The following is a 42199-nucleotide window of genomic DNA, read 5'->3' as shown; positions in this document are numbered from 1 at the left end:
CCCGCGCGGCAAAGGATTACGTGGTCGTCGTCACCAAGTCCACGGTGCCGGTGGGCACCAATGCGCAGGTCCGCGAGGTGGTGGCCCGCGCCAACCCCGATCTCGATTTCGACGTCGCCTCGAACCCCGAATTCCTGCGCGAAGGGGCGGCGATCGACGATTTCATGAAGCCCGACCGCGTTGTCGTGGGGGTGGAGACAGAGCGCGCCGCCCAGGTCATGGCCGACATCTACCGCCCGCTCTACCTGCGCGATTTCCCGATCGTGACCACGGATCTGGAATCCGCGGAGATGATCAAATACGCCGCCAACGCCTTTCTCGCGACCAAGATCACCTTCATCAATGAGATCGCGGCGCTGTGCGAAAAGGTTGGCGCGGACGTGAAATCCGTGTCCCGGGGCATGGGCATGGACGGTCGCATCGGCAACAAGTTCCTGCACGCGGGCCCCGGCTATGGCGGGTCGTGTTTTCCCAAGGATACCAAGGCGCTGGCCCGGATCGGGCAGGAACACGCCGCGCCGATTTCCATCGTCGAGACCGTCATCAAGGTCAACGAGGAGGTCAAGCGCCGGATGATCGACAAGCTGGTGGACCTTTGTGACGGGTCGTTCAACGGCAGGAAGATCGCGGTGCTGGGGGTGACCTTCAAGCCCAACACCGACGACATGCGCGACGCGCCTTCGCTGACCATCGTGCCGGCGCTGGTGGGCGGCGGGGCGCAGGTCACGGTGGTCGATCCGCAGGGCCGACGCGAGGGCGAACACCTGCTGCCGGGCGTGACCTGGGCCGAGGACCCCTATGCCGCCGCCGATGGCGCGGACCTGCTGGTGATCTTGACCGAATGGAACGAGTTCCGGGCGCTGGACCTTGGCCGGCTGGCCAAAGGCATGGCCAGCGCCAGACTGGCCGACCTGCGCAACATCTACACCCCCGACGCCGCCCGCGAGGCCGGCTTCACCGCCTATGACAGCATCGGACGCGCCGGTTTCGAGGTCTGAGACCAGCGAAACACCCCTTGATGCGCCCTGCCTGTCCACAGGCGGGGCGCATCTGTGCAGGGACCTTGCCATCCTATGCGGATGGCGGGGTGCCGCCTCAGAGGAACTGCCGAACCTTGGACAGGTTTTTGCGAAGCAGGCAGCCCATCCCGCCAACGCCGTTTGTGCGGATGGCGCGATAGTCTTCGCGGCTTTTCTGCAGGATTTTCGACAGCGACCTGTTGCTTTCCCCGCCGACGCGCATCTTGACGAAAACCTCGGGGACATAGGCCAGCCGCACGCCGCCCTTGACCAGATAACGCAGCATCGCGTCGTAATCCGCCGCGATCCGGTAGCTTGTGTCGTACGTGCCCCAGCGCTCATAAACCTCACGCCGCAGGTAAAGAGTCGGGTGCGGCGGCATCCATCCACGGCGCAGCGCGCGGGCATCGTATGTCCCCGACCGCCACTTGCGGATGATGCGGTTGGTGTCCGCCTCCGCCACGTAGTCCAGATCGCCATATACGCCATCCACGGCGGGATCTTCCAGCGCCTGTGCCACATTGCTCAGCACCTGTGGGCTGGCGAAGAAGTCATCGGAGTGCATCAGGCCGATCGCATCGCCCGTACAGCGGGCAATGCCCCTGTTGATCGCGTCATAGATGCCGCCGTCTGGCTCGCTGACCAGAGCGATTTCGGGCCGCATGTGCTGCTGGAGCAGGTCCAGCGTGCCATCCGTGGACCCGCCATCCTGAATAACGTGTTCGACGTTCGGATAGTCCTGCGCGGCCACGCTTTCCAAGGCATCCGGCAGCGTTGCGGCGCGATTGTAGACGGCGGTGACAACGGAAATCTTGATCACGTCTCACTCTCTTTCGACAGGACCGGCGGAACGGGGGTCCCGCAGGATCGCAGGCGCGACCCGACAGGTTCCGGGCAGCGGCTTAACACAGTGATGACTGCTTTGAAATGTGCCAACAGACAGCGACCAGTCGTGAGGAATCCAGTGGGCGATTGACGTCAGCTTGCGGGGAAGGCGTTGTAGCGCGCCACTTGCCCGCCGGTCACCGTGACCCCGTGGCTGAGCAGCCAGGCGTGCGCCTCGAACCGGTCGCCCATTTGCCGGGGCACCCCGATGACCAATCGGCTGTCGACGCCATGGGCGGCCAGCATTGCACGCGCCGCAAGGGCCTGCACAAGGCAATCGCTGCGCCACGGCACAAACCGCGCTGCCACCGCAATGGCCCAGGTGGTGCGGTCTATGGCCTGGCGTTGGGCATCTGTTAACGGGGGCCAGGGGGCCTGTTGATCGCCGCTTTGGGCCGCCTCTGCAAGGCCGCCCCGACGGGTCCGCAGCCGGGCCCTGCCCAGCAGGACCATCGCCCATGCCACATCGATTAGGCGACGGAGGGTGATCTTGCGCAGGACCGACACGGGTCAACCCGCTTGCGCGACGATCAGCGACTGGGCGTCGAGATCCCGCATCACCGCCCGGACATCGTCGCGCAGCACCTCTTCGGAAACGCTGTATTCCTTTAGCAAGGCGGCGCACAGCGTATCGACGGAGGCCCCCTGACCCAACAGGTCCCACATGCGCGCCCCGACCGGGTTGAGCCCGTAGTAGGTGTCGGTCTTGAAGCTCAGCAGGACCAGCTCATCGCCGGTTGCGGTCGAAACCACGTCTGGATGGGTCTTGTAGGGGGTGGCGTCGTCCATTTCGGGTCCTTCCGGGCACAGGCATCACGCTACCAAAGCGCGTCTGCCCCGACAATCACTGCTAGCCGCGCGGTGTTTGGCCGTCGCTCGGCAGGGCTGTGTCCAGCAGCGCCTCGATGGTGGCGATGACCTCTGGCAAACGGGCGTAGTCACGCGGATAGGTCAGGGCGTGACCGGGCATCGCCCCGGCGACGGATCCGGCGGCTGTCAGACGGACCTGTGCCGCAAGCGGATCGGAGGGGTCGAGCGCAAAACTTTGCGCCAACAGCGTCATGCACAGCGACCTTGGCCCAAGCGATCCCGCCAAAACCGCGCCGTCGCCGCGATCCGGCCCCAAAACACAAATCGCACGGAGGCGCGTGTCTGCCGGTACAGCCGCGTTCTGTGGGTCCAGACGTCGCTTGTCCAGATAGTCAGCCATACGCGGCAAATTGGACGGCGCTTCGGGGAATATCTTTCTCAGGGAGTCGGGAAACAGGCGCAGGCTGTGATAGGTGGCCCGGGCGGTGATGGCGGCGCCCTCTTGGCGGATCTCCAGCGCATCATCGCCATGAAACGCCCAACCGGCCCCGCGCATCGCCGCCGACAGTGTTGATTTGCCGCGCCCGGAGTCCCCGATCAGGCAGACGGCGTCATCACCACGAGAGACAAGCGCGCCGTGCAGGACAAGCGCAGTGTCATGGGCCAGCACCCGCGGCAACAGCACGTCCATCGTGAAATGCTCATTAGTATGAGGATCGAGGTCGGAAACCAGAGGAAAGGCCCGAACGACGCGCGCCTTCCGCGCCACTTCGGCACCGGCAAGACCAAGGAAATTCAGTGATAGCGTGTCGGGATCATCGCGGACGCCGGAGACCGTCAAAGAGGCGTAGCTGTCGGTCCAGAGGTGGGTAAGATCGCAAGCCCCATATCGGGGCGCGTCAACCACATGCGTATCCCAACCGGCACGCAACAGTACGCGCCGGACTCTTTCGGACGGCTGCGTCATGTATCAGACGCCGAGCGGGCCACGGCAAAACATCGTGGCAAAGCGGATCAGGGCCGCGGGGTTCCGTCTTTTTTCAGGTTGCCGCCACCGCCACCCGAGTTTTCCTCGATGTTGAGAGAGCCGCTTGCTGTCAGGGCAGACACTTCGCCGAAAACTTCAAGTTTCGGCGAGGCATAAGCCTGTCGACCACTCTCTTTGCCTTCACGGCCCGCGTCATAACTCACAACCATTTTCCACCTTGCGTTTATTCATGAGTTCTCGGTTCAACCATAACACAGTTTTCGCCGTGTCACTTGTTCCCGATAGAGCAATTCCAAGCATCGAACATCACAACTGCGCCCCAAAAATCAAGGTCATACTCAGCCTGTCCAGCGAAAATCAGCTGCTCCACGTCCGACCGGACGATCCGCCGCGTGCTTTGCGAGCAGTGGAATGTGCCATGTTGCAGCTCCGGGGCGGCTGCAAAGAGCGCCTTGGTAAAATCATACCCGTGATGGTCGCGGACATGGGGCCATCGGATCGAGTCGGGAACCCGCCCCGCCATTGCGCGTCGCAGGGTGTGCTTCTTGTAGCCACCGCGCCGAAGTTGGTCCTCTGGCAGGGACAGGCAAAAGGTGAGGAGGCGGATATCGCAAAACGGGTCTCGCGGTTCGATCCCCAGCCGACCTGCAATCCGGTCATAACGTTCGCGGGCCACCACGAGGTTGGGAGAGGTCATCGCGGCGGCCCGGTGGTGCGCCTGCCCGTGTCCCTCCCGACGATGATGCTGCTGATAGCGCAGGTGGCGCGCGGCCAGATCGTGGCGCTGGATCATCTCCGGGGAAACGAGGCTATTCTTGACCCGATGTTGAATTGACTGCCGGTTCTGCCGGTCCTTGCGCCATTGGCGAAGGACCTGCGGCGCCAACCCGACCCAAGCGGCCTGCGCCAAGGTTTGCCAGAACGCGCTGGACCGCCCGGTTTCCTGAACGCGTGTCCGCGCGAATTGCACCACATCGCCATAGCGCCGCCGGTGCAGGGCATGGGTCAGCAGGTTGCCCGACGAAAACGCAGTGTCGCCGCCAACCCCGTCCAGCATGACGCGCACGCCAGACCGGGCGGCGGCCATATATGCCCCGGCGATCATCATCATGTAGCCATCGAACGGCTCTTCCAGATCGTCCAGCCGGGCACGCAGGGCGGGCAACAGCCAGGGCGGCGGGGCGTCATGCCGGATCGCTGTGGGTGCCAACCCGGGCATTGCCATGGCTTCCTCGATCAGGCGCGTCTCGACCCGCTCCCGGTCTGTGCCGCAGCCGGAAAAGGTGCGCAGCGGCCCCCTGCCAGAGCCGGCCAGAAGCTCCGCCGCCGTCACCGCGACAGAGGTGGAATCGATCCCGCCGCTCATCAGCAGGCCGGGCGTGTCGGGGCTGCGCAACCGGCATCGCACAGCTTGCGAATACACTTCTGCAAAAGCCTCTTCGTAGGCTTCGTTCGACGGCAGGTCGAGCCGGTCGCAGGGGTCCAGCCGCCAATAGCGCCGCAGTCGCAGGCCGTTTTTGTCAACCGTCAGGCAATGCGCGGCGGGCAGCCTCAGTACGTCCTGGAAAAAGGTGACCTCGTCGTCGATGGCCTCCAGCGCGCCGTCAAGGAAATCCACCACCCGCGCCTCGTTCAGCCGCATCGGCACCCTGTCCATGGCAACCAGTGCGCGCGGTTCGGTGGCAAAGGCAAAATGCGCGCCGGGCCGGTGATTATAGATCAACTGCCGCATGCCCATGTGGTCCCGCGCGCAAAAGAGCGCCTGCCGCCGGGGATCCCAGATCGCGAAGGCGAAATCGCCCAGAAGGTGGTTAACGCAGCCCTCACCCCAACGCAGGTAGGCGCGCAGGATCAGCGCGCCGTCGCCGGTGTTGCCCCCCGGGCCGTCCGGCCCAAGGGCTGTCAACAAGGCCTCTCGGTTGTCCAGGCGCGCATCGGCGGTGATCACGCAACCGGTTTCCTCATGCCGCAACGGCAGGGCTTCCAGCGCCGCCTCCGGCGTGGTGACAAGGCTGGTGTGGCCCAGCTCAACCGCGCCTTTCTGCCAGACCTGCGCCCCGTCCGGTCCGCGCAGGCGCAGGCGTGCCATGGCGGGGGCCAAGGGATCAGGCGGCAGCGCAGCGCCGGTCAGGTCCCGAAACCCGCAGATGCCGCTCATGGCTTGTCTGCTCCGATCGCGGGGTCATCGGTTGGGACGATGCGCCCTGCCGCAAGGCGCACCGTGACATCGGCAAGCGCAAGACTCGCCGGGCGATGGGTGATCAGGATGACCGTTCGCCCGGCTAGCGCCTCGCGCGCCGAATGGACAAAGGCCGCTTCGCCCTCCGGGTCGAACATGGCCGTGGGCTCATCCAGAATCAGGATCGGTGGATCCTTGACCAAGGCGCGGGCTAACGCGATCCGTTGCCGCTGTCCGCCGGACAGGCGCACCCCGCGCGACCCGATGGTGGTGTCCAGCCCATCGGGCAATCCGTCGATGAACTCAGCCGCGCGGGCCAGCTCAACCGCCTGCGCCAACGCCTCATCGGTCACATCTGGCCGCCCGAAGACGATGTTTTCCCGAACCGTTCCGTCAAACAGCAGCGTCTGCTGCGGCACCACGCCGATCAATCCCCGCAACGCGGCAAGGTTCAGCTCCCGAATGTCCCTCCCGTCCAGCAGCACCCGCCCGGCATCAGGCTCGTTGAACCGCAGGATCATGTCGACCAGCGTGCTTTTCCCCGCGCCGTTTGCGCCTGTCAGGGCCAGCACCCGCCCCGCCGGAACGGTCAGGTTGACCCCGTCCAGCGTGCCTTGCCGACCGGGGTGGGAAAACGACAGGTTCTCGAACCGGATCTCGCCTGCGGTGCTATCTGGGTGCAGACCCGTGGTCAGATCCTCAGCCGGTTCATCGAGGACGGCGTCAAACCGTTCAAGTGAGCCGCGCACCGCCTCAGTCCGGCCCCAGAGTCCGGCCAGCCCCGAGATGGGCTCTGTCAGCAGACCGGCATAAAGCAGCAGGCTGACCAGTTCGCCGACCGGCAATTCGCCGGATCGCACCCGCTCGCCAGAGATCCACATCAGGATGATCACCGCAGCCGCCGCGATGAACCGCAAGGCCGGGCCGGTCACGATCTGCATCCGGCCTACGCGGATCCCCAGATCCCGGTGGCGATGTATCAGGCGGGTATAGCGGGCGGTTTCGCGCGCTTCCTGCGCAAAGGTCTTGATCGCGGGCAGAATGGCCAGGTTTTCCTCGGCCAGAGAGATGGCCGCGCCATAGGTGTCGCGCTGATCCCGTGCCATTTTGCGGATCGGCCGGTAGGCGAGTTTGGTGATCAGGACAAAGACAGGCACGGCAATCGCAACCGGCCAGGCCAGCGCCGGATCCAGACGCAGCATCAGGACCATCGCGCCGATCAGCGTCAGGACCGTGGGCAGGACCGAAACCAGATCGCCGGTCAGGAAATTTGCGATGCTGTCCACGTCGCGGGTCAGCACCGTAATCTGGTCGCCGGGGCGCCGGTCGTGGAAATAACGGACCGGCAGGCTTTGAAAGTGGGTGTAGAGACGGGTGCGCAGGTCGGCCAGTATCCGCTCGAAGATGGTCAGGATGACGAGCCCGCTTGCGATCCTCAGGGCCGTTCGCAAGGCAAACAGCCCGATCAGTCCCAGCGCGACCGGGGCGATCCCTAGCGCCGCACTGTCGAGCAGCCCGCCGACAAGCTGGCCTCCTACCCAGGGGATCATCAGCGCGGTGCCGGTTTCGATCAACTGGAACGCCAGCGCGGCTGCAAGGCCGGTCCGGTAGGGGACGCCGAACTGCAGGATGCGGCTCAGTCTCACAGATCGGTTCCCCCTTTTCGCATCAGGGCGCCAAGACCGCGCGCCGCCCGTCGCAGATACAACTGCGCCAGAGATTGGTTCTGTCCGGGTGTGCCGAAGGTGGCTCGCATATAGGCGGCCGGGGGAAAGGCGGTTTCCCGCAAGAACCCGATTTTCTGCCCCAGACCGGGCGTCGCGGCCAGATTGGCCAGCAGCTTGCCCGCCCGCCCCGCCCGCAGGAACCGCACCGGGTCTTCAGTTTGCGGGGCGGAGTCGAGCGCGGGCAATACGTCGTCCGGCAGTTGCAGCCCGACACAGTCGCGCGCCGCTGTTAGCGAGCCATGGCAGATCCGCAAAAGTCCCTTGTCGCGGGCGCGCGCCACGAATGTCCGCCAATCCGCCTCGGAAAAGATTTTTGCGATCCGGACCAGATCCAGCAGCCAGATCAGACGGTTTTCGCTGTGATGCTGGGTGCCCGCCACGGTGATGGGCGCGCCGATATGCATGAACCGGTGGTAGCAGGCGAACAGCATCGCATCGACATGGCCGGGGCGCAGATAAGCGGCATGCAGACGCTGCAGCGGTTGGGCTTCTGCCCGCAACTCGGCATAGGGGAACAGGCGGGCCAGCGCCGCGTGATTGTTCGTCTGCCGGTGCAGGTCGATCACATGGTACAGCCCGTGCCCGTCCCGCAGATGATACGAACACTGCGAGGTCACGATCCGCCCGCCGGGCACGAAGGCCAGCGAGAAACCACCCGCTTTCAGAACCTCCTGCGCGCGTTCGAAATCCCCCGGCGAAACCACGATATCCGTATCGCCCCGCGGTCGGAGGGCGGGATTGTCATAGACCGAATAGGCCATCGCCGTGCCCTTGAGGATCAGCGGTTCGATCCCCGCCGCAGCAAATTCCGGTGCCAGCCGGGTCAGAATGCGTTGATGCGCCAATTCCTGAAACGCCAGACCGCGCGCCACGTCCTGAATTTCCTTGGACAGCCCGGCGGGCAGGCTGTCCATCAGTGGGCGGTCCTCGGCCAGCGTGCCGACGATCCCGTGATACCTCATCCGGTTGATCAGGTCGCCGGACGGGACGGGCGGCCGACCTTCACCGCCAAACAGGGCAGAGCGCAGGCAAGTGGAAAGCCAGGCATCGATGTCGGTAAGTTGCTCCGAATGATCCATGCGGGTTTCCCTTTTACCTTCCGGCCGCGTGTCACCATCGCGTTGGGCCCGAACTGCGGTCACGCGTGGCGGTCCCGGAATGCCGACCGAACCGGGCGGGAGTATCGCATGCGCATCGGCGGCCTTGAAAGCCGAGCCTGATAACGGCCCGGTCTGAGGTCTGAAAACCGGTAAACGGGCAACATCGACACCCTGAACGTAACTGGCCTCGATCAGCGTGGAGGCGTGTATAGCGGACCTGACGGCTGCAACAATGGACAAGTGTCGGGCGCGGCCTCAGGATGAAATCCGCCCGCGCTGCTCTCCCGGCGCCATGCCAAAGGATTTGCGGTACAGGCGGGCAAAGTGGCCGACGCTGTGAAACCCGCAGGCCACCGCGATCTCCGAGATCGACATCTCTGTCTGGATCAGCAGGTTGCGCGCCCGATCCAGACGCAATTCCATGTAGTAGCGGCTGGGCGAGGTGTTGAAATACCGGCCAAAGAGCCGTTCCAGCTGCCGCACCGAAATGCCCAGATCCTGCGCGATCATCATTGGCGGGATCGGATCTTCCAGCTGTTCCCGCATCATGCTGACGGCCTTGGCGACATGCGGATTGCGCATGCCGAACCGGGACTGAAAGGAAACGCGCTGCTCTGCATCGGCCTCCCGGACCCCGGCATAGACCATCATGTCGGACACCGCGACCGACAGGTCATAGCCGTGATCCTGTTCGATCAGGTGCAGCATCAGGTCCGCGGTGGCGGTGCCGCCCGAGGCGGTGACATGTTTTTCATCGGCGACAAAGACGCTGCGGACCAGCGATACCTCAGGGAACCTCTCGGAAAAGGCGTCGTGGTATTCCCAATGGATCGCGGCCTTCATCCCGTCCAGAAATCCGGCCTCGGCCAGGATCCACGCCCCGGAACACAGCGCGCCGACCTTTGCGCCGGTGGTGCGCGCCCGCCGCAGCGCGGCCAGCAGCGGGGGCGTGATGTGATCGGTCATGCCAAGGCCCGGAATGACAAAGATCCGGTCACTCTTGGGAAGCATGGCAAAGTCGTTTTGCACAAGGGTTACCGCCCCGTTTGACGCGGTCGCAGAAACCCCGTCCTCGGACGCGAAGGACCATGAATACAGCTCCTGACCGCTGATCATGTTGGCGATCCGCAAAGGCTCTGTCGCGCAGGACAGGGTCAGGTGAGTGTGATCCTCGATCAGCAGAAAGGTGAAATGTTGCGGTTTCATGACGGGTCTTTCGGCGGATTTTCGGCACTGACAGGCGGAGGCGGCGCAGGTGGTGTCGCATCTGTATTGTATCTGTCGCCCAACTTTATGCAGACTTTATTTTCTTCACGCAATACTGTAGCGGACAGGGGCAGAAATGCCGGGACGACACAAGGGACAGCGCCATGGCAACGGACAGCCGCAAGGCCAAAACGATTCTCTACGACCATTTGCGCATGGAAATCCTGTCGACCCGCATGGCCCCGGGCAGCGACATTGACGAGGCGCGCCTGTCCGAGGCGTTCAGCCTGTCCCGCACGCCGCTGCGCGAGGTGCTTCGCCAATTGGCCGGGGAAGGATACGTGCAACTGCGCGAAAACCGCTCGGCCCGCGTGACGGACATGTCCTTTGCCACCCTGCGCGATTTCTTTGTCGCCGCGCCGATGATCTACGGCGCGGTCCTGCGCCTTGCCGCGCGCAGTGCGACGCCTGAACAGATTGCGGACCTCAAGGCAGCGCAGGAGGAGTTCCGGACGGCCTTGCGGCAGGGGACCGCGATGGACCGGGCGCTGGCCAACAACCGATTCCATGAAATCACCGGTGAGATGGCGGGCAACATCTACCTGTTGCCCTCATTTCACCGCCTGCTCATCGATCACGCGCGCATCGGCACCACCTTTTACCGCCCGCAATCACCCAGCATGGTCGACAATCTCGACAAGGCCTGCCGCCAGCATGACGAGATCATAGCGGCCATCCAGGACCGCAATGAAACTCGCGCCGCCGAACTGGCCGATGAGCACTGGACCCTGTCGCGCGGTCAGATCGAACTTTTTGTCATGCCCGACGGGCTTGACCTGCCGCTTGGCGAACTGCCCCGCTCCACAACCGCATGAGTATCCGCATGACCCCACGTTTTCGATTTGACGGGATATATACGCCCGTCGTTACCCCCTTTGCCGGGGACAACTCCGTCCGCTGGGACGCGCTGGAACAAGTGATCGACTGGCTGATCGGGCAGGGTGTTCACGGACTGATTTCCGGCGGATCAACCGGTGAGAACTATGCCCAGACGGTCGAGGAGCGGATCGAGATCGCGCGCTTTACGGTGGACAAGGTCGCCGGACGCGTGCCGGTGGTGATTGGGACCGGCGCGATGCTGACCTCTGACAGCGTGGCGCTGGCATCAGCGGCGCGTGCCATGGGTGCCGATGCCATCCTGCTGGCCAGCCCGCCCTATGCCGTGCCGACGGACCGCGAAAACGCGCTGAACGCTTTGGCCATCGACAAGGCGGCCGACTTGCCGATCATGCTCTACAACTACCCCGGCCGCACCGGCACGATGATGGGCACAGAGTTTCTGGACCGTGTGGGCCGATCGCGGAATTTCTGCGGCATCAAGGAAAGCTCTGGCGACATCAACCGGGTGCACCTTCTGGCGCGCGACTATCCGCACATCCAACTGGGCTGTGGCATGGACGATCAGGCGCTGGAGTTCTTCGCCTGGGGTGCGCCCTTCTGGGTGTGCGGCGGATCGAACTTTCTGCCCGCCGAACACGTGGCACTCTATCAAGCCTGCGTGGTCGAGGGTGATTTTGCCAAGGGGCGGCGGATCATGTCCGCGATGATGCCCCTGATGCATGTGTTGGAGCAGGGCGGCAAATTCATCCAGACCATCAAACACGGCGTGACGATGACCGGGATCGATTGTTCGGTCGTGCGCCCGCCGCTGAAAGCGCTGAACAAGGATGACAAGCGCGCGCTGGAACAGGTGGTCCGCGTGCTGAAGACGACAATCGCCGGAATTCAGGCGGAGGGCACAAAATGAGCTTGCTGACCAAAGACGAATACAAGGCGCTGGCCGCCGGTCTGGACCTGCCCAGCGGGGCCTTCATCGACGGCGCGTTCCGTCCGGCGATCTCTGGCAACACGTTCGCCAGCGTGAACCCCGCCACCGGCGAGGATCTGGCGCAGGTTGCAGCCTGTGAGGCCGAGGACGTGGATTTCGCCGTGACCAAGGCGCGCGAGGCCTTCGAGGATGGCCGCTGGTCGCGCCTGCATCCGGGCGCGCGCAAGGAGGTGCTGATCCGGCTGGCCAAGCTGATGACGCGCAATGCCCGCGAACTGGCGGTGATGGAAAGCCTCGACAGCGGCAAGACGATCTGCGATTGCGAAACCGTGGACGTGCCCGAGACGATCCATTGCCTGAAATGGCACGCGGAACTGATCGACAAGATCTACGATCAGGTCTCACCTGCCTCCGACGATCACATCGCCATGGTGGTGCGTGAACCCATCGGTGTGGTGGGGCTGGTGCTGCCGTGGAATTTCCCCCTGCTGATGCTGGCGTGGAAGATCGCTCCGGCGCTGGCGTCGGGCTGTTCCGTGGTCGTTAAACCGGCCGAGGAAACCTCTCTGACCGCCCTGCGCGTGGCCGAACTGGCCATGGAGGCCGGGCTGCCGCGCGGTGTGCTGAACGTTGTCACCGGCGGCGGGGCAGAGGTGGGCGAACCCATCGGGCGGCACATGGACATCGACATGGTGTCCTTCACCGGTTCCACTGTTACCGGCAAGCGGTTCCTGTCCTACGCGGCGGAAAGCAACGCCAAGGAAGTGGTGCTGGAGATGGGCGGCAAGAACCCCGCCGTCGTGTTGGATGACGCCGAAAATCTCGACCGGGTTGCCGCGCATGTGGTCAATGGTGCCTTCTGGAACATGGGCGAAAACTGCTCCGCCACGTCGCGTCTGATCGTGCACAAGGCAATCAAGGCGGACCTGCTGGACCGCATCACCGCCCATGCCCGCGAATGGCCCGTGGGCGATCCGCTGGACCCGGAAACGCGGATGGGGGCGCTGGTCTCCAAGGCGCACTACGACAAGGTCTGCGGATATCTGGAACAGGCGGAAACCGTGGTCTTTGGCGGCAAAGCGGAGGGCGGTTTTTTCGAACCCACGGTGATCGAGGTGCCGGGAAATGACGTGGCGCTGGCCCGGGAAGAGATCTTTGGCCCAGTTCTGTCGGTGATCGAAGTGTCCAGTTTCGATGAGGCCATCGCCGTCGCCAATGATACAGATTATGGCCTCTGCGCCTCTCTTTTCACTGCCAATGCCAAGCGGGCTATTCGCGGGGCGCGGATGCTGCGGGCGGGGACGGTGACGGTGAACAGCTTTGGAGAGGGCGATATCTCGACCCCCTTCGGTGGATACAAGCAGTCCGGCTTTGGCGGGCGGGACAATTCGATCCACGCCCATGACCAGTACACACAGTTGAAAACGATCTGGATCGACCTCTCCGACGATGCGGAGGAGGCTGTCGATTGACGGGCTTCGCCGCGCGCCGTCTGCCGGTGCATCTGGGCCCCGCCGCCTGGGGCGCGATCCTTGGGCCGCCGCCTGCGGCCATACCTCTGACGGCGGACACGACGGCGGATTTCGTTGTCGTCGGGGCCGGATTTGCCGGGTTGTCGGCGGCCCGCCGCCTGACGCAATTGCAGCCCGGCGCAAAGGTTGTGGTGCTGGAGGCGGGGCGCGTGGCAGAGGGCGCTGCGGGCCGCAACTCCGGCTTCATGATCGACCTGCCGCATGACCTGCAGTCCGAGGATTATGCAGGCGCAGGCGATGACCGGGCGATGATCGCGCTCAACCGGCAGGCCATTGGTTTTGCCGCTGGCGCAGTCGAAGAGTACGGCATTAACGCCAATTTCTTTGATCGCGCGGGCAAGGTGAACGGCGCAGTCAGTGAGGCCGCACAGGCACATAACGTCAGCTATGCCAGACACCTGAGCACCCTTGGTGAACCCAGCGAAGTGTTGGATGCGAAGGCGATGCGCGACATGACGGGATCGGACCACTACCGGTCGGGCCTCTACACGCCGGGCACTGTCATGCTGCAACCTGCCGGGTATGTTCGCGGGTTGGCGGCGGGGCTGCGCGCCGCTGGGGTCGAAATCTGCGAAGAGACACCCGTCACCGGGTTTCAACCTGTCGGAACGGATTGGCAGGTCCAGACACCGAACAGAACAGTCACCGCCCCGCGCGTGATCCTGACGGTCAACGGCCACCTTGAAAGCTTTGGCGTTGAACGCGGGCGGCTGATGCAGCTCTTTCTCTATGCCGTGATGACCCCGGAACTGGACGCCGAGGCGCTGAGACGTCTGGGAGGCCACCCGCGTTGGGGCATCACGCCGTCCGATCCGATGGGCACCACCGTGCGCCGGATCGACAGCGGGCAGGGGGGCAACCGGCTGATCGTGCGCACCTGCGCCACCCTGCGTCCGAACATGACGCCCACAAGGGCCGACCTGACGCGCGCCGCCCGCATCATGCAGCGCAAATTCGACAGCCGCTTTCCGAAACTGGCGGGGATGCGGATGGAACACGCATGGGCCGGGCACCTGTGCCTCAGCCTGAACGGCGTTTCCGTTACACGAGAGATCGAGCACGGCGTTTACACGGGCTGTGTTCAGAATGGTCTGGGCACTGCACGCGGCACCCTGACCGGCATCGCGGCGGCGGAACTGGCCTGTGGCCATGGCAGCGCGATCACCGCGCACTTCACGGCAGAGGCCCGTCCCAAACCCCTCCCGCCACAGCCTTTCCGGCAGATCGGAGCCAATGCGCTTTTGCGCTGGAAGGAATGGCGCGCGCGTCACGAATAATGCAGGGTTCCTGCGAATCCCGCAGGAGATCGCGCCATGCGCAGCACAAAGACCATCCACGTGATTTCTGCCCATGCGGAGGGCGAAGTTGGCGATGTGATCGTGGGTGGCGTTTTGCCACCTCCCGGCGAAACCCTATGGGAGCAGAGCCGATGGATCGCCCGCGATGAGGGGTTGCGCAATTTTGTCCTGAATGAGCCGCGCGGCGGTGTGTTCCGTCATGTGAACCTTCTTGTCCCGCCCCGCCACCCCGAAGCGCAGGCGGCCTTCATCATCATGGAGCCGGAGGACACGCCGCCGATGTCCGGCTCGAACTCGATCTGCGTGTCGACCGTGCTGCTGGACGCCGGAATTGTCCCGATGACGGAGCCGGAAACCCATCTTGTGTTGGAGGCCCCCGGCGGTGTGGTGCGCGTCCGGGCAGAGTGCCGAAACGGCAAGGCAGAGCGCATCTTCGTGCGCAACCTGCCGTCCTTTGCCGGCGCGCTGGACGCGAAACTGGAGGTCGAGGGGCTTGGCACGCTGACCGTGGACACCGCCTATGGCGGCGACAGTTTTGTCATCGTTGACGCGGCGGCGCTGGGCATGGCGCTGCATGAGGATGAGGCGCATGACATTGCCCGGCTGGGTGTGCGGATCACCGATGCCGCAAACGCGCAGCTTGAATTCCACCACCCCGAAAACCCCGACTGGCGGCACTTTTCCTTTTGCCTGTTCGCCGGACCGATGACAGACGGGCCGGACGGACCCGAAGTCGGCGCGGCGGTCGCCATCCAGCCCGGCAAGGTGGACCGCTCCCCGACCGGCACGGCCCTATCGGCCCGCATGGCGGTGCTGCATGCCCGGGGTCAGATGGCCGTCGGCGACCGACTGACGGCGCGGTCGCTGATCGGCTCGCGGTTCGGCGGGCAGATCCTTGGGGAGACGCGCGTCGGCGATCGCCCCGCGATCCTGCCAGAAATTTCCGGGCGCGGCTGGATCACCGGCATGCACCAGCACATGCTGGACCCGTCCGACCCCTGGCCGCAGGGCTATCGATTGTCGGACACCTGGGGCGCGCGTTAATGGTCCTGGTTCAGCGCGTCGGCCGCCGGGATTTCACGCTCGCGCCGGGCGATATAGTCGCGCAGCGCCTCGTCTTTTGCCTCGTCCAGCTTCGGCTCTTCGTACTCGTCCAGCATCTTGCGCGCCTGTTCCAGCGCCCGTGCGGTGATCTCTTTTGACCCGTCCGCCACCCATTGTTCGATCGAGTTGTTGTCGAACAGCTCCGGCATGAAATAGGCCGTCTGAAAGTTCTCTTGCGTGTGCGGGTGGCCAAGGTAGTGACCGCCCGGGCCAATGTCGCGCACCGCTGCAAGAGCCTGATCAAAGTCATCCCATTTTGGCCCCTCGGCCATGCGGTAGGCCATGCCGCATTGTTCCGCATCCACGATGAATTTGGCGACGGAACAATGCATCCCGGCCTCATTCCAGCCTGCCGAATGCCAGATATAGTTGGCGCCGGAATGCATGACAGAGGACAGCGTCGTGGCCGATTCATAGCCCGCCTGCGCGTCGAACGTCTTTGCCCCGCCCAGCGTGTTCGAGGTGCGCCAGGGCACATCGTAGAACCGCGCCATCTGGCCGATCATGAAGTTCATCAGACTGATTTCCGGGGTTCCGGCCATCGGCGCGCCGGACTTCATGCTGACCGTGGACAGGTAGTGCCCATAGATCGCGGGCGCGCCTTTGCGGATCACCTGCGTATAGGCCAGCGCGCTCAGCGCTTCGGCGTTCAACTGCGCGACGGTTGCGGGCACGCTGGCCGGGGTGTTGGCACCGCCCAGCACGAAGGGAGAGCACAGCACCGGCTGGTTGCGACGGCAGAAGGCGCGCATCGCGCCCAGCATGGTTTCATCCCAGACGAGGGGCGAGTTGCCGTTGCAATTGCCGGTGGTGACCGGGTGCGTCTCAAGGAACTCTTCGCCAAAAAGCACCGCGCACATCTCGATCACGTCCTCGGCGTTCTTGGGCGAGGTGGTCATGCCCATGAACATCTTGTCGGAATATTTCATCGATGAGTAGGTGATGCGCAGATGACGCTGGCTGATCGGGTGATCGTAGGGTTCGACGATGTGATGCGCGGTGGAATGCAGCGCGGGCGACATGTGGCTCAGCTTGTGGAACGTCGCCAGATCGTCCAGCGTCGGATTGCGGCGCACATCGTCCAGGTCACGCAGGTAGGGCGCGCCGGTCATCGGCACAAAGACCGCGTTCCGGCCGCCCAGCCGGACGTTGTTGGCGGGGTTGCGGGCGTGATAGGTGAAATCGGACGGGATGGAGGCGATCAGCTCACGCACCAGCCCACGGTCCAGATAGACCATTTCCCCGTCGACCCTTGCCCCCGCCTTGCGCCAGTCCTCCAGCGCGATCTGGTCGCGGAACATGACGCCGACGTTTTCCAGAATGTCCATCGAGGCGGCGTCGATCCGCTCTACCTGCGCGCCGTCCATCACCTCGCACAGGGGCAGGGTGTTCGTCAGGCCGGGCAGCATCGTGATGTCGCGGGTTGCGCGGATGCTCCGGCGCGCGGCGCGGCCGCCAGAGCGGGTGCGGGGCTTGGGCGATTGTGCGTTCATGGGCGTCTCCTGATTGACCAGAGACTGCCCGCACCGTGACGTGGCGGCGTGGATGATTGCGAAAAATCGGGGACGGATACGACATGTCCGCCCCGGTCATGTCAGGTGAGATCGAAATCTGCCCCGTGTTCTTCAGTGCAAAGCACCAGTTACGGTGTGCCTTTCGGGCCACCCGGCGCCCCCCACGGGCCACCCGGTGCGCCAAACCCGCCGCCCGGACCAAAGCCTCCGCCTGCTCCGGGCACGGTGGTGACTGTGTAGGCGTTTGCCGCGCCAACGGCTTCTACCGCGGTCAGGGCGACGACGCTCATGCCGGTGATAGTCCGTGCGTATTTCGCAAGCGCACGTCTTTTGGCGAGGTCCACAGGACCTTCGTCCAATTCCTTACGGGATTCCATATAGTGCCTCGTGGGTAGCGGTTTTCTATTACAGGTTGCAGAGTATCGGCATTCCCATAGCGCTCCAAACTTTCCGAAGAAATGCGGACGCCTGGCATCGCGGATCCCGGAGAATGATGATTTATTTGCAACTAAAATTCGGCAAAATTCAATGTAAACAGTCAGTTAAATTGATTCAATCTCAGGTTGCGAGATCATGAATTGGCCCCAATTCGGCCACGCAAACTCACCATTGTGACAGCCCGCCACAAAGAAGACATTCTTTCTAAAGGCGAGTTCCCCGGAAAAGCGGGATTTGAAACAGGCGATTCTCCTGCGCCAATTCCTGACAACTGCGTGAGACCGTTTGGCCCGCACAACCTTGGTACTGGCTTTTCAGCCATAAACCGGGACAATCGCCGCGGAGGGCCCGGGCACTATGTTGAATGCTATCCGTCAGGGTGGCGGAAAGCGCACCACGGGCAGCGCCTTGGGCGCAAGACAGGGAAGAGGAAACCGGATAATGCATGACTTCCAATTCAAGAGATCGGGACCATGCCGGGGACTTGTTCTTGGCGCGATTCTTGCCGCGATGATGATGCCGACTGTCCCGGCCTTTGCGCAGGACGATGCCTTGCCGGTGGCGACCGTCAGGCTGGAGGCGCAGCAGGCGATGTCCACCGACACTTTCTTTGGCACCGTTCAGGCCAGCGACATTTCCGGCCTGTCGTATGAGGCGCGCGGCTGCGTGGTCGAGGTGTCCGAACAGGCCAAGCGTGCGCGAGTGGCCTCGGCCGGGCAGGTTCTGGTGCGTCTGGATGACAAGCGCTCCGCCCTTGCCCTGCGCACGGCAGAGGCGCGGGTTGCCGAGCTTCAGGCCCAGATCGAAGAGCGGGAATTGGCGATTCAGGCGGCCCTGGCCGATGACAAACGACGGCAGCAGGAACTGGAACTGACGACGGCGGAATACGAACGCAACAGCACTATGTTCGGCCGTGGCCTGATCAATGAGACCACGATGGAGGGCGTCGAGCGCCGGTTCATGGAGGCGCGCTTTGCCGCCGACCGTGCGCAAGAGGCCATCGCCACCGCCCGCGCAGCCAAGCGCCGGGCCGAAATCGCGCATGAGATCGGCACGCTGGACCTGCAGACCGCGAAACTGGCCCATGACATGCTGGTGCTGACCGCGCCGTTCGACGGGGTTCTTGTCGGCTTCGAAACCAACCTCGGTGACTGTGTGCAGGAGGGCGAGCGGGCCGCACAGATCTATGCGCCCAACGAAAAGTCGGTCGAGGTCTATATCCAGATCAGCCGCCTGTCCGCCACCGCAGAATCCGGCATCGCCGTGGCCTCTGACGTGCGGATTGCGCGGGTGAACGGGCAGATCTGCAACGGCGTCTTTACCCGCTTTGACACTGAGGCCGATCTGGAAAACCAGTTCGTCAAGGCCACCATCGAGGTGGATGACGCCTGCGCGCCCGACATGTTCCTGAACGAGGCGGTGGAGGTCGAAACCCTGCTGCCCGCCAAAGAGGATACCTTTGAAATCCCGGTCGACGCGTTGACGCCCGAGGATGCGGTCTACCTTGTCGATGAAGCGGCGCTTCAACTTGAATTGGTGCCGGTCGAAATCCTGCGCCTGTCCGCCCGACAGGCGCTGGTCCGGATTCCCGGAGCTGACGGACGCCTGCTGGTCACGCGCACCGGCATCGACATGGCCCCGGGAAAGAGTGTGCGCCTGGACTAGAGCGGCCGGGATCACCCGCCCGCCGTCATTCGGCGGCGGGCATGGTCCCGCTGATCGCGGCGGAGTAGAGAAAGGCCTCCAACTCCTCCGTGTCGATCGGCTTGGTCATCAATCCCACCTGCGCGCCCTCACACAGTTTCTGCAGTTCGGATGAGCGGTTGGCGGACATGACCCGCGCCGGCAGTTTGGGATCCTGCACCCGCATTTGCCGCACCAGCGACAGACCGTCCAACCCCTTGCCAAGGTGATAATCCGCCAGCATGGCGTCGGGCAGAATGCCGATATCGCTCAGCAGGGCGCGGGCCTCTTCGGCGGTGCCAACGTCCAGAACGCTGCCGCCCCAGCGTTCGATCAGCAGGCACAGGGCGCGGCGCAATTCGGCGTCGTTTTCCACCAGCATCACGATCAAACCGCTGTCCTTGAGCCTTTGACGACCCACTGCCGCCTTCGGGATCGAGGGCATCGACTGGGGGCCGCCCGCGCGCTGTGCCGAAAAGAAGAACCGCGTGCCGCGCCCGACGGTGGATTGTACGCCCATCGGATGTCGCAACTGCGCGCAGGCGCGTTCGACGATGGCCAGCCCAAGACCCAGCCCTTCGTTTGCGCTGGTAAAGGAATCCAGCCGCTCGAACTCTCGGAAGATCCGTTCTTGATCCGCCTCGGCAATGCCCGGCCCGGTGTCCCAGACCTCGAACCGCAGGGCGCTGCCCTGACGCCGCGTGCCGACAAGAACCTTGCCGCTGTCGGTGTAGCGGATGGCATTGGCGATCAGGTTCTGCAGGATGCGCCGCAGGAACCCCGGATCGCTGGCGACACTGCCCGATGCCGGCACCACCCGCAGGTCCAGCCCCTTGAGCGCGGCCAGAGGGGCAAATTCGTCCCGCAGCCCCAGCATCAGCTTTTCGACCGAAACGGCCGTGATATCGAGGCTGGCCGCACCGCTGTCCAGCTTGGAAATGTCCAGAAGCGCGTCGATGATGCTTTCGACACTGCCCAGTGCGTTCAACGCCTTGGCGGCGGCCTGCACCGCCTGCGGATCCTCGGCGCTTTCGGAAATCGCCGACATGTACAGTTTGGCGGCAGAGAGCGGTTGCAGCAGGTCATGGCTGGCCGCCGCAACAAAGCGCGACTTGGAGGCATTGGCGCGCTCCGCCGTTTCCAGCGCGTCTTCAAGTTCCAGCGTGCGTTCCATCACGCGCCGTTCCAGCAGTTCGTTCGCCTCGGCCAGCGCCCGCGCGGCCTGTCGTTCGGCGGACACATCGGTGAAGGAAATCACGAAACCCCGATCCGGCATCTCCTGCGCAAAGACGTCCAGCGTGATGTCTGTCTCTGTGCGGATCTCGAACCGCATGGGCCGCCGTCCGGTCTCCAGATGCGCCCAGGCTTTCAGGTCCTGCGTGGTCAGGCCTCCGGCATCGAACCGGGTCTGCATCTGGTCGATCAGACGGTCGAACCCCATGCCCAGCCGCAGCAGTGAAACGGGCATCGACAGCATGTCGCTGATGCGGGTATTCCAGCCGACCAGCCGGGCGTCCTTGTCAAAGATGCAGACCCCTTGGTTCAGGTGATCCAGCGTCGCCCGCAGCATCCGCGCCTGACTGTCCAGCAGCTTGCCGCGTTCCTGCCGTTCCAGCCGCATGATGTCGGTCACGTCGGTCTGCAACACCACGGTGCCGCCATCGGGCGTCCGGTGCTCCGACACCTGCAACCATCGGTCCCAGATCAGACGCACGTTGAAAATCGCGTGCAGATCCTTGTGCCGCCGCCAGCGCTGTTCGGCCCATTGTTCCGGTCCGATATGCTGCGGCAGTTCAAGGAACCGGCTCTCGGACACGGCCTTGACGAAGTCCGCAAAGGGCAGGCCGACCTTCAGATGTGGCTGCACGTCATGCAGTTGCAGGCTGAACCGGCTGTTCCACATCACCAGACAATCCTGGCTGTCGAACAGGGCGAACCCCTGCTGGACCGCCTCGATCGCGTTGGCAAGGTTCTTGCGCGCCTCTTCGGCATCGTGTTTGGCGCGGCCCAGCGCGGCATTGGACTGGTTCAGCAGGTCCAGCGTCTGTTCCAGATCGCGGGTCCGCTGGCGCACCTGATCTTCCAGCATCGCGGCGCGTTCGAACTGGGCATAGGCGGCGCCGGAATGGTCCGTGTCCTGTTCGACCCGGCGCATCAGGGCCTCGGCGATCTGCAAGAGCTTGTCGTTCTGCCGCTCGATCGGATCGGAGGGATCGATCAGGTAATGCGTCATGTCTCGTCGCAGAGCCCGTCATCGGGGGCATAGATCGCGACGCCGGTCATGGTCTGGTTCACGTGCATGCCGTTGATTTGTTCGCCGTAAGTTGAAAACCCGGTAACACGGTGCCGCGCAAGGACCGAGTCGAGCGGGCGTTTTTGCTGCTTCTTCTCTGCCTCTATGCGGCGCAGGATGCAATCGCAGGCAAGAATGCCTACGGGTGGACCATCCTGCGCATCCGTCAGCGCCGAAAGCTGGGCATCCAGATGGTCAACGATGTGATCTGCCTCGGCCAGTGTCAGCACCAGCCCTTCGTCGATTGCGGAAAAGAATTCCAGATCGCCATCCCCTGTCACCCGCTTGATGGCGCGGACGTGGTGGCTGCCGCCTAGGCGGACAACCATCGGATTGTCGGCAAAGGTGAAGGTGTCGATCTGCTCGGGGTCCTTGCCCAGCAGGCGGCCCAGTTCCCGCGCGGCGGGTTCGGCGTTGATCTGGTGGACCAGACGGCGTGAAGGATCGGCGCTGGTCACAACCATGCGCAACGAGGTCGGCGTGAAATGGTTCAGGGTGAACACCCGCACCCGGCAGCGGCTGCGAACCAGCGCCAGCACCGCGGCGCGTTCATAGGTGTGCCCGTCCAGAGCGACGTAGGTGTGTTCGAACTGCACCCCGTCCCCGGCAGAGCCGCCGAACAACTGCACAGCGCCAAGCCCCGCCGTCAGCGAAGAGGCCAGCTTGTCCTCCTGAAGGGAGAGGCCATCGACCACGAGAAAGGCAAATTCATAGGCCATGTCCGGCCTGCGTTCGGCCAGCGCTGCGCGGGCGCGGATCGTCGTCTGAGACAGGTCCTGCATTTCCCAGTCGCCAAGGTTTTCGAACAGAACGACCTCGGATTCGAAGCAGCGTTCGGGAAAGGCCACGGCCACCACCGAATTTTCGCGATAGCCGCAGCCCATCGCCAGCTCCCCGGCGGTGGTGCAGGCCATGACGGGGGCCGTGCCGAACCGGGTCGACACCTCTGCGATCATCGCCGGAAACCCGGCATCCGGCCCGGAAAACAGCACCACCAGCGCAAAAGGACCATCGCCCAGTTGCGCCACAAGATCGTCTATCAGGTTCGGCGCATCCAGATCGGCATGCGCGGTCCGCAGAACGGCGTCAGCATCGACACCCCCCGCGGACGGAGAAGGTCCTCCGTCCATCGGGTCTCCTCCCCCGGTGTTCTGTCATTGGCCGCAAAGGTTAAGAGGGGTCGGCCTGTCTTGGCAAGAGGCTTGCAAAGCTGGCCTCACCGGCGATCAGCACGGCCTGTGTCCGGCTCTGCACGCCCAGCTTGCGCATGATCGCGGTGACATGCGCCTTGACGGTGGTTTCGGCGATCGACAGGTCATAGGCGATCTGCTTGTTCAGCTTGCCTTCGCAGATCAATTGCAGGATGCGCGCCTGCTGGTTTGTCAGGGTTGCAAGCCGTGACACCGCGTCCTGCCGGTCATCCCCCTGCTGCGAGGCGTCGGCCACCTCGACAAACCCCTCTGGCAAAAAGGTCTGATCCTGCGACAGCGCGTCAAAGGCTTGCCGAAAGACGCTCCGCTGGCTGTGCTTGGGTACAAACCCCTTGGCGCCCGCGCGCATCACCGAACTGACCATGCGGTTATCGGCCATCGAGGACACGACGACGATGGGAATGCCACCGGCGGCGGTCTTCAGCCGGATCAAACCGTCCAGCCCGTTCACGTCCGGCAGGTTGAGGTCCAGCACCACAACATCCGGTCGCGCGCCGGAGTCCAGCGCGACAAGGGCATCGGACAGCAGGCTGGCGGTCTGGATATCCTCGATCCCGGCCACGGTTTTCAGCGTCATCGACAGCGCATCGCAGAACAGCGGGTGATCATCAACGATGAGCGCGGAGGCGAAGCGCCGTACTTGATCGGTCTCTGACAACGTTCTCCTCCCAGTAAAACGCGCATCACTTGATATACCGGAGGATGGTAGCAAAGCGCCAGCGGATCGGCACCTGTGCTAAGGTCTTAGTGGCGGCAGGCCCCGGCCGAAAATGGCCGGGACAGTGTCGCGGGCGGTTTACCTGTCGCCGAACATGTCGCCCAATCCGCCCAGCACCGATCCCTCGCCCTTGCTGCCGCCGGGACCGGCGGCGCGCAGGACGCGGTCGGCCAGCCGGGAAAACGGCAGGCTTTGCAGGAACACGGTGCCGGGGCCGCGCAGGGTGGCCAGAAAGATCCCTTCTCCCCCGAACACCATCGATTTGAGATTTCCGGCCCGTTCGATGTCATACTCGACGCCGCTCGTCATGGCCGCCAGACAGCCGGTATCGACACGCAGCACCTCGCCGGGTTGCAGTTCCCGCCGGATGACCGTGCCGCCGATATGAATAAAGGCCATGCCATCGCCGTTCAGGCGCTGCAGGATGAACCCTTCACCGCCAAAGAACCCGGCCCCCAGCTTGCGCTGAAAGGCGATGCCGGTGGTGGTGCCGAAGGCGGCGCAGAGAAAGGCGTCCTTCTGGCAAATCAGCTCGCCACCCATTTCCGCCATGTTCACGGGAATGATCCTGCCCGGATAGGGCGCGGCAAAGGCCACGCGCTTCTTGCCCTGACCGTTATTGGTGAAATGGGTCATGAAGATCGATTCGCCCGTCAGCACGCGTTTGCCGACGTTCATCAGCGAATCCATGATGCCGCGCGACGGGCGCGCGCCATCGCCCAGACGGGTCTCGAACCCGATGCCGTCATCCATGTAATTCATGGCACCGGCCTCGGCGATCACGACCTCGGCGGGGTCCAGCTCCACCTCGACAATCTGCATGTCGTCGCCGAAAATTTCATAGTCAACTTCATGGCACTGCATGGCAATTTGCCTCTCTGATAATGGCCAAAGGGAATGGGGCAGAGGCTAGACTGGCGGGACGAGCGAAGTCCAGAAGTGCTTCGTTATTTCAACGTCTTCTGCGTTTCACTTCAAGTAGCTCGACCGATGGAGATTTTCCAAAGCTATCCACGTAGGACTCGCATACATCCGTCCATTGCTCGTTTCTATAGAAGGCCAAGATTATGGATTTCAACCCTTGGTAAGTAATGCCAAGTTCACGCTCAAAGTCGGCCTCGAATAGAGTATTGGACATGTGACCACCACCCTCGATTTTTCGTTGCCATTTCTCAAAAATATCATGAGCCTTGTCTAAGTCATTGCGGCCCCAGTCGAACGATATGATGAGCGACTCAACGGGATATTTATCATAGTCTATGGTTTGACCAAGGATTGATACTTGGTAAGATAGTTTCCTCAGAAGTTCTTCGTGCTCGTTGTCCATTATCCGCGCTCGCTCGAGTTTGTGGCTTCTGAAGATAGTTCGGAAATGGCATTTTGCACGCTTATTTGCAGCTTCTGCCAGTCTGTATCAGAAGGCGTATTCGAAATAGAGGAGTTGTATGAATTAAGGATGGCCTGTGCGCTGAATAAAACTTCGCGAGATGCGCTTCCGACTCCGGATTTTGGAAGTGAGCTCAGTGCGGTATCAAATTCTCGTCTAATTAAATCCACTTTGGCGCCTGGATTGAAGCCGCGCTTTCCCAGCTTTGACGGTTCAATTTCGCGAATATGCTCTTGAGCTGCCTTCAAACGCTCGGTTATCGACGTCAACTGCACCCTGACAAAGACTGATTTTGCTTCGTTACTCGCTCTACGAGCGCTCTTAGCTTGTTGGAGAGAAACCAACATTCCAACAAGTGATGCTACGGATCCGCCAATCGACAAGGTGGACAATAAATCCAAGTTCTATCTCAATCTGATCTTCAAAACACTTTTCAATCTGATCATAAAAACATGTTTTCGGCAAGACGGGATAGAGCGACTTTGTGGCGAAAAGAAAAAGGGCGCCCCGCGGGACGCCCTCTCTGTCAGACCACGGGGTCAGATCACTGCATGCTGGCCAGTTCCTTGGGCAGCTTGAAGGTCCAGACGGTGCCACCCTGGTTGAGGTAGTTCACCTTGCTGGCAACCTCACCACCCCAGAGCGGAACCGCGCCGCCCCAGCCGGACACGATCGAGACATACTGCTCGCCGTCCATTTCCCAGGTCACGGGCTGGCCCACGATGCCGGAGCCGGTCTGGAAGGACCACAGAACCTCGCCGGTGGCGTCATCCAGCGCAAGGAACTTGCCCTCGGGCGTGCCGGTGAAGACAAGGCCACCCGCGGTGGTCATCACGCCACCCCAGAGCGGGGCCTCGTTCTTGTATTCCCACACCAGTTCGCCGGTGTCGGGGTCGATCGCCTTGAGAGACCCGATGTGATCCTCGTAGTTCGGCTTGATGGTGAAACCGGCACCCAGATAGGCCGCACCCTTCTTGTAGGTGATCGGCTCGTTCCAGATATCCATGCCCCATTCGTTGGACGGCACGTAGAAGTTGCCGGTGTTCTGGCTGAAGGCCATCGGCATCCAGTTCTTGCCACCCAGGAAGGAGGGCGAGGCAAAGATCACTTCGCCTTTCTTGCCGTCGGCGGCGGCGGTCGGGTCGCCGGGGCGGTTGTCCTCGTTAAAGATCGGGCGGCCGTTCTCATCAAGGCCGGAGGCCCATGTGATATCCTTGACGAAGGGCACACCGCGCACAAAGCCGCCGTCAGCCGCGTCCAGCACGTAGAAGAAGCCGTTGCGGTCTGCGGTGGCCAGACGCTGGTTGCCGTCGCGGTCGTTGTAGGCGACCACTTCGTTCACGCCGTCATAGTCCCAGCCTTCGCGCGGGGTGGTCTGGAAGTGCCACTTGATCTCGCCGGTCTTGGGGTCGATGCCGATGCGGCTGGCGGCGTAGAGGTTGTCGCCCTTGCCGGTGTTGTCCTGACCTGCGTCGCGCAGCCAGCTGTTCCACGGCGCCGGGTTGCCCGCGCCGAAGATCAGCGTATCGGTGCGTTCGTCATAGGACCCGCCCAGCCATGTCGCGCCGCCGCCGGTCTTCCACATGTCGCCCGGCCATGTCGCGTTCAATTCGCCGGTCATGGTCGAGGGTTCGCCGTTCAGCATGCCCATGTGACCTTCGATAACCGGGCGTTCCCAGACCAGATCGCCGTTTTCGACGTTGCGGGCCTGCACGGTGCCGACGATGCCGAATTCACCGCCAGAGTTGCCGGTGATCACAAGGCCGTCCACGATCAGCGGCGCGGCGGTGTAGGAGTAACCCGCCTTGTAGTCGGCGATCTTGTCGCGCCAGACGACATCGCCGGTGTCCTTGTTCAGGGCCACGAGGCGCGCGTCCAGCGTGCCGAAGATGACCTTGTCGCCATAGATCGCGGCACCACGGTTGATGACGTCGCAGCAGGGCAGGATGCCTTCGGGCAGGCGGGCGTCGTACTGCCACAGCTCTTCGCCGGTCATCACGTCGATGGCATAGAGACGCGAATAAGACCCGGTGACATACATCACGCCGTCATAGATCAGCGGCTGTGCTTCCTGTCCGCGCTGCTTTTCGCCGCCAAAGCTGAAGGCCCACGACGCCTGCAGGAACTTGACGTTGTCCTTGTTCAGCGTGTCCAGCGGGCTGTAGCGCTGCAGGTGACGGCCCATGCCGTTGGTCACGACCTGCGTGGTGATGTTCTGGTCATCGGCCAGATCGGCCTCGGAGACCTGTGCGGTGGCTGCGGTACCGGCTAGCAGGATGCTGGCGGTCGCTGCCAGGATAAATCGGTTCATGAGGTTCCCTCCCTTCATCGCCCAGGCGACGTGCGTTCACGCGCCCCTCCCGGGCGCCGCGATCAGTATTCTAGGAACACCGCGTCAGAGGTATTACACAAAGGTCGTACGCCCCTGACGGCCTTGACAAACGTGTGCAATTCCGGGTGCCTGCGCCGGGTTGCGACCATGGTCGTATGCGCGGGAAGGGGCGGGACGATTACCCTGATTCGCATGTCACGCCTTGTCCTGATCTGCGCTGCGGCGCTGCTGATTCCCCCGGTCCTTGTGGCGCAACCGCTGACCGGATCGCGCGCGGTCTATCTGGAGGATGCGCAGGGTCACAGACAGCACATCGCGGATGTGAGCTTTGACGCGGAGGGTCGGTATTCAGTGACCATGCAGGCTGCGCCGTTCACCGATCACTTCCTGTCGATGCGTCCGTTCAAATGTCTGGAAGGGCCGGACAAACACTGGTGCCATGTGCCCTATCCCTATCCTATCGCGCGGCAGGTCGGGCCGGAGGATCTGACCGACCTGGAGTATGACTTTCTGTTCCTCTGGAAAGGGGCCAGCGACTACGGCATCGATATGTGGAACGGGGTCTACTACCGGCTGACGGAAGAAGAGGGCCGGCTGGTTGGGCGTCTGCATGAAATGGATATGGGCTTGCTTGCGGTGCCCCCGGCAGAGGGCGTGATGCGGCCCCTGCGCGATGTCGATCTGGAGCAGAGCGATCCGGGCAGCCACTGGCTGCCCGTTCTGGTCATCGAATAGCGATCAGTCGGAAATCGCGGTGTTGTCCTGCGTGGTGATGCTGACAAGGTAGGACAGGATGAAATCCTGCACGGTGCGGTCCTCGATCCCCACATGGCGCATCTTGGTGCCGGGCATGAAACCGTCGTTGTCTTCCATCCAGGCGCGCAGGGCGGCCGGGGTCCAGACGATGCCGCTGGCCTCCAGCGCGATGGAATAATCATAGCCTTCATAGCTGCCCGCAGCGCGGCCAACGACGTTTTCCAGCGGCGGCCCGTAAGAGGCATCCTGCGCGTCCACGGCGTGGCAACGGCGGCATTCGCTGTCGAACAGCGCCTTGCCGGCGGAAATCTTGATCTCCTCGAAGGTGTCGGCACAGGCCGGGGCCGCGAACAGCGCGGCGGCGAGGATCAGGGCGGTCTTCATGTCTGGTCTCCCAAGAGCGGCGCGTTTCCCGGGTCCCGTGGCGTGATCCTTACCCCAAGGCGCGGGGATTCCAGCCGCTGCTTTGGTCGTATGCGCCGGGGGCGGTCAGGGGCGCCCCCGGCAGAGGAGTCATTTGATGGTGATCTCGATCCGCTGCGTTTCGCCGGTCGAGCCAGGGATCTTCATGTAATAGGTGCCCGGCTTGATCGCGAGAAAACCGATCTCCATCGTCCCGGCCTCATCGAATTCAACCGAATCGAGACCAAGGGGGCGAATTTCCAGCCCCTCGATGACGATCTCGTCGATCCAGATGGCGCGAAAGAACTCCGGCCCCACCAGCGCCAGCTCCTGACTGCCGTCTGCCTCGATCTCGAATTCGTAATAGGTGCCGGACTTCAGCTCCCAAGGGGCTTCGGAAATCGGCACCCCGGCGCTCAGGATGATGGGGGGCAGGTCCTGCTTGTTCTTGGCGGACAGGATGCCCGCCATGCCAAAGGTCACTTTGTCGTCGTCATCATCCGCGATGGCGGCAAAGGGCAGGGCGGCAAGGGTGGCGCTGGCGGCCAGCAGGCGAAGTAATGTCATTTTGGGTCCTCCCGAAACTGTGGTCCGTCTGGGGGTCAGGGGCGCAAGGCCGCGCCCCAGGGAAAACGGCCCACCTTGATGGTCTTGATCGGTTTGCGGCTGGCCACGTCGATCACGGTCACATCGCCGGACACGCCATTGGTGGTGAACAGCAGCGACTTGTCGTTGTTGAAGGCCATGTGCCAGACACGGCGGCCCACAAGGATGTAGTCCTCGACCTCGTAGCTCTCGGCGTTGACCACGGCGACGTGGTTCGACGGGCCAAGTGCCACAAAGGCGGTCTTTTCATCCTCGGTGAATTCGAATCCAACCGGCTGCACGCGGTCGGGGTGCACGCCCTTGACCGCAAATTCGATCTTGGCCAGTTCCGCCTTGCTGTCCACGTCAAAGACAGAGACCGTTCCGCCGATCTCGGCCGAGACCCAAAGCTGGGTCCCTTCCTTGGTGAATTCGGCGTGGCGGGGGCGCGAATCGACCAGCGTATTGGCGACCAGTTGCTGCGTTTCGGTGTCGATCCAATGCGCCATGTTGGTGGTTTCAGACGTGGTGATGGCGTATTTGCCATCCGGGGACACGGCCATGCCCTCCGGTTCGATGCCCACGTCGATCTGCGCCACGACGATGCGCTGTTCCACGTCCACGACGGTGGTGATCGCGTCATCCTCATTGGCGATGTAGAGGTGCCGGTTGTCCGGGTGCAGCACAAACTGTTCGGGGTCTTCGCCCGAGGGCAGATCATGCAAGACCTTGCCGGTTTCCGGGTCCATCACCTGCACCGTGTCGCTGTCAGAGGCGCAGATGTAGACGACCTTGTGATCGTGCGAAAAGGTGATTCCGCGCGGGCGCTCGCCGGTGGGGATGGTGCGCACCACCTCCAGCGTTGCGACGTCGATCACGCTGATCGTGTCGTCCTTTTCATTGGTGACCCAGATTTCCTCTGCCATGACGGCCGTCCCCATGCAGGCCAGGGACAACAGAGCGGCGGCAGCTTTTTTTTGCGTATTTTCAAAGAGAAGAAACATGAAGGATGTCCTCAATTTCCAAAGGCGGTGCATCTGGATTCCGGCTCATCGAGGCCAAGCGTGTCCAGTTCGCTGACGCGGTGCAGAAAGCCCTCCAGCGGGGCCTGCGCCACGACGGCGCGTTCGGTGACCAGGGGGATCGGCTGGCGCAGCTGGCCGTTCCACGGGCGGAAGGACAGCGGACGCCCCTTGAAGCCGGACAGTTCGAATTCCGGGCCGAGGATGTAGCCGCGCAGGATGTCCGTGTCGCCTGATCCGGTGCGGGTCACCGCCTCTCCGATCGTGCTCAGCGCGGCCCAGGCGGCATAATCGCGGGAGCGCATGGAACGGCCCGCGAGGTCATGGAAACGCGATTGCAGCTGCGCGGCACCCCATTGTTCCACCACGCCCGACCAGGCCTGCGGCACCAGCCCTTCGGAGCCGGCCACGGGGCGCGGCTCCCATGTGTTGTAGGCGATGTAGCGACCGAAATCGTGGATCTCGTCGGCAATCAGCAGGAGGTGATGATCCTTCAGGTCCTGCGTGAACAGCGGCACCTCCTGCGCGGCGTTGCGGCGCATGTCGGCGTCGAAGGCCCATGTCTTTTCCGACACCAGCCGCAGCTGGAACTTGGTCAGGCTGGTGCGCAGGGCCTCGGCAAAGGCGGCGTCTTCCGGGTGGGTGCCTTCGATCAGCGCCAGCCGGGTCCAGCGCCGTTTGACCATGAATTGCGCCAGCGCGTCGGTGCGCATGCTGTGGCTGTCGGCGGTGTGCAGGACATTGGCGCGGCAATCGGTGTCGCGCAGGCGGCGGTCCGGGGCAGAGGCATTGAAGATCAGCGCGCCCGCCGCCTCCGGCAGGTCGGCCACGCGCAGCAGCGCCTCGGCGGGGGCGTCCATGACGATCAGATCGGACTGCGCCAGCGCCGCGCGCGCCGCTGCCATCAGATCGCCGTCCAGAGGCACCTCTGTCACCTCCAGCGCGTAGCTCTGGCCAAGGAATCGGCCCGTGGTGGCGTTGTCGTTCAGGCCCAGCCTTGCGCCCGCCAGTCCCAGGTCCCCGGGCACCGGGTCCAGATTCGACAGGACGGGCGGCTGTTCCACCTCTTGCCGAAGATAGTGAACCGTGACCGACACCTCTGCCGATGCGGCGCAGGCCATCAGCAAAAGCGCGGCCAGGATGCGCGTGATCATGTCTCGAATTCCTCCCGTGGCGATGACGTTATAGGCAGGCGAAGCGGCAGCTATTAGACCTTGGTAGAGGTTCCGCGCGGTTCAGGACTTAGGTCCAATAGCCGCAAAGGCGGCAGCCCTCCTAAGAGAAGGGCAACCGCTAGAGGAGGAAACTGCAATGACCCGCAAGACAACCGTCTGGACCTTTGCATTCGTGATGGGCGCCACCGCGGCCCTGTCGCATGGTGACGTTGCCCCGCAGCCCGTGAACACCGACGCCCTGCCCGACGTGGGCGAGGAATGGCTGATCGAGAACCCCTACCGCGATCAGGGGGACGAGGTGTACTGGAAGGCCGTCGAGATCGGCGCCTCCGGCTATAACCAGAACTGCGCCCGCTGCCACGGGCTAGAGGTGATTTCCGGTGGGCTTGCGCCCGACCTGCGTTTCCTCGAGGCCGAGGAATACGGCGATGAGTGGTACATGGAGCGGTTCATCCATGGCTACACCCAGAACGGCACCACCAAGATGCCCGCCTTTGGCGAACTTCTGGGCCAAAAGGCTGCTTGGGCAATCCGCACCTATATCGAGGCGCGCCCCGATGACGAGATGATCGCCGAGGCCACCCCGGAATTGAAGGGCCTGAGGGATCAACTGGACGCGCTGGCCGCGGATCCCTCTGGCGGAGATGCCGATGCGCTGAAGGCCAAGCTGGATGAAATCGCCGCGGGCATCGAAACGCTCAGCGGTGCGCCGGTGGCGGATTCGGCCCCCTACCGCGCCTCTGCCCTGATCGACGGCACGGCGGACGGCTATCGCAAGGCGGCCGAGGCGCTGACCATCGGCCTGTCGGCGGCGCACTGACATGAGCCTGGCGCGCCGCATCTCCGGTTTCCTGCTGAGTTTCGGCCTCTGTGTCGGGCTGGCGGGCGGGGTGCAGGCGCGCTGCGAGGACTGGGTGCCGCAGCCCAAACCCCAGAACGCCAGCCGCGACATCGTTGGTCAGGAACTCGATGTGATCATCGAGCGCGGCTGGATCGATTTTGCCGTCTACGAGGATTACCCGCCCTACTCCTATGAGGAAGGCGGCAAACCACGGGGTGTCGATATCGAGATCGGCAAGCTGATTGCCGAGGATCTGGGGGTAGAGCCGCGGTTCCGTTTCGTCGCCGCAGGAGAGAATCTGGAATCCGATCTGCGCAACTGGGTCTGGCAAGGCCCGGTGACGGGCGGCCGGGTGGCCAATGTCATGCTGCGCGTGCCCTATGACAGCGCCTTTACCTGCCGGGTCGAACAGGTGGTCTTTACCGGGCAATACGCTAAGGAAAGCATCGCCATTGCCTATCGCCGCGATGCCTATCCAGAGGAAAAGCCGGTTCCGGCCTACTTCCGCTTTGATACGGTGGCGGTGGAAAACGACTCGATCGCCGATTTCTACCTGACTTCGCTGGCGGGCGGGCAACTGAGCGCCAACATCCGCCGCTTTCCGACAATGGCAGAGGCGATGGCGGCCCTGCAGGCCGGAGAGGTCAAGGCGGCGATGGGGCCGCGCGCGCAACTGGATTATGGGCTGACGGACGCGCTGGGCGTGCATCAGCCGCCGCTGCCGGGCTTTTCCGTCGGCAGCTGGACCGTGGGTGTCGGCGTCAATTTTCGGTATCGTCCGTTGGGCTACGCGGTCGACGACGCCATTTTTGCCGGGCTTTCGGACGGGCGCATCGCCGCGATTTTCGAAAGCTACGGGTTGAGTTTCACACCGCCGGAGCGTTGACTGCCACGGCGGACAGGGATCAAGGGCACCACCGCGTGCCCATGTGATGAGAGGGTAGACCTATGCAGATGAGTGACAGCCGTGAGATCGCGGCACCGCGTGACGTGGTGTGGGCGGCGATCCTCAACCCCGAGGTGCTGAAAGCCTGCGTTCCGGGCTGTACCGAGATGACCGGATCCGCCGAAGAGGGATTCGAGGCGACCGTGGTGCAAAAGGTCGGCCCGGTGAAGGCGACCTTCAAGGGGCAGGTGACCATGTCGGACATGGACCCGCCGAATTCCGTCACCATGTCGGGCGAGGGTAAGGGCGGTGCCGCCGGTTTCGCCAAGGGCGGCGCCAAGGTCGATCTGGCCGAGACGGAAAACGGCACCCTGCTGACCTATGAGGTCGACGCCAAGGTCGGCGGCAAGCTGGCGCAGCTGGGCAGCCGCATCATCGACGGCTTTGCCAAGAAGATGGCCGACCAGTTCTTTACCAATTTCCAGAACGCGCTGGAGCCGCCTGCCGAGGGCGAGGCCGACGCGCCGCCGGCAGATGGCGATGAGAATCACAAGAAGGGCTGGTTCAAGCGGCTGGTCAAAGGCTGACCGCACCCCTTCGCGTTACCCAGACAAGATTTTATCCAGGGAGGATAGCAATGGCAGAAGTAACGATGACGGTGAACGGAAAATCCGTCACCAAGTCGGTCAAGGGCAATACGCTGATGACCGATTTCCTGCGCGAGGAGCTGCGGTTGACCGGCACGCATGTCGGCTGTGACACCTCGCAATGCGGCGCCTGCAACATTCTGGTCGATGGCAATCTGGTCAAGGCCTGCACCATGTTCGCCGGTGAGGCGGACGGCGCGGATGTGTCGACCGTCGAAGGTCAGGCCAATGCCGATGGCTCGCTCAACGTGATCCAGCAGGCGTTTCAGGACCATCACGGCCTGCAGTGCGGATTTTGCACCCCCGGCATGGTCATGAGCGCGGCAGCCCTGCTCAAGAACAACCCCAAGCCGACCGAGGCAGAGGTGCGCGATCACCTCGAAGGCAACATCTGCCGCTGCACCGGCTACCACAACATCGTCAAGGCGATCATGGCCGCATCCGGTCAGGACGTGTCCGGCATCGCCGCCGAGTGATTTGACCGCGCGGCGGACCCCCGCCCCGTAACAGATTTCCGCAAGGTGGGTTTCAGATCCACCGACTTTAGGGAGGAACCCACATGCCGAAGGATCATGGCATCGGTGCAAGCACGAAGCGGCGCGAAGACGTCCGCTTTCTCACCGGATCCGGTGAATACACCGACGATATCAACGTACACGGCCAAGCTTATGTGTACTTCCTGCGCTCGGACGTGGCGCATGGCAAGATCAACAACATCGACACCTCTGCCGCGGCTGGAATGCCGGGCGTCGTGCGCATCTTTACCGGCGCCGATTTCGAGGGCGTCGGCGGTCTGCCCTGCGGCTGGCAGGTGACGGACAAGCACGGCGAAGTCATGCAGGAACCGGCGCACCCGGTGCTGGCGCAGGGCAAGGTCCGCCACGTCGGTGATCCCATCGCCGCCGTTGTCGCCGACAGCCTCGAAGAGGCGCGCAACGCCGCCGAGGCGATCGAACTGGACATCGAGGAACTGCCGCCGGTTGTCGACATGAAGGCCGCGCTGGCCGAAGGCGCGCCCAAGGTCCACGACGAGCTGACCAGCAACCTCTGCTACGACTGGGGTTTCGTCGAAGAGAACAAGGCCGCCACCGATGAGGCCTTTGCCAATGCCGCGCATGTGACCAAGCTGGAGCTGGTCAACAACCGTCTGGTGGCAAACCCGATGGAACCGCGCGTTGCGGTGGGCGACTACAAGCGCTCGACCGATGAATCGACGCTCTACACCACCTCGCAGAACCCGCATGTGATCCGGCTGCTGATGGGCGCCTTCGTCCTTGGCATCCCCGAGCACAAGCTGCGCGTCGTGGCCCCCGATGTGGGCGGCGGTTTCGGCACCAAGATCTTCCACTACGCCGAAGAGGCCTTTGTCACCTTCGCGGCCAGGGCCTGCAACCGCGCGGTCAAGTGGACGGCAAGCCGCTCCGAGGCGTTCATGTCGGACGCGCATGGCCGTGACCACGTGACCACCATCGAACTGGCGCTGGACGCGGACAACAACTTCACCGCCGTGCGGACAGAGACCTACGCCAACATGGGCGCTTACCTCTCGACCTTCGCGCCGTCGGTTCCCACCTGGCTGCATGGCACGCTGATGGCGGGCAACTACAAGACCCCGCTGGTCTACGTGAACGTCAAGGCGGTCTTCACCAACACCGTTCCGGTGGACGCCTATCGCGGCGCTGGCCGCCCCGAGGCGACCTATCAGCTGGAGCGCGTGATCGACAAAGCCGCGCGCGAGTTGGGCGTCGACCCGATCGCCCTGCGCCGTCAGAACTTCATCACAGAGTTCCCGTACCAGACGCCCGTCGCAGTGGTCTATGACACCGGCGATTACGTCGCCACGATGGACAAGATGGAAGAGATGATCGACGTCGCAGGCTTCCCCGCCCGCCGCGCCGAGTCAGAGGCCAAGGGCAAGCTGCGCGGCCTTGGCGTCAACTGCTTCATCGAGGCCTGCGGTATCGCGCCGTCGAACCTCGTGGGTCAGCTGGGCGCGCGTGCCGGTCTCTATGACGCCGCCACCGTGCGGGTGAACGCCACCGGCACCATTAGCGTCATGGTCGGCGCGCACAGCCACGGACAGGGCCACGAAACCGCCTTCCCGCAGGTTGTCGCAGAGATGCTGGGCATCGACGAATCGATGATCGACATCGTGCACGGCGACTCGTCGAAGATCCCCTTCGGCATGGGCACCTACGGCTCGCGCTCCATCGCGGTCTGCGGATCCGCCATGGTCCGCGCGACGGAGAAGATCATCAACAAGGCCAAGAAGATCGCCTCTCACCTGCTCGAAGCCTCCGAGGCGGATATCGAGTTGAAGGACGGTCAGTTCTCGGTTGCGGGCACGGACAAATCCGTGGCCTGGGGTGATGTGACCCTCGCCGCCTACGTGCCGCACAACTACCCGCTCGAGGACATCGAACCGGGCCTTGAGGAAACCGCCTTCTACGATCCGTCGAACTTCACCTATCCCGCCGGCGCCTACGCCTGCGAGGTCGAGATCGATCCGGAAACCGGCAAAGTCACCATCGAAAAGTTCGTCTCGGCGGATGACTTCGGCAACGTCATCAACCCGATGATCGTCGAGGGACAGGTGCATGGCGGCATCGCTCAGGGCATCGGTCAGGCGCTGTTGGAAAACTGCACCTACGACGAAAACGGCCAGCTGCTCAGCGCGTCCTACATGGACTACGCGATGCCGCGCGCCGATGACCTCCCGGCAATGGCGAACTACAAGGTCGACCATTCCTGCCAGACCCCCTGCACGCACAACCCGCTGGGTGTGAAGGGCTGCGGTGAGGCCGGCGCCATCGGCTCGCCGCCGACGGTGGTCAATGCCGTGATCGACGCGCTGCAATCCGGCGGTCACAAGGTCGAGCACATCGATATGCCCGTGTCGCCCGCGCGCGTCTGGGCCGCGATGAACGGATAATCCCCGCCCCCGGCCTGCAGGGCGGGCCGGGGGATCTCAACAGGAGGATACAAGATGTATACATTCGATATGGTTCGGCCAACCAGCGTGGCGGATGCCGTTTCCGCCCTTGGCCAGGAAGAGGCACAGGCGCTGGGCGGGGGTCAGACCCTGATCCCGACGCTGAAACAGCGCCTCGCCAGCCCCTCGGTGCTGGTCAGCCTGACCGGCATCGCCGAGATGAAAGGCGTCTGCCGTGAGGACAACGGCGACCTCGCCATCGGCGGCGGCACCACACATGCCACCGTCGCGGCAGAGGCGGCGTCGATCTACCCCGGTCTGGCAAAGCTCGCGGGCGGCATCGGCGACCCGGCGGTCCGCAATCGCGGCACCATCGGCGGCAGCCTGGCCAACAACGACCCCTCCGCCTGCTACCCGGCGGCGGCGCTGGGCTCGGGCGCTACCATCGTCACCAACACCCGCGAAATCGCGGCGGACGATTATTTCCAGGGCATGTTCACCACCGCGCTGGAAGAGGGTGAGATCATCACCTCCGTCCGCTTCCCGGTGCCGGAGGCCGCTGGCTACGCCAAGTTCGAACAGCCCGCCTCGCGCTTTGCGCTGACAGGGGTGTTCGTGGCGAAATACGCGGACGGCGTGCGCGTCGCGGTCACCGGCGCGTCCGAAGAGGGCGTGTTCCGCTGGACCGAGGCCGAACAGGCGCTGTCGTCCAACTTCTCGCCCGACGCGGTGGCCGGTCTGTCGATCTCTGGCGATGGCATGATCAGCGACCTGCACGGCACCGGCGCCTACCGCGCCCACCTTGTCTGCGTGATGACCAAACGCGCGGTTGCCGCCGCGGTCTGACCTGCCCCTCCATGACCTTGGGACCCCCGGCCCGGCGCCGGGGGTCTTTTCTTTTTGGCGCTTTGGGCCTCAAATTCCTCGGAGGAGTCGCGCGTAGCGAGACGGGGGCAGCGCCCCCTCAAACCGTTTTCAGGTTTCCATCCGCATCGACAACCGTGATCCGGTGCAACCCGGCCTCCTGCTTCAGCCTTTTCAGCCGTGGCAGGCCCATGAACACCGCCGCCGTCGACAGTGCATCCGCCAGCGTCGCGCTCTCTGCCTCTATGCTGACCGTGGACCACAGCGGCGCGCGCCCGTCCGGCGACAGGATGTGGCTGCCCCCGCCAAGGCGCATCGCGCCGGGGCTGGAGGTCGCCACCGCCCTGTCACTCAGCGTGACGGACCCCACCACCCCATGCGCCGGATCGGACAGGCCCAGCCGGAAAGGCCCGCCTATCGCCGCCTGTTCGCCCAGATCGACCAGCGCCTTTTCAAACCCCGCCGCCCGCAGACGGTGCCGCACGAAATCGGTGGCAAACCCCTGCGCAATGCCGTTCAGGGTCACCTGTTGCCCAGCGTCCAACCGCACCCCTTCAGAGCGGCTGTTGACGACACGGTGCCAGCCCACCAAACGCTGTGCCGCCGGCAAATCGCCGCCCTGCGCCAGTGCCGCCCATACGGGCTGAACCGTCGGATCGAACAGCCCGTCGGTCAGGCGGTACGCCTCATCAACCCGGTCCAGCAATCCGAACAACGCCTCCCCGGAGGTCAGACGCCCCTCGCGATTCAGCAGCGACAGCACCGACTCCGCCCGATACAGGCTAAAAGCGCTCTCCATCTCCTCCAGATCGCCGGGAATACGCGACAGCGCTCGCAGAACCAACGCCCGTGGCCCTTCCAACGTCACGCGGACCTCTGCGCCCATCGCGCGCCCGGTCCACCTGTCCCGATAGGACGCCTGACCCGCCTTCGGCACAGCTGCAAAAGCCGCCGCCAACGTCAGGAACCTGCGCCGCTTCATGCCGCCCGCCTCCGCTCTCGCGCCTTCAGAACCAGAGGCACACATTGCGCCGGATCGTCGTGGATCTTCACGCAGTCCAGACAGCCAAAGCATTCGGCATAGTCGATCTTGCCCGATTTCTGGCCGGTCTTCGGGATCGCCTGATACTTGCACCGCACCGCGCACAGCTGGCAGGGGCTGCCGCAATCCACCCGCCGCGCGATCCAGTCGCGCCCGCGCAGCAGCCCGCCCAGCGCCATCAACGCCCCCAAGGGGCAGAGATACCGGCAGAACCCCTTGAACAGCACAGCAGACAGCAGCAGCAGGCCCACCGCATAGGCGACGTAATACCATTCGCGGACAAAAAAGGTGGTCACGGCAGTCTTGAACGGCTCCACCTCTGCCGCCTTGTCCAGCGCCCCGGGCGCCACGAAAATCAGCGCCACCAGCCCCGCCAGAACGGCGTATTTCAACAGCTTCAACCGCGCGTCCCAGCGTGCGGACACCTCGATCTGCGGCAGGCGCAGCAGCCGCCCCAGATGATGCGCAAACTCCTGCATGGCGCCAAAGGGACACAGCCACCCGCAGAACAGCGCCCGCCCCCAGAGGACAAAGCCGACAATCGCCGCCGCCCAGACCAACAGCGAAAACGGATCATACAAGAGAAAGGCATAGCTGCCCACCTCCCACGCCGCGCGGATCACCCCAATCACCGTCACGATGGACAGCTGCCCCTGACCCCACCAGCCGACAAAGCCGGTCATGACGGCCAGAATGCCCAACCGCACCGGCGTAAACCAGCGCAGACCGGCCAGCGCCGATTGCCGCCACATCAGCACCGGCAACAGCAGGCCCAGACCCAGCGCCAAGGCAATCAGATCCCCCTGCCGCTCGCGCAGCGCGCCGCGCCACGGCGGCAGGCTTTTCGGTGTCTCGTCGCGGGCAAAGAACCGCGCGTCCGTCGATTGGGTCGAGGACAGCATCACGCTGCCCATCTGCGGCATGAAGGATCCGTGCGCGCGGACCGCCTCCACATGCAGGGTCCAGGGTTCTGTCGGGTCGAAGCCCAGCCGCCGGTCGGTGCGCAGGATCATCGCCGTGCCGTCTTGCAATGCCTCGGGCAGGTCGTCCCGCAGCGAAAACAGCAGATCGCTGTCGCGCAGCGCCACGGGCAGGCCGAACTGTTCGGCGCTCAACAGATCAGGAGAGGTGTTGCGCACGAAATCCTCTGTGATCAGCCCATGCCGCCCGGCGTCGATCAGCAGGATCGGCTCATCAAAGGTCGAGATGGTCAGGAACTCCTGCACCTCGGCGACCGAGGCTGCATCCAGCACCGCCGCCGCGATGGAGGGCGGGCCGATATCCACGATCCACAGGTCCAGATAGGCCCCCTCCGGATTCTCCTTCGCCTCCGGATCATCATCGGCCCACAGTGTCCCGGCGAACTCGGCATCGATCCCGGCATTGGTGACATGCAGCCGCGTCGCCAGTCCCTGTTCCACCAGATCGTCCCATGTCAGATCCTCGACCACCGCCGGATCGGGATAGGCGGGCGGCCCGGTCGGCACCCCCTGCATCTTTTCCCGCGCCACCTGACCCACAGCGGCCAGGATCGATTCATGGGCGATCCGCACGCTGGCCGTCGCCTTGGTCACGCCGTCCAGATAGACCAGCGCACTGCTGCCGGTGCTCTCGCCATAGGGCGTGCCCACCACCATCGGCGCGGAAATCGAATGCCCCCTGTACTGGGTGAAAAACGCCTCGAACGCCGCTTGCCCAAGGCCGGAGACAAAGATCGGCTCATTGTGGTCGATCAATTGCACGTCCAGAAACTGCCCCTCAAGATCCAGCATCACCAGCACGTTGATCGCCGCCCCGGAAAAGCCGGGCAGCGGGGCCAGCGGCTCTGTCTCGAAAACATAACCCGCCGTGATCCCGCCCGCGTTTTCCAGCGTCCAGACCCCCCGGTCATTGACCTCTTCGCCCAGCTTGAACGGCGGGATCACCTTTGCTGCCAGCGCCGCGCGGTCCAGCGTTTCCGCCTGCACGGCGCAAGCGACGACAAAGCAAAGGAGAAAGGACAGGACTGCGCGCATGGCCGCAGCCTATGGCCGCCCGCCGTGGCGGTAACTGCGACCTTGGTCCAATCTGCCGATCCGCTCGCGCAGGTGTGACCGCAGAGACGCCAAAACTACGACCATAGGCGCGGTGAATTGGGCGCATCACCGTGTTAGCCTCCTCCCCGGCAAGACAGGGGAGGGTCCGCCATGTTCATCCGTTCCGCTTTGATTGCGCTGTCACTCATGGCCGCCGCCCCCGCGCTGGCGCTCGATGATCCGCAGACCCCGCTGCAGGACCCGATGAAATCCGGCATGTGGGACTATCATCAGGTGCGGCTCTTGGGTGATCCCGCCGACATCCGCTTTGACGACCGGGTGGTCTTGCGCGCGCCCACCGCCGCCGAGGACAGCCTGAACGTCCCCCTGCTTGTGGACGCCAGCGCCATCGACAACGTCAAACGCATCGTCGTCAGCGCCGATTACGGCCCGATTCCCCACATCCTGACCTATTACCCCGAAGAGGCCGCGCCGAAACTGGCGCTGCGGTTCAAGATCGATCAGGCCACCGCCATCCGCGCCAGCGTCGAAACCCATGACGGCACATGGCATGTGGGCTCCATCTATATCGACGCGGCGGGCGGCGGCTGTACGGCACCTGCCCATGCCTATGCCTCTGATGACTGGGAGGAAAAGCTGGGCGAAATCCACGGCCGCCTCTGGTCCGCCTCGGGCCGCGCCCGCGTGATCGTGGATCACCCGATGGACACCGGATTGGCCGATGGCATCCCGGTCTTCATCATCCAGACCCTCTCCCTGCAGACCGATGACGGCACCAGCCTCGCCCGCATAGACCTCTCGGAACCGGTGAATGAGGATCCGGCCTTTACCTTCTACTTCGCCCAAGGGGCGCTGCCCGCCTCCGTGCAGGTCGTCGGTCGTGACAACAACGGCAACCGCATCCGCGGCACCCTCACCGAAGGTGAACTGAACTGATGCTCACCCGCCGGACGGCCCTTGGCCTGCTGACCGCCCTGCCACTTGCGCCGCGCGCCTTCGCTCAGGCGCGCCACAGCTATGATCTGACGCCGAAACCGGTGGCCGACGGCATCTGGATGATCGAAGGCGCGCCGGAATATTTCACGATGGAAAACGGCGGCGCCATCGTCAACATCACGCTGATCAAGGGCGACAGCGGGCTGATCCTGATCGATACCGGCTCGTCGCGCCGCTACGGCGAGGCGCTGACCAGCCTCGCCCGCAGCCTTGACCTGCGCGGTGTCTCGGCTGTGGTGAACACCCACCACCACCCGGACCACTTCTTTGGCAATCAGGTCTTTGCCGACAAACCCATCCACGCGCTCGCCGGCACCCGGCAGGCCGCGCTGAATGAGGGCGAAGGCTTTGCCGACAACATGTACCGCCTCTTGGGCGACTGGATGCGCGGGACCGAGGTTGTCCCGCCGACCCAGGTCATCGCGGGCGGGGACCTGATGCTCGACGGGCGCGCCTTCACCGCGCTGCCGCTCTCGGGGCACACCGCCTCGGACCTCGCCCTGATCGACCAACGGACCGGCACCCTGATCGCGGGCGACCTCGCCTTCCTTGACCGCGCCCCAACGACGCCCAGCGCCGACCTGCCCAAATGGCACGCCGCGCTGGATGCGCTGGAGGCGGCGAACCCCGCGCTGGTCCTGCCCGGCCACGGCCCGGCAGACCCGACACAGGCCGCCATCCGCCAGACCCGCGACTACCTCACATGGCTGGAGGACACCCTGCGCAGCGGCGCGCGGCAGGGTCTGGACATGGTCGAGCTGAT

40 protein-coding genes (1 of these 40 running past the window's edge) are annotated in these 42199 nt (G+C 63.8%); 16 read left to right on the top strand and 24 right to left on the bottom strand.

Going from position 1 to position 42199, the window contains the following annotated elements:
* The coding region (locus ACTXGA_RS21170) for a UDP-glucose dehydrogenase family protein (RefSeq protein ID WP_443392418.1) at nt 1–998 on the top strand (998 nt) is incomplete at its 5' end.
* Nucleotides 999–1095: 97 nt separating this feature from the next.
* Here the strand turns inward: ACTXGA_RS21170 and ACTXGA_RS21165 are convergent.
* The 9 genes from ACTXGA_RS21165 to ACTXGA_RS21125 form a co-directional block, all read right to left on the bottom strand.
* Nucleotides 1096–1839 (bottom strand): glycosyltransferase family 2 protein, encoded by a 744-nt coding sequence (locus ACTXGA_RS21165; protein ID WP_443396710.1) that lies wholly within the window; start codon nt 1837–1839, stop codon nt 1096–1098.
* 158 nt (nt 1840–1997) lie between these two features.
* Entirely contained in the window at nt 1998–2411 is a 414-nt protein-coding gene (locus ACTXGA_RS21160) for a lasso peptide biosynthesis B2 protein (RefSeq protein ID WP_443396709.1), read from the bottom strand.
* A 3-nt stretch (nt 2412–2414) separates the two neighbouring features.
* Nucleotides 2415–2693, bottom strand: a complete 279-nt coding sequence (locus ACTXGA_RS21155) for a PqqD family protein (RefSeq protein ID WP_443396708.1) — start codon at nt 2691–2693, stop codon at nt 2415–2417.
* A gap of 61 nt (nt 2694–2754) precedes the next feature.
* Nucleotides 2755–3621 carry a phosphoenolpyruvate carboxykinase (ATP) gene (locus tag ACTXGA_RS21150; RefSeq protein WP_443396707.1) on the bottom strand — a complete coding sequence of 289 codons (867 nt, stop codon included), beginning with the start codon at nt 3619–3621 and terminating at the stop codon, nt 2755–2757.
* Nucleotides 3622–3728: 107 nt separating this feature from the next.
* Entirely contained in the window at nt 3729–3905 is a 177-nt protein-coding gene (locus tag ACTXGA_RS21145; RefSeq protein WP_443396706.1) for a hypothetical protein, read from the bottom strand.
* 65 nt (nt 3906–3970) lie between these two features.
* A complete protein-coding gene (locus ACTXGA_RS21140) occupies nt 3971–5860 on the bottom strand; it encodes an asparagine synthase-related protein (RefSeq protein ID WP_443396705.1) in 1890 nt (629 codons plus the stop codon).
* A complete protein-coding gene (locus tag ACTXGA_RS21135; protein WP_443396704.1) occupies nt 5857–7527 on the bottom strand; it encodes an ABC transporter ATP-binding protein in 1671 nt (556 codons plus the stop codon). Before ACTXGA_RS21135 ends, ACTXGA_RS21140 begins: the two co-directional genes overlap by 4 nt.
* Complete coding sequence (locus tag ACTXGA_RS21130) at nt 7524–8687, bottom strand: nucleotidyltransferase family protein (RefSeq protein WP_443396703.1); 1164 nt, start codon at nt 8685–8687, stop codon at nt 7524–7526. The genes ACTXGA_RS21135 and ACTXGA_RS21130 overlap by 4 nt, the downstream gene beginning before the upstream one ends.
* A 276-nt stretch (nt 8688–8963) precedes the next feature.
* Nucleotides 8964–9914, bottom strand: coding sequence for a GlxA family transcriptional regulator (locus ACTXGA_RS21125; protein WP_443396702.1), 951 nt, complete (start codon nt 9912–9914; stop codon nt 8964–8966).
* Nucleotides 9915–10078: 164 nt separating this feature from the next.
* On the opposite strand from ACTXGA_RS21125, the gene ACTXGA_RS21120 reads away from it, so the two are divergent.
* Genes ACTXGA_RS21120 through ACTXGA_RS21100 form a run of 5 tightly spaced genes read left to right on the top strand, consistent with a single transcriptional unit; the run spans nt 10079 to nt 15616 of the window.
* Nucleotides 10079–10789, top strand: coding sequence for a GntR family transcriptional regulator (locus tag ACTXGA_RS21120; RefSeq protein WP_443396701.1), 711 nt, complete (start codon nt 10079–10081; stop codon nt 10787–10789).
* 8 nt (nt 10790–10797) lie between these two features.
* Entirely contained in the window at nt 10798–11721 is a 924-nt protein-coding gene (locus ACTXGA_RS21115; RefSeq protein ID WP_443396700.1) for a dihydrodipicolinate synthase family protein, read from the top strand.
* Nucleotides 11718–13214: an aldehyde dehydrogenase gene (locus tag ACTXGA_RS21110; RefSeq protein ID WP_443396699.1), complete on the top strand. Its 1497-nt coding sequence runs from the start codon at nt 11718–11720 to the stop codon at nt 13212–13214. The genes ACTXGA_RS21115 and ACTXGA_RS21110 overlap by 4 nt, the downstream gene beginning before the upstream one ends.
* Complete coding sequence (locus ACTXGA_RS21105; protein ID WP_443396698.1) at nt 13211–14551, top strand: NAD(P)/FAD-dependent oxidoreductase; 1341 nt, start codon at nt 13211–13213, stop codon at nt 14549–14551. Before ACTXGA_RS21110 ends, ACTXGA_RS21105 begins: the two co-directional genes overlap by 4 nt.
* A gap of 36 nt (nt 14552–14587) precedes the next feature.
* A complete protein-coding gene (locus tag ACTXGA_RS21100; RefSeq protein ID WP_443396697.1) occupies nt 14588–15616 on the top strand; it encodes a trans-3-hydroxy-L-proline dehydratase in 1029 nt (342 codons plus the stop codon).
* Here ACTXGA_RS21100 and ACTXGA_RS21095 read toward each other — a convergent pair.
* Both ACTXGA_RS21095 and ACTXGA_RS21090 read right to left on the bottom strand, forming a co-directional pair.
* Nucleotides 15613–17169, bottom strand: a complete 1557-nt coding sequence (locus ACTXGA_RS21095) for a trimethylamine methyltransferase family protein (protein WP_443396696.1) — start codon at nt 17167–17169, stop codon at nt 15613–15615. The genes ACTXGA_RS21100 and ACTXGA_RS21095 overlap by 4 nt on opposite strands.
* A 149-nt stretch (nt 17170–17318) precedes the next feature.
* Nucleotides 17319–17567, bottom strand: a complete 249-nt coding sequence (locus tag ACTXGA_RS21090) for a hypothetical protein (RefSeq protein ID WP_443396695.1) — start codon at nt 17565–17567, stop codon at nt 17319–17321.
* Between the two features lie 502 nt (nt 17568–18069).
* On the opposite strand from ACTXGA_RS21090, the gene ACTXGA_RS21085 reads away from it, so the two are divergent.
* Nucleotides 18070–19293, top strand: coding sequence for an efflux RND transporter periplasmic adaptor subunit (locus ACTXGA_RS21085; RefSeq protein WP_443396694.1), 1224 nt, complete (start codon nt 18070–18072; stop codon nt 19291–19293).
* Nucleotides 19294–19318: 25 nt separating this feature from the next.
* On the opposite strand, the gene ACTXGA_RS21080 is transcribed toward ACTXGA_RS21085, so the two are convergent.
* The 7 genes from ACTXGA_RS21080 to ACTXGA_RS21050 all read right to left on the bottom strand — a co-directional run bounded on the left by ACTXGA_RS21080 (nt 19319) and on the right by ACTXGA_RS21050 (nt 27231).
* Nucleotides 19319–21544: a hybrid sensor histidine kinase/response regulator gene (locus tag ACTXGA_RS21080; protein ID WP_443396693.1), complete on the bottom strand. Its 2226-nt coding sequence runs from the start codon at nt 21542–21544 to the stop codon at nt 19319–19321.
* Nucleotides 21541–22734, bottom strand: coding sequence for an FIST N-terminal domain-containing protein (locus tag ACTXGA_RS21075; RefSeq protein WP_443396692.1), 1194 nt, complete (start codon nt 22732–22734; stop codon nt 21541–21543). The genes ACTXGA_RS21080 and ACTXGA_RS21075 overlap by 4 nt, the downstream gene beginning before the upstream one ends.
* 40 nt (nt 22735–22774) lie before the next feature.
* Nucleotides 22775–23473, bottom strand: coding sequence for a response regulator (locus tag ACTXGA_RS21070; protein WP_443396691.1), 699 nt, complete (start codon nt 23471–23473; stop codon nt 22775–22777).
* 138 nt (nt 23474–23611) lie between these two features.
* Nucleotides 23612–24397, bottom strand: coding sequence for an AIM24 family protein (locus ACTXGA_RS21065; RefSeq protein WP_443396690.1), 786 nt, complete (start codon nt 24395–24397; stop codon nt 23612–23614).
* An 88-nt stretch (nt 24398–24485) separates the two neighbouring features.
* Nucleotides 24486–24860 carry a hypothetical protein gene (locus tag ACTXGA_RS21060; RefSeq protein WP_443396689.1) on the bottom strand — a complete coding sequence of 125 codons (375 nt, stop codon included), beginning with the start codon at nt 24858–24860 and terminating at the stop codon, nt 24486–24488.
* A complete protein-coding gene (locus ACTXGA_RS21055; RefSeq protein ID WP_443396688.1) occupies nt 24860–25321 on the bottom strand; it encodes a hypothetical protein in 462 nt (153 codons plus the stop codon). The genes ACTXGA_RS21060 and ACTXGA_RS21055 overlap by 1 nt, the downstream gene beginning before the upstream one ends.
* Nucleotides 25322–25464: 143 nt before the next feature.
* Complete coding sequence (locus ACTXGA_RS21050; RefSeq protein ID WP_443396687.1) at nt 25465–27231, bottom strand: PQQ-dependent methanol/ethanol family dehydrogenase; 1767 nt, start codon at nt 27229–27231, stop codon at nt 25465–25467.
* A 213-nt stretch (nt 27232–27444) separates the two neighbouring features.
* Here ACTXGA_RS21050 and ACTXGA_RS21045 point away from each other — a divergent pair, with 213 nt between their 5' ends.
* Complete coding sequence (locus ACTXGA_RS21045) at nt 27445–27987, top strand: hypothetical protein (RefSeq protein ID WP_443396686.1); 543 nt, start codon at nt 27445–27447, stop codon at nt 27985–27987.
* Between the two features lie 3 nt (nt 27988–27990).
* Here the strand turns inward: ACTXGA_RS21045 and ACTXGA_RS21040 are convergent, their stop codons facing one another.
* The 4 genes from ACTXGA_RS21040 to pedA1 form a co-directional block, all read right to left on the bottom strand.
* Nucleotides 27991–28392, bottom strand: a complete 402-nt coding sequence (locus ACTXGA_RS21040) for a c-type cytochrome (RefSeq protein WP_443396685.1) — start codon at nt 28390–28392, stop codon at nt 27991–27993.
* 129 nt (nt 28393–28521) lie between these two features.
* Nucleotides 28522–28977, bottom strand: coding sequence for a hypothetical protein (locus ACTXGA_RS21035; protein ID WP_443396684.1), 456 nt, complete (start codon nt 28975–28977; stop codon nt 28522–28524).
* Between the two features lie 35 nt (nt 28978–29012).
* Complete coding sequence (locus ACTXGA_RS21030) at nt 29013–29999, bottom strand: YVTN family beta-propeller repeat protein (RefSeq protein ID WP_443396683.1); 987 nt, start codon at nt 29997–29999, stop codon at nt 29013–29015.
* A gap of 11 nt (nt 30000–30010) precedes the next feature.
* Complete coding sequence (pedA1, locus tag ACTXGA_RS21025) at nt 30011–31171, bottom strand: lanthanide ABC transporter ABC transporter substrate-binding protein PedA1 (protein ID WP_443396682.1); 1161 nt, start codon at nt 31169–31171, stop codon at nt 30011–30013.
* A 157-nt stretch (nt 31172–31328) separates the two neighbouring features.
* Between pedA1 and pedF the strand changes: the two genes are divergently transcribed.
* The 6 genes from pedF to ACTXGA_RS20995 all read left to right on the top strand — a co-directional run bounded on the left by pedF (nt 31329) and on the right by ACTXGA_RS20995 (nt 37344).
* Nucleotides 31329–32012, top strand: a complete 684-nt coding sequence (gene pedF / locus ACTXGA_RS21020) for a cytochrome c-550 PedF (RefSeq protein ID WP_443396680.1) — start codon at nt 31329–31331, stop codon at nt 32010–32012.
* A 1-nt stretch (nt 32013) separates the two neighbouring features.
* Complete coding sequence (locus ACTXGA_RS21015; RefSeq protein ID WP_443396678.1) at nt 32014–32919, top strand: substrate-binding periplasmic protein; 906 nt, start codon at nt 32014–32016, stop codon at nt 32917–32919.
* A 62-nt stretch (nt 32920–32981) separates the two neighbouring features.
* Nucleotides 32982–33506 (top strand): SRPBCC family protein, encoded by a 525-nt coding sequence (locus ACTXGA_RS21010; RefSeq protein ID WP_443396676.1) that lies wholly within the window; start codon nt 32982–32984, stop codon nt 33504–33506.
* 50 nt (nt 33507–33556) lie between these two features.
* Nucleotides 33557–34042 (top strand): (2Fe-2S)-binding protein, encoded by a 486-nt coding sequence (locus ACTXGA_RS21005; RefSeq protein WP_443396674.1) that lies wholly within the window; start codon nt 33557–33559, stop codon nt 34040–34042.
* An 83-nt stretch (nt 34043–34125) separates the two neighbouring features.
* Nucleotides 34126–36498 (top strand): xanthine dehydrogenase family protein molybdopterin-binding subunit, encoded by a 2373-nt coding sequence (locus ACTXGA_RS21000; RefSeq protein ID WP_443396672.1) that lies wholly within the window; start codon nt 34126–34128, stop codon nt 36496–36498.
* A gap of 54 nt (nt 36499–36552) precedes the next feature.
* A complete protein-coding gene (locus ACTXGA_RS20995) occupies nt 36553–37344 on the top strand; it encodes an FAD binding domain-containing protein (protein WP_443396670.1) in 792 nt (263 codons plus the stop codon).
* Between the two features lie 118 nt (nt 37345–37462).
* On the opposite strand, the gene ACTXGA_RS20990 is transcribed toward ACTXGA_RS20995, so the two are convergent.
* Complete coding sequence (locus ACTXGA_RS20990; RefSeq protein ID WP_443396668.1) at nt 37463–38344, bottom strand: FAD:protein FMN transferase; 882 nt, start codon at nt 38342–38344, stop codon at nt 37463–37465.
* The gene (locus ACTXGA_RS20985) at nt 38341–40419 is read right to left on the bottom strand and encodes a 4Fe-4S binding protein (RefSeq protein WP_443396666.1); all 2079 of its coding nucleotides are present in this window, start codon (nt 40417–40419) and stop codon (nt 38341–38343) included. The genes ACTXGA_RS20990 and ACTXGA_RS20985 overlap by 4 nt, the downstream gene beginning before the upstream one ends.
* A gap of 171 nt (nt 40420–40590) precedes the next feature.
* Here ACTXGA_RS20985 and ACTXGA_RS20980 point away from each other — a divergent pair, with 171 nt between their 5' ends.
* Complete coding sequence (locus ACTXGA_RS20980; RefSeq protein WP_443396664.1) at nt 40591–41376, top strand: quinoprotein dehydrogenase-associated SoxYZ-like carrier; 786 nt, start codon at nt 40591–40593, stop codon at nt 41374–41376.
* Nucleotides 41376–42199, top strand: the 5' portion of a protein-coding gene (locus ACTXGA_RS20975; RefSeq protein WP_443396662.1) for a quinoprotein relay system zinc metallohydrolase 1. 118 nt of this gene lie beyond the right edge of the window; the window shows 824 of its 942 coding nt (coding positions 1–824); the start codon lies at nt 41376–41378; the stop codon falls past the right edge of the window. The genes ACTXGA_RS20980 and ACTXGA_RS20975 overlap by 1 nt, the downstream gene beginning before the upstream one ends.

The sequence above is a fragment of the Antarctobacter jejuensis genome, assembly GCF_052266595.1.
In the GTDB taxonomy this organism is placed as follows: domain Bacteria; phylum Pseudomonadota; class Alphaproteobacteria; order Rhodobacterales; family Rhodobacteraceae; genus Antarctobacter; species Antarctobacter jejuensis.
The sequence above is the reverse complement of the archived record's forward strand: the minus strand, read 5'-3'. Positions and strand labels throughout refer to the sequence as shown.

Coding starts and splice junctions, on each gene's coding strand:
- ACTXGA_RS21155 (WP_443396708.1), bottom strand. CDS start 2,693: ATGGACGACGCCACCCCCTACAAGACCCATCCAGACGTGGTTTCGACC.
- ACTXGA_RS21140 (WP_443396705.1), bottom strand. CDS start 5,860: ATGAGCGGCATCTGCGGGTTTCGGGACCTGACCGGCGCTGCGCTGCCG.
- ACTXGA_RS21130 (WP_443396703.1), bottom strand. CDS start 8,687: ATGGATCATTCGGAGCAACTTACCGACATCGATGCCTGGCTTTCCACT.
- ACTXGA_RS21125 (WP_443396702.1), bottom strand. CDS start 9,914: ATGAAACCGCAACATTTCACCTTTCTGCTGATCGAGGATCACACTCAC.
- ACTXGA_RS21120 (WP_443396701.1), top strand. CDS start 10,079: ATGGCAACGGACAGCCGCAAGGCCAAAACGATTCTCTACGACCATTTG.
- ACTXGA_RS21115 (WP_443396700.1), top strand. CDS start 10,798: ATGACCCCACGTTTTCGATTTGACGGGATATATACGCCCGTCGTTACC.
- ACTXGA_RS21110 (WP_443396699.1), top strand. CDS start 11,718: ATGAGCTTGCTGACCAAAGACGAATACAAGGCGCTGGCCGCCGGTCTG.
- ACTXGA_RS21100 (WP_443396697.1), top strand. CDS start 14,588: ATGCGCAGCACAAAGACCATCCACGTGATTTCTGCCCATGCGGAGGGC.
- ACTXGA_RS21095 (WP_443396696.1), bottom strand. CDS start 17,169: ATGAACGCACAATCGCCCAAGCCCCGCACCCGCTCTGGCGGCCGCGCC.
- ACTXGA_RS21090 (WP_443396695.1), bottom strand. CDS start 17,567: ATGGAATCCCGTAAGGAATTGGACGAAGGTCCTGTGGACCTCGCCAAA.
- ACTXGA_RS21085 (WP_443396694.1), top strand. CDS start 18,070: ATGCATGACTTCCAATTCAAGAGATCGGGACCATGCCGGGGACTTGTT.
- ACTXGA_RS21080 (WP_443396693.1), bottom strand. CDS start 21,544: ATGACGCATTACCTGATCGATCCCTCCGATCCGATCGAGCGGCAGAAC.
- ACTXGA_RS21075 (WP_443396692.1), bottom strand. CDS start 22,734: ATGGACGGAGGACCTTCTCCGTCCGCGGGGGGTGTCGATGCTGACGCC.
- ACTXGA_RS21065 (WP_443396690.1), bottom strand. CDS start 24,397: ATGCAGTGCCATGAAGTTGACTATGAAATTTTCGGCGACGACATGCAG.
- ACTXGA_RS21060 (WP_443396689.1), bottom strand. CDS start 24,860: ATGGACAACGAGCACGAAGAACTTCTGAGGAAACTATCTTACCAAGTA.
- ACTXGA_RS21050 (WP_443396687.1), bottom strand. CDS start 27,231: ATGAACCGATTTATCCTGGCAGCGACCGCCAGCATCCTGCTAGCCGGT.
- ACTXGA_RS21045 (WP_443396686.1), top strand. CDS start 27,445: ATGTCACGCCTTGTCCTGATCTGCGCTGCGGCGCTGCTGATTCCCCCG.
- ACTXGA_RS21040 (WP_443396685.1), bottom strand. CDS start 28,392: ATGAAGACCGCCCTGATCCTCGCCGCCGCGCTGTTCGCGGCCCCGGCC.
- ACTXGA_RS21035 (WP_443396684.1), bottom strand. CDS start 28,977: ATGACATTACTTCGCCTGCTGGCCGCCAGCGCCACCCTTGCCGCCCTG.
- ACTXGA_RS21030 (WP_443396683.1), bottom strand. CDS start 29,999: ATGTTTCTTCTCTTTGAAAATACGCAAAAAAAAGCTGCCGCCGCTCTG.
- pedA1 (WP_443396682.1), bottom strand. CDS start 31,171: ATGATCACGCGCATCCTGGCCGCGCTTTTGCTGATGGCCTGCGCCGCA.
- pedF (WP_443396680.1), top strand. CDS start 31,329: ATGACCCGCAAGACAACCGTCTGGACCTTTGCATTCGTGATGGGCGCC.
- ACTXGA_RS21015 (WP_443396678.1), top strand. CDS start 32,014: ATGAGCCTGGCGCGCCGCATCTCCGGTTTCCTGCTGAGTTTCGGCCTC.
- ACTXGA_RS21010 (WP_443396676.1), top strand. CDS start 32,982: ATGCAGATGAGTGACAGCCGTGAGATCGCGGCACCGCGTGACGTGGTG.
- ACTXGA_RS21005 (WP_443396674.1), top strand. CDS start 33,557: ATGGCAGAAGTAACGATGACGGTGAACGGAAAATCCGTCACCAAGTCG.
- ACTXGA_RS21000 (WP_443396672.1), top strand. CDS start 34,126: ATGCCGAAGGATCATGGCATCGGTGCAAGCACGAAGCGGCGCGAAGAC.
- ACTXGA_RS20995 (WP_443396670.1), top strand. CDS start 36,553: ATGTATACATTCGATATGGTTCGGCCAACCAGCGTGGCGGATGCCGTT.
- ACTXGA_RS20990 (WP_443396668.1), bottom strand. CDS start 38,344: ATGAAGCGGCGCAGGTTCCTGACGTTGGCGGCGGCTTTTGCAGCTGTG.
- ACTXGA_RS20985 (WP_443396666.1), bottom strand. CDS start 40,419: ATGCGCGCAGTCCTGTCCTTTCTCCTTTGCTTTGTCGTCGCTTGCGCC.
- ACTXGA_RS20980 (WP_443396664.1), top strand. CDS start 40,591: ATGTTCATCCGTTCCGCTTTGATTGCGCTGTCACTCATGGCCGCCGCC.